Source organism: Bradyrhizobium sp. CCBAU 11386 (assembly GCF_028128955.1).
GTDB lineage: Bacteria > Pseudomonadota > Alphaproteobacteria > Rhizobiales > Xanthobacteraceae > Bradyrhizobium.
The window spans coordinates 55814-110101 of record NZ_LBKA01000255.1 but is presented as its reverse complement, the minus strand read 5'-3'; the positions used below and the strand labels follow the sequence as shown (position 1 = coordinate 110101).

The following is a 54288-nucleotide window of genomic DNA, read 5'->3' as shown; positions in this document are numbered from 1 at the left end:
GGTGACGAGGGCAACCTTGCCTGAGAGCTTCTTGGTCATTGGATTTCTCCATTCCCTGGGTTTGCGATTGACCCTTGGATAAGCCTTCGCCTGTGGTATAAAAATAGAAACTGTAGAAACGAATTGTTTCCCTAAATAGCCCAATTGGACCGGCCCCATGGCAAAACTCCCCGATTTCGAGGCGCTCGCGATTTTCGCAAAAGTCGTGGAATTACGGTCGTTTGCGGGCGCCGCGAGCGAGCTTGCGATGTCCAAGGCGACGGTGTCGAAGGCCGTCACCCGGCTGGAGGAGCGGCTCGGCGCGCGGCTGTTCAACCGCACCTCGCGCCGGCTCGCACTGACCGATGCCGGGCACAAGCTCGCCGAGCGCGCCACGCGCCTGCTGGCCGATGGCGAGGCGGCGGAGAACGAGGCGCTGGCGCAGTCGGTGGCGCCGCGCGGCCTGGTGCGGCTTGCCGTGCCCATGACGTTCGGGATCAAGGCGGTGGCGCCGCTGCTGCCGGAGTTCTTCGAGACCTATCCGGAAGTCTCGGTCGATCTGCATCTGAGCGATGCGACCATCGACCTGATCGGCGAGGGCTTCGACATGGCGGTGCGGATCGCGCGGCTGCCGGATTCCTCGCTGATCGCACGGCGGCTCTTCACCATGCCGCGCTTCACGGTGGCGGCGCCGTCCTACCTCAAGCGTCACGGACGGCCGACGCATCCGATGCATCTGGCCGAGCACAAATGCTTCAGCTATGCCTATCTCTCGACGCCCAATGTCTGGCACTACACCAATTCCGCCGGCGAGCAGGCGAGCGTGCGCCCGGGCGGCCAGCTTCGTGTCAACAACGGTGAAGCGGTGATGCCGGCGCTGATCGCCGGCCTCGGCATCGCCGAGCTTCCCGAATTCATCGTCGGCGAGGCCATCTCCTCCGGCGAGGTCGAGGTGATCCTGAAGGACTGGAAGCAGGCCGAAGGCGCCGTGCACCTGGTGACGCCGCCCGGCGGTCCACGCCCCGCGCGCGTCGAAGCGCTCGGCGATTTTCTCGCGGCAAAGCTGCCGGGCACCTGCAAGCGGCGGACGCGAGGAAAATCCAGGGTGGTGTGACTACGACACTTTCACGCCGTTGTTTGCGACAATTCGCAAGTTCGGCCTCAGCGTCTCTTCCAGCTCCGATTTCAATTCGTGGACGCGCGGATCCGTCGAGTGTGCCGCGCAGACTGCGTATTGGTGGACCGATTGCGCCAATGCGCGCCGTGCTTCCGGGGTTCGCGTCACGTCGGGCTTCGACAGCCGCAGCACGATCGCAGCGAGATTCACCAGCATCTCGTCCAACGCGACGTCAATGGTCCGAAGATTGCGCATCACTCACTCCCTGGGAGGGCAACAGCGAGCCCAGGCATGCGTTCCGGGCCGGACCGGACATGGTTAACCCTTCGTAAACGTCTTGTTCTTGCCGATCGCCACGCTAGGCTAACTGCGAAACAAAGAAAATCGAGGGGAGGGACCATCATGGATCGACGCGATCTCTTGCGCGCGGTTGCGGCATTGCCGTTGTTGCGGGCTGCGTCACCGGATCAGGCGTTCGCGCAGGGCTATCCGGCCCGCAACATCACCATGATCGTGCCGTTTCCGGCCGGCGGCCAGGCCGATCTCGCCGCGCGCCCCGTGGCCATGGCGCTGGAGCGGATCCTCGGCAAGCCCGTGATCGTCGACAACCGCGCCGGAGGCGGCGGTGGATCGGTCGGCAATGCCGCGGCGGCGCGCGCCGAGCCCGACGGTTACACGCTGCTGATGACCCTCTCGTCGCTCGCGGTACTGCCGGAGGCCGACCGGCTGTTCGACCGTCCCGTCGCCTATGAAGTCTCGCAGTTCATGCCGATCGCGCGCGTGCTCGCCGATCCCACGCTGCTCGCGGTGCCGGTCTCGGCGCCATGGAAGACCGCGCAGGATTTCATCGAGGACGCGAAGAAGCGGCCGGGCCAGATCACCTATGGCTCGTCCGGACCGTACGGCACGCTGCATGTGGCGATGGAGATGTTTGCGAACAGCGCCGGCATCAAGTTGCTGCATGTGCCGTTCCGCGGCGCGGGTCCCGCGCTCACCGCGTTGCTCAGCGGCACCGTGCAGGCAATCGCGGCCGCGCCCGGCACGCTGAAGCCGCAGGTCGATGACGGCAAGCTGCGCGTGCTCGGCAATTGCGGCGCGCGACGCATCGCGAGTTTCCCCGAGGTGCCGACCTTCCAGGAGCTCGGTTACAAGGATGTCGAGATGTACATCTGGGCCGGGCTCTTTGCACAGAGCTCTCTTCCTGCGCCGATCGCGACCCGGCTACGCGAGGCGATGGCGCAGGTGATGACAAGTCCGGACGTCCTCAAGACTTTCGAGGCCTCCGGCAGTCTCGTCGCCTATCAGGACGCGCCGGAGTTCTCGCGTTTCGTCGCCGACGATAGTGCGCGCCTGATCGCCGCGGTGAAGAAGATCGGCCGGGTGGAGTAGGGGCCCGCCTCAGAATTCGCTGCGGACCGTGCCCCGCAGGGTGTGCCGGTCGAGACCCGGTGCGAACGCGCCCTCATAGGAGGCCTTGAACGACGTCGCAGCAGTGAGATCCCACCGGATCTCGGCACCGGTGAGTGCCGCCGTGCGTGCCCGTTCGACACCCGTGATCACGATCGGAATGCCCGGCGCGCCGTCGAAGGCAGCGGTCATGGACGGCGCATTGCCGGAAAACTCATGGCGTATGGCAAGTGTCGCGCCGAACTGCGCCGCGCGACCGTTCGGCATCATGGTGTAGTAAAGCGCCCGCAGACCGGCCGTGCCATAAGCGGTGTCGAAGCCGCCGGCTCGCACCACCTGATTCACGCCGGATGCACCGGTCTCGGAAAAGCCGTTTTGGCGCGTCGAATACCAGTCGGCCTTGGCGAACGGCTCGGCTGTTACACCCCGTCCCACGTCGAACGGCCGCGCGATGCCGAGCGATGCGGCAAAGGTGTGGGCATGCGAGGAGCCGGTCGCGGTTTCTCCCAGGAACGAGATCGTGCGCGAGGATTCGAGCGCCGCGAAGGAATAGCTGATCGCGGAGGCGAGATTGAATCCGCCGCTCTCGCCACGCGCGTAGAAGCCGCCATGACCGGCATTGGCCTCGATGCTGTCGGCGCGGCCCGCCGTCCGCAGCTTGCCGGTCGAGGCGCCGACCGCGAGACCGGCGGTGAGGCCCGTCGTGCGCCACAGATCGACGCCGAGCGCGGCGCCGCCGACGCTTGCATTTGTTCCGAAGGCGATGTCGGTCGCCGCCACCTTGTCCCAATTGCCGTAACCGCCAAACCATACGCTCTGCGCGGGTGCGGCGCGGCGCGCGCCGAGCGCCTTGCCGATCGGGTCGGCCGACTCCGGGGCGTAGGAGGACACCGACATGCGCAAGGTCTCGCCGCGCGATTGCGTGCCGGCGTTCCACATGAAGCCCTGGAACGCATCGGCCTGGTCCACGGTGAAGCGGCGTCCATCGGCGTGAATTTGCCCGGCGAGATCGTCGAGACCGGCCTTGATGCCCGGCGTATTGAGCGCAGCGAGCGTGTTGATGGCGGTGGCGAGCGGCCCGGATGCCCCGCCAAGCTGCGCCTGGTCCAGCGCCGTGCTGACCGCAGACTGGTTCGGCGTCAGCCCGGTCAGGGTTCCGAAGGCTGCAACCTGCTGCAGCAGGAAATACACATTGTTGGAGTCGTAGCTGAGCTGCCCTGAAGCCAGCGGCGTACTCAGCGGCGCCAGCGACGCGAAAGTGCCGGTGACGCCGCCGGTCGCGGTGACAATCGTATATTGGGTATTGGCGAGGAAGCCCGTGCCGAGCGGCACGATCTGCACCGTGCCGCCGTTGAGGGTTGCGGTGCCGGTTGCAGCGATCTTGTCGGATTGGCCGGCGGCGTTGATTTCGACCTGGTAGGTCGAACCGGCATTGAAGGTGACGTTGCCGCTGACATTGAGAGTCCCGATCGAATTGCCGGGGGCAACCGTGCCGCCATTGTTGACGACGATGCCGCCGACTGTGCCGGTGCCGCCGAGATAGCCGCCACTGACGGTGACGACGGACGGCAACGTGCCGTTCACGATCAGGCCGCCGGCTTCCACCGTCGTCGCGCCGTTGAAGGCGGTGGCGCCGGTGAGTGTCCAGACCGAGGGGCCAGTCTTGGTCAATTGCTCGAACTCATCATATTGCAGGAAGGCACCGAGATTGCCGAGGTCGAACGTTGCGCTTCCGGTGCCGCCAAGTTTCAGCGTGTCGGTGCCGGTGCCACCAAGCACACGCCCGGTGATCGTCGAGCCGGGAGTGACGGTGAGCACGTCATCACCGCCGAACAGGTCGATCGCTCCGCTGCCGCCGCCCGAAATGGTTCCGGAATTGAGGATAGTGTCGGTGCCGGAAGAGCCCTGGATGGCGATGAAGAAGCCGCCGGAGATCGTGCCGGCATTGATGAGGGTGTTGCCGCCGGCAATGAATTGCACGCCGGTATGGCCGCCACCGATGGACCCGCCCTGATAAACAGTGACGACATTGGCGTTCGACGTACCGCTTATTCGGAGTCCCGTCGTGTTTCCTCCGGTGCCGACTGCCGTCCCGCGAATGTTGACGAGATTATCGTTCGAATTGTCGATGACGATCGCCGCTTCGGCGTTGCCTGTGCCCTCAGCAATCGCACCGACCGCGAGCGTGACGCTGTTGTTGTTCGAGCCGTTGGACAGGAGGACGGCTCCGCTATAGGTGGAGACCGTGGCCTGGTTATTTATGGTCACATTCGAATTAGATGTGCTGTCGTAAACGATCGCGGGAATTCCGGCGCCGGGCAGGAGCGATGTCAACGTACCATCGCCGATATTGACCGTGACGTTGCTGCCGCCTGTGGCGTTGATATGGTCAGTATTGCCGAGGCCGGTGCAGGTCGCAACGTCACCCGAATTGAGCGCGCCGATGACGCCGGTGCCGGCCACGGTGCAGGCTCCGAACGCCGGATCGGGTGCCAGCGAGAGCAGTCCCCCGAGCATGATCGGCGCCAGCGCCGTCGTGACGAGCAGCCTGTTGCGCAGGACGGTCGCCGTCACGGCGTCTTGCGCGGAGGTCTGTATTCCAATCGGCATCGACAATTCCCTTGTAGCAGTCTCCGAACTGCTAGCGGGAACGGCGCGGCGCTTCTTGGAGCCATGCGAAACGCATTATGGCTGAAGGCGCAAGGACGCCGGTTTGCGCCGGCCTGTTGCGGCGATGCCACGGACGGCCGGGCCGGCGACGTGACGCGTTGACGCACCAACTGGACAAAGGCGCAAATCTCTATGGCCTGGCGCGCAACCTTGCTTGCGGCGCGTTGCGCGCAGCCGCCAATGCGATATTGATGTTCCGCTACACCAGCCTGGAGACGCGCGCCTATGGCGGCCGATGACCAATTGATCCATGGCGCGCCGCGCCTCGGCTATGCCGGCGAGCCGCATGGGCCGGCCTATGAGATGTGGCGGGAGGAATTTTGCCGCCGTGTGATGGCAGCCGATCTTGCGCCTTTGTCCGACGGCTCTTTTCACTGCGACGTCAAGGCGCTGATGTTGCCGCAGGCAACGGTATCCTTCTGCAGCGGTACGCCGATCAGATTTATGACGCTTAGCGCCAGCGACAATCTGGCGTTGCTGATCGCGCCGGATTCGCCGTTGCACGCTGTCATGGGCCGTCGTGCGCTCGAAGTCGCGCCGCTGGGCATCAGCCTCATCGACGCCTCCATCAAGGGCGCATTCGTTTCGCAGCTCGAGGAGGGCGGGAACAAGGCCGCCTTGTTCGACCGCAAGACGCTGCTGTCTTATTGCCCCGATGCCGAAGATAGCGTTGCGCGACCGCTCGATCACAACCCCGCGCTCACTGCGCTGCTGCATCGATATTACGACTTCGCGGTTCAGCACGCCCCGGGACTCGATGCGCTGGCGCAGTACACCGTTTCGCAACACCTGATGGATTTGATGGTGCTGGTGCTCGGCGGCAGGCGCGACGCCACCGAACAGGCGAAAGAGCGCGGCCTCGCCGCGGCTCGGCTGGAAGCCATCAAGGCCGACATTGTGGCGCGGCTCGGCGATGGCAGCCTCACGCTCGCCGACCTCGCGCGGCGCCATCGCGCCAGCCCTCGCACCATTCAATTACTGTTCGAGCGCAGCGGCGTCACGTTCTCGGAGTTCGTGCTGGAGCAGCGGCTACTGCGGGCGGCACGACTGCTGCGCGATCCGAGGCACCGGACGGGCAAGATCAGCGACATCGCCCATCTCTCCGGCTTCAACGACGTCTCGTATTTTCACCGGACATTTCGGCGACGTTTCGGCATGACGCCGCTGGACGCGAAAGCGCGGCACGCGGAAACGGGCGAAAAGCCGTAGTCGGAAGGACGTCTTTGATTTGTCCTCGATCTCGTGGCGCAAGTGGCGGCGCGAGAGGTTTCGTCGCCGCCAATCGCGGCGGTGAAGATCGGCAAAATCGAATAGGTTCCAACGCCCCGCTTTCACATTTTTTTGTTAGTCCAGAACCAGCTCGCGTCTCATTGATTGAAGAGAATTCGAGAGAATCGAGAAGGATCGGGACATGCGAACAGAGCGGATTGTGCTGGGTGTGGCCCTTGCGATCGGCGGCATCGTCGCGCAGGGCGCAGCATTCGCCGAAGAATATCGCGGGACGATGGAACAGCAGATGGCCTGTACGCCCGATGTGTGGCGCCTGTGCAGCGACCAGATTCCCGACGTGAGCCGCATTACGGCTTGCTTGCAACAGAACACGCCACAGCTCTCCAGCGGCTGCCGTGCGGTGTTCCAGTCCAATAACCAGATGCAGCCGCAGCAGCCGGTCCCGCGAGGGCGGGCCGCGCCGCCACCGCGCTACAATGCTGTGCCGCCACCTCCGCCGGCGCAGCCGCGGCCTTACGATGACGACGACTAGCGCTCCCTGGCGCATGCAGCGGTAGGCGCGAAGATGCGGTCGTGCCGCCTCGTTCAGCGCTCTCCCTTGCGGTCCGATTCAGGTCGAGCTCGAAGCGCCGTCTGCAAGACGGCACCGAAGAGAATGGCTGCGACTGGCCAATGGAACCAGATCTTATGGCTAGTGAAAACATTGATCAGAATCAGAAAGGCCGAGATCGTGAGGGCTGCTGCAATCGGGCGGGGCAGCTTCGCTAGCCAATCCGACACGACTTGCGTCCACGAGGATGGCTCGTGCCTGTCGCCAGTCCGCGGAGCACGAGCTGTCTCTCGGGGAGTTGGGCTTTCCGCGATCGGGAAGCTCCCTTGCCCGGCGGTCCGGCCGCCCAAGGTCAACCGATAGCTGGTCAGGGGAGCAATGTTCTTCATGGGGCGCTGGCCGAGACAGTCGAAGCCAACGGATAATTTGTTGTGCACCTGATCGTAGACGGAGCTCGAGATCACGACGCCGCCGGGTTCTGCGAGTTCTTGCAGCCGCGACGCGATATTGACCCCGTCGCCATAGATGTCGGAGCCGTCCACCATCACATCGCCGAGGTTGATGCCGATGCGAAACCGCATCGGGTTCGCCTGAGGCGCGTCCGAATCCTGATGGGAGATTTCCTGCTGAATCTCGACCGCGCATTGCACGGCCTCGACGACGCTGGCGAACTCGGCGATCACGGCATCGCCCCAGGTATTCACGATGCGGCCGTCGTGACGCTCGACCAAGCGCGCAATGGCCGTGCGGTAGCGGCGGAGCGTCTCCAGCGTTCCGGTCTCGTCTGCTTCCATGAGACGAGAATAGCCGTACACGTCAGCGCACAGCACGGTGGTCAGTCGTCGTTTCACCTTGTCGTCGGTCATAGTTCTTACATTAGCCTCCCTGACCGGCAAATGCATCAGGCGTCCCGCAGCGGCCTTACGGCCTGACTTCACAGACATCGATCCATTCGGCAGCGGTGAGCTCGGCCATCCGCTCGGGCGTGATGCGCACTGCGCTGTGGGTCGAGCCTGCGGCCGGCACCACCACGTCGAATGCCTTCAGCGACACGTCGCAATAGACCGGCAACGGTGACTTCAGTCCGAACGGGCAGACGCCGCCGACCTCGTGGCCGGTGATCTCCGCGACCTCTTCCAGCCCCAGCATCTTCGGCTTGCCGCCGAACTGCGCCTTCACCTTCTTGTTGTCCATCCGCGAGGTGCCGCTGGCGACGATCAGGATCACGCGCTCGCCGATGCGCAGGGACAGCGTCTTGGCGATCCGGCCGGGCTCGACCCCGTAGGCTTCAGCGGCCAGCGCCACCGTGGCGGAGCTGATCGGGGATTCGAAGACGGAGATGTCGGGGGCATTCTCGGCGAAGAAGGCGCGAACGGATTCAAGGCTCATTGACGACGGCTCATTCCAGACTTGCGGGCGGGCGGCGATCCCTGGGTCATCCCTGGATGATTCCGGGCAGCTCCGACAGCGCGCGGACACGATGATCCGGTGCAAATCCGAGCTCATCCATCTGGGTGCGGATCGCCTTGAACAGGGTGAGCGGTGCCACGAGTTCGGTCTCGACGCAAGCCAGTGCCATCGCCTCGGGCGTCACCCGTTCGATCCAGGCGACGTTCAATCCATACGACTTCGCGCCCGCGACGTCCCAGGGATTCGAGGAGACGAACAGAACCTCGTCAGGTGCGGTAGCTAGCACCTCGCCGATCAGCTCATAGGCCTCCGGGCTCGGCTTGAAGATCTTCCTGGCATCGACGCTGATGGTGGCATCGAGCAGGCGGTCGAGACCGGAGTTGCGCACGAGCGCATCGAGCATCTCCGGGCTGCCGTTGGAGAGGATGGCGAGCTTGCGCGGCTTCAGCGCCGCGAGCGCGCTTGCGGCGTCCGGATAGAGATCGAGATGCAGATATTTCTCGATGACGCGCTCGAACGCCTCGCTCTCGTAAGCGAGCCCGAGCACGCGCAGCGTATAGGCCAGCGAGTCGCGCGTCACAGTGGTAAAATCCTGGTAGCGCCGCATCAGCGAGCGCAACCAGGTGTATTCGAGCTGCTTGATCCGCCAGACCTGCGTGATGATCTCGCCATAGCCCGGAAACGCATCCTCGGTGATGTCAGCGACCGACTGGATGTCGTAGAGCGTTCCGTAGGCGTCGAAGACGACGGCTTTGAGGCTCATTGGCTCGCTCCTTTGGGATCTTTGCGGGGGGCGCACGGACAATACCGAAACGGCCCGGTGCGCGACAAGGTCGGAACCTTCTTCAAGAAATCGTCACCCCGCCGATCTCGCGCAGCAGATTGACACTGCCGCCGGCAGGCGTTTAATTCGGGGCACGGGGATTTGCGATCTCCCCGCGAGGCGACATGCCCAAGTATCGCGTCCTGGTCACCAAGGACGCTGCATGTCTTCTTTCATCGCGATCTCATCACAGAAATTGTCCGGTCAATTGGTGCCGCCAGCGCGCCGGCCCTCGTCGATGTCCGTATCGACGAGGACCGCGCGGTCTATTTGCGCACGCGACAGGACGGCGAGCACCAAGAGCTAGCGAGCACACGGGGGACGTTGGGGACGATGATCAAGTGGAGGACTCCATGACCACGAATACCGACCGCCGAGACTTCATCAGGGGCGTGGGGGCCGCCGCGGCATCAACAGTAATACTCGCGGGGACGCAAGCACTAGCGCAAGCCAATCAGCCAACAGGAGCCAAGCCAATGACATACCAGCCCAAGCCGATGCCGTTCGATCCGAAATCCATTGCCGGCATCTCGGAGAAGGTGCTCGTCAGCCACTACGAGAACAACTATGTCGGCGCCGTAAAGCGACTCAACGCGATCGGAACGCAACTCGCCGAGCTCGACTTCGCGAAAGCTCCGAACTTCGTCATCAACGGCCTGAAGCGCGAGGAACTCGTCGCGTCAAACTCGATGATCCTCCATGAAATCTATTTCGACGGGCTCGGCGGTGCCGGCAAGCCGAGCACACCACTTGCCGACGCGATCGCGCGCGATTTCGGCAGCATGGAGCGGTGGCGCGCGGAGTTCTCCGCCATGGGCAAGGCCGAAGGCGGTGGCTCCGGCTGGGTGATTCTTTCCTACTCGCCGCGCGACAAGCGGCTGGTCAATCAGTGGGCCGCCGACCACACGACGACGCTGGCCGGCGGACGCCCCGTGCTGGTGCTCGACATGTATGAGCACGCCTATCACATGGATTATGGCGCGGCGGCCGCGAAATATGTCGACATCTACATGGAGGCGATCAAATGGGACAACGCTGCAGCACTGTACGATCAATACAGGCGGGAAGCTTAGACGTCGTGCAAAGAATGAGCGTAGCGTTGTTGGGGGCGGCGTTGTTCCTATTGTTGGTGGAAGGAAACGCGATGGCAGAAACTGTCAATTTTGACAACGCAGCAACCGGCGCAGCGCCCCAAGGCTGGACTCTGACGATGACGGGTCGTGGCCGGCCCAAATGGACGGTCGAGGTGGAGTCGACGGCGCCAAGCAAGCCGAACGTCCTGAAACAATCCGGTCAGGCGACGTTTCCAGTGGCGCTCAGGAACGGCACCAGCATCCTGGACGGGTTCGTCGAGGTCAAGTTCAAGGCGATCGCAGGCTCCGAGGATCGTGCGGCCGGTATTGTCTGGCGCGCAAAGGATGCCGACAATTACTATGTCGTGCGGGCCAACGCGCTTGAAGACAATGTTGTGCTCTACAAGACGATCAAGGGTGTTCGCAGCGCGCTCGATATCGTCGGCCGGAAAGGCGGCTATGGCGTCAAAGTATCGGTGCCATCAGGTCAATGGCATTCCCTACGTTGCGAATTCGCGGGAAAGCTATTCAAGGTGACTTATGACGGCAAGCCGATGTTCGAGGTCGAGGACGAATCGATCAGGAATGCCGGCATGATCGGCTTGTGGACCAAGGCCGACAGTGTCACCGTATTCGACGACCTGACATACGGTGCGCTGAACTAGGTTACAGTCGGCGTCGACCTGCTCGCGTCGGAGAAACCATGCTCGCTCGAACCCTGCTTGCGGCCACCGTCCTGTTGATGCTCGCGCACCCGGCAATGGCGCAGGAGCCGCTCGCGACCTACAAATCCCTGAGTCCCGAGCTGGCGCTTGATCTGGCCCGGGCAGCGCTTGGCGATTGCCGAACACGCGGGTACCAGGTCGCCGTCGCGGTCGTCGATCGCTTCGGGGGGACACAGGTGATCCTTCGTGACAGGTTCGCAGGCGCTCACACCGTTTCAACGGCCTCGGGCAAGGCGTGGACCGCAGCAACATTCCGTACCAGCACCACCGAACTGAATGCCGTCAGCCAACCTGGCATGATGCAGGCCGGTATCCGCAATCTCCCCGGCACGGTCATTATAGGTGGCGGATTGATTGTCGAAGCGGGCGGTTCGCTGGTCGGAGCCGTCGGTGTGTCTGGGGCGCCTGGCGGTGATGCCGACGAAGCTTGCGCCAGGGCCGGAATCGACGCCATACGCGACAAGCTGGAGTTTTAGGGCCGCCTTGCCTGGCACAGGTCTGAGGCCTTGAGCGCTTGAGCGTGAGGGCTTCGGTCGCGGGATCGAAGCCCTCGATGCGCTGCGGTGATGAGTGCCCGCCTAGATCCCCAGCAGCTTGCGCGCGTTGGCCTTCAGCACCTTCGGCCGGATCTCGTCGCGGATGTCGATCTTGGCGAAGTCCGACAGCCAGCGGTCCGGCGTGATCACCGGCCAGTCCGAGCCGAACAGCATCTTGTCCTGGAGGATCGAGTTGATGTAGCGCACCAGGATCGGCGGGAAATACTTTGGCGACCATCCGGAGAGGTCGATGTAGACGTTCGGCTTGTGGGTCGCGACCGACAGCGCCTCCTCCTGCCAGGGGAAGGAGGGGTGGGCGAGGATGATCTTGAGGTCGGGGAAATCGGCCGCGACGTCGTCCATGTACATCGGGTTGGAATATTTCAGCCGCATGCCCATGCCGCCGGGCATGCCCGAGCCGACGCCGGTCTGGCCGGTGTGGAACAGCGCGATCGCGCCGCCATTGTTGATCTCTTCGTAGAGCGGATAGGCCATGCGGTCGTTGGCATAGAAGCCCTGCATGGTTGGATGGAATTTGAAGCCGCGCACCCCGTATTCCTCGATCAGCTTGCGCGCCTCGCGGGCGCCCAGCTTGCCCTTGTGCGGGTCGATCGAGACGAAGGGAATGAGGACGTCGAGATGGTCGGAGGCGACCTCCAGCATCTCGTAATTGTTGTAGCGGCGGAAACCGGTCTCGCGCTCGGCGTCGACCGGGAAGATCACGGCGGCGATGTTCTTGGAGCGGTAGTAGGCCGCGGTCTCCGGCACGGTCGGCGGATGCTTGTTCGGCGACTTGAAGTACTCCGCCATCTGCGCCTGGAAGTCGTCATAGCCGTCGTCGGCGTGGCAGCCGCAGGGCTCCTCGGCATGGGTGTGGATGTCGATCGCGACGACATCGTCGATGTTGGGCAGCTTCAGCTTCGGCATTGGTTTCCTCCCGACGGGTTGCCAAATTGATTATATGATATAACGAATTTGGCAAGCGTTGCCCCGAAGCGAACCGCAGTCGGCGGATCGGGCCGATCCGGCCGCTTCTACTGTGCATGGGGTTGTTTTCACGAATTTGCTGGTTCGGAACCTGGCGGTTAACATTGACATCACCTCCCGCGATGCCGTAAGAACCGCCCCGTCCCGGGCGGTCGGTCCGCCAGCGGGAAAAATCTCATTTTGCCACATTCGCGCGTGCCGAAACGGTAGTGCCGAACACGGCCTTTCGAACGTTCAGGATTCTGCCATGAAGGTCCGTAACTCGCTGAAATCGCTGCGCGGTCGCCATCGCGCCAACCGCCTGGTCCGCCGCAAGGGCCGGGTCTACGTGATCAACAAGGTGCAGCGCCGCTTCAAGGCTCGCCAGGGCTGATTAGCCCTGCCGGACGCCCCGTGCGCCCCGCAAGACCACGGTCTCACACGAGTTTGACGCCGCCCCTGCTTTGCAAGGGCGGCTTTGCGCGTCTAGACTTCGGTCATGGCAGTGAGATTCCTGGCAGTGAGATTTCCTTTCGCACGCACCCTGTGTCTGGCCCTCGTTCTGGGAACCGCTGGCCTTGCTCCGGCCGCGGCGCAGCAGGTTGAGCCGCCGCCCCCTCCCGGCAAGCAGAAGAAGCTTCCGGAAGCGCCGACCAAGCTGCCCAAGGTCGATCGCAGCAAAAATCTCGATTTCCTGTTCGGCGCGCTGAAGGCGGCGCCCGACGATGTCAGCGCCAAGCATGTCGAGGCGCGGATCTGGGCGATCTGGCTCCAGACCCCGAGCGACACCGCCTCGCTGCTGATGGCGCGGGCCAAGACCGCGGTCGATGCGCAGAAGATCGACGTCGCGATCAAGCTGCTGGATTCGGTCATCAAGCTGCGGCCCGACTACATCGAGGCCTGGAACCGGCGCGCCACGCTCTACTACATGCAGAACGATTACGGCCGCTCGCTCGCCGACATCCAGCAAGTGCTGATCCGCGAACCCCGCCATTTCGGCGCGCTCGCAGGGCTCGGCATGATCATGCAGGAGGTCGGCGACGAGAAGCGCGCGCTCGAGGCCTATCGCAAGGCGCTCGCCGTCAATCCGCACCTCGAGAAGATCCCCGATCAGGTCAAGGCGCTGACCGAGAAGGTCGAAGGCCGCGACATCTAGAGCACGATCCGGACCCGAAGGGTCGCGCCAGCGCAAAGGGATAGTTTGACCATTTCCCGAGCGATTGCGGCGCACGCGGATTAACCACGATCACACGCGTCGCATGAGCTGGGGTATCGTCTAGCCGGCTACAGGCCTACCTGCATGGCAGGAGCAAAGCCATGAAGCGTTTGATCTTTGCGGGTAGCTTGCTGCTCGCGTCGGGAACGGTGAGTCTCGCCGACGGACTGTTCTGGGTGGTCGGCAACCGCGCCACCGGCAAATGCAACATCGTGACCAGCAATCCGGTCATCATCGGCGACATCTGGTTCGGCGATGGTCCCTACAAGTCCATGGCCGACGCCAAGCTTGCCCGCTCGACCATCCGCGCCTGTCCCGCGGTCAACCCCGACGACCAAAAGGACGAGGACAAGACGGACTAGGTCTGGCCCGCACTTAATGCAGGGCGCTGCCGCCGCGCTCAGCGAGGCCGCGATCGGCTGCTGCGGCGTAAGCCCTGGCGAGTTCCGCCTCGAGATGCTCGTTGATCAGGAGCAGCGCCCGCACGGCACCGCGCAGGTCACCGTTGCAGCTCGCGACGATCTCGTCGATTGCAGTGTCGTTCGATCTCAAGCTCATCGAAAAATCCTCCGGTTCAAACCAGGACAAATCCTGCCGGTCTTTCCCGCATCTCCTGAGGCTGCGAGGAGGATCGGCGCCCACCCGCCCCTAAATGGCGGAACCGACCGTGGCGATTATATGGAAGCCGCGATGACGACCGCATGAAGCTGGTTCGAAGCTTGCGTGCCATCAGGAACATCATTGATTCTGTTGAATTTTTCTGCCCCTCAATTATGCACATATCCACAGCCCCTCATTCCCGGTGGAAGTGCTGAGGCGCCTCGGGCGAAACTGCCGCGTGCCACGCCCGTAATCACCAAGTGCCCTGGATCGTCCGGATTCTCTCCATGATCGTGATGACAGTCGTGACGGCGCTGGTTCTGCTGGCGCTGGTCACGCAGGCCGGAATCGTCGCCGTGCAACGCGCCTTTCCACCTCAGGGCCGGATGGTCGAGGTCGATCGCGCGACGCTCCACGTCGTCGACATCGGCCCGCGCGATTCAGGCCCGCCGATCGTGATGCTGCACGGCGCGAGCTCCAATCTCGAAGCGATGCGACGCCCGCTCGGCGACCTCCTGGCAAGAGACCATCGCGTCATCCTGATCGATCGTCCCGGCCATGGCTGGAGCACGCGCGCACGGCGGCAGGATTCGACGCCGCAGATCCAGGCGCGGATGATCGACGAGGCGCTCGGCAAGCTCGGAGTCGATCGCGCGGTCTTCGTCGTGCATTCCTGGAGCGGGGCGCTCGGTGCGCGCCTCGCGCTCGATCATCCGGGCCGCGTCGCCGGCCTCGTGATGCTGGCGCCCGTCACCCATCCCTGGCGCGGCGGCGTCGGCCGCTACAACGAGCTCATCGCAATGCCCGTGATCGGCCCGCTGCTCGCCTACACCATCACGCTGCCGCTCGGGTATGTCGTCGCCGAGTCCGGCGCGCGCAACGTGTTTCTGCCGCAGACCATGCCCGATGGTTTTGTGCAGGACTCCGCGACGCCGCTGCTGCTGCGGCCGCGCGAGTTCATCGCCAATGCCTATGATCTGGTGACGTTGAAGGAAGCTGTTGCCGCGCAAGTCGCGCGCTATGGCGAGATCAAAGCGCCGGTCACCATCATCGCCGGCGAGCCCGACAAGACGGTGAAGACCAACATCCACGCGCGACCGTTCGCCGCCACCGTACAGAATGCAAAGCTGATCGTGCTGCCCGATCTCGGCCACATGGTGCAGAACGCGGTGCCGGATCTGGTGAAGACGGAGATCGAGACGATGATCGATACAATCGTCCCGGCGCAGGCGGCCGCCGATTAAAGCGTTTTCGAGCGAAGTGGATACCGGTTCGCGTGAAGAAAACGCGTCAAAACAAGAAGCCGGCGCTTCGGGTCTGATTCAATCAGAACCGAAGCTCTGGCGGCCGCCTCTCGCGCGCTTACTGCTTGATCTTCCCGTCCTTGTCGAACTGCGAGATGAAGGTCCAGAGATTGTTGATCTCGGTCTCGTTCTTGATGCCGGCGAATGCCATCTTGGTGCCGGGGATCTTGGCCTTCGGATCCTTGATGTACTCCTTGAACGTGGCTTCGTCCCAGGTGATGCCGGAATTCTTGTTCGCGTCCGAATAGCTGTAGTCCGGAGCGCTGCCCGACTTGCGGCCGTTGAGGCCGTTGAGCTCGGGGCCGACCTTGTTCTTGGCGCCTTCGCCGATCGCGTGGCAGGCCAGGCATTTGTTGAACGATGTCTTGCCGGCCGCGACATCCTGCGCCATCGCGGCGGGTGCGGTGGCAGTCACGGTGAGGGCAACCAGCGCGGCGAAAGTCAATTTTGTCATAGGATGCTCTTCGTCTCTTCCCGGGTCAGATTGAGGGTCGTGGTTTTGGCAGGTCCGGTGCTAGTGGACAAGCCGCGAAATCTTGACAGGTTTCGTGGTAGCAGACTTGCCCCAGAGAGAACTTGCGCTGCAACAAAGCAATGCGACCTTCGGAGGACCTACCCAAGAGCGGGCAGACATGATTGATTTGCCGGAACAAATTCCAATGCCGGACGAAGGTTTCGTAACATGGCCATCATGATGCCCGCGAGCGATCAGGCGGTGCTGGCGCGTCGCAGCGAGATCGTCGCCGCCTTGCGCGCAATCGTATCAGGCGAAGGGGTGATCGACAGCGCCGCCGAGATGCGAGCCTATGAATCCGACGGTTTGACCGCCTATCGGCAGCCGCCGATGGTCGTGGTGCTGCCCGATACGACCGAGCAGGTCTCGCTCGTCCTGAAATATTGTGCCGCCCAAGGCATCAAGGTGGTGCCGCGCGGCTCCGGCACCTCGCTGTCCGGCGGCGCGCTGCCGCTGGAGGACGGCGTGCTGCTCGGGCTCGGCAAGTTCAAGCGCATCCGCGAGATCGATTTCGACAACCGCGTCGTCGTCACCGAGCCCGGCGTCACCAATCTCGCCATCAGCCAGGCGGTCGCGCATGCCGGCTTCTACTACGCGCCCGATCCGTCGTCGCAGATCGCCTGCTCGATCGGCGGCAATGTCGCGGAAAATTCCGGCGGCGTGCACTGCCTGAAATACGGCATGACCACCAACAACGTGCTGGGCTGCGAGATCGTGCTGATGAGCGGCGAGATCCTGCGGATCGGCGGCAAGTCGGCCGAGAACGCCGGCTACGACCTGATGGGTGTCATCACCGGCTCCGAAGGCCTGCTCGGCGTCATCACCGAGATCACGGTGCGCATCCTGCAAAAGCCGGAGACGGCGCGCGCGCTGATGGTCGGCTTCGCAGAGGTCGAGGCGGCCGGCGAATGCGTGGCACGCATCATCGGCGCCGGCATCATTCCCGGCGGCATGGAGATGATGGACAAGCCGGCGATCCACGCCGCGGAAGCCTTCGTCCATGCCGGCTATCCGCTCGATGTCGAGGCGCTCCTGATCATCGAGCTCGACGGTCCCAAGATCGAGGTCGACGAGCTGATCACGCGCGTCGAGACGATCGCAAACGCCTGCGGCTCGACCACCTGCCAGATCTCGACCTCGGAGGCCGAGCGCAATCTGTTCTGGGCCGGCCGCAAAGCTGCGTTCCCTGCCGTCGGCCGCATCTCGCCCGACTATCTCTGCATGGACGGCACCATTCCCCGCGGCGCGCTGCCGAAGGCGCTGGCGCGCATCCGCGACCTCTCGGAAAAATACCAGCTCGGCTGCGCCAACGTGTTCCATGCCGGCGACGGCAATCTGCACCCGCTGATCCTCTACGATGCCAACAAGCCCGGCGAGATCGAGCGCGCCGAGGCCTTCGGCGCCGACATCCTGCGCGCCTGTGTCGAGTTCGGCGGCGTGCTCACCGGCGAGCACGGCGTCGGCATCGAGAAGCGCGACCTGATGCCGGAGATGTTCAGCGAGATCGACCTCAACCAGCAGCAGCGGCTGAAATGCGCCTTCGACGCGCAGGGCCTGCTCAACCCCGGCAAGGTGTTTCCGACCCTGCATCGCTGCGCCGAGCTCGGCCGCATGCATGTGCACGCGGGCAAGCTGGCGTTCCCGGATATTCCGCGGTTCTAGGCGCTCGCGCGGAGGGAAGGGGCCTGCGATGCAAGCCTCTTCCCTCCCAAACGCTCACAGCATGCCGTATTGCGCCCGCTCCCGCTTCGCCAGCAGCGGCAGCGCTTGGCCGGCGATGTAGGTCTTGAAATGTGCGCTCTCCTGGTGCGCCCTGAACGCGGCCTCGTCGCGGAACAGTTCGTAGAACAGGAACTGGGCCGGATTGTCCTTGGCGCGCGAGATCAGGAACAGCTTGATGCCGTCCTCGCGCTGCGCCTCGGGCAGGAAGCGGTCGAGGATCGCGGCGACCTTGTCGGCCTCGCCCGGTTTCGCCTCCCATTGCGCGACGACGAGCAGGCCGCCGCCGTCGACGGCGGCGCTGAGAGATTTCTGCGTGGCGTAGTGATTCATGGTCCTTCCTCCTTGCTGCTGGGCTTGAGATGACGCCGCCGTCCATGGCGAGAGATAGATGCCAGGACGGCTCCGAAGGCCCGGATCACCGACCTGCGGCTGAATGCTTCGTGGACGCGCGGCACCGGCCGCTTGTGTGTCGATCGCATGTCTGTCTCCATCGGTTGGTCTCGATCGCGATCGGCGCAGACTTGTAGCGATGGCCTGCCGGCTTTGGTTCGCCGGTGATCGAAGTGTCGATGTCGTGAACGCTTCGACTGTGATCGAAGCGTCGTGGTCGGATGTCGCACAGCCGGCCCGACGGATTTTCGTCGCGCGGTGGACCGCGATCGCGTCGGCGCTGGCCGCCTGCGTCACGCTGCATTTGATTTCGGCGGCGAATTTCGCTACCGCCTTTTCCCGTGGATACGCTCAAGGTCAGAGACGCCAAAGACGTCGAAGAGGTGGTGCGCGCGGCGATTGCCAATGAGCAGCCGCTCGAGATCATCGGTCATGGCAGCAAGCGCAGCATTGGCCACGCCATGGCGACCAACGCCGTGCTCGACGTCTCCGCGCTGAATGCCGTCACCTCCTACGAGCCCAACGAGCTGATCGTGACGCTTGAGGCCGGTGCGCCGCTGGCCGACGTGCTGTCACTGATCGATGCCAAGAACCAGCAATTCGCCTTCGAGCCGATGAACACCGCGCCGCTGCTCGGCACGCCTGCGCTCGGCACCATCGGCGGCATGATCGCGACGGGCCTCGCCGGCCCGCGGCGCATCAGGGCGGGCGGGGCGCGCGATCACCTGCTCGGGGCGCACGCCGTCTCCGGCTTCGGCGACAGCTTCAAGACCGGCGGCAAGGTGGTAAAGAACGTCACCGGCTACGACCTCTGCAAGCTGCTCGCCGGTTCCTGGGGCACGCTGTCGGTGATGACCGAGGTCACGCTGAAGGTGATGCCGAAGCCGGAGGCCGAGCGGACGCTGCTGCTCAGCGGGCTCGACGATGCCGCCGCCAACAAGGCGATGACCGCGGCGCTCGGCTCGCCCTTCGACGTCTCCGGCGCCGCACACCTGCCGAAATCCGCATTCCGGGCGAAGACCGACGGGCTCGGCGACATCGCAGGCCAGGGCGAGGCGCTGACCGTTCTCCGGCTCGAAGGCATTACCGCTTCAGCCGCCCACCGCGCCGGTTCGCTGCGCGAATTGCTGGCGCCGTTCGGAACCGCGGCCCTGGTCGAGGACGCATCGTCGGCGGCACTGTGGGCTACCATCCGCGACGTCCTGCCGTTCGCGGCCAGCGGCACGCTGGGCGCCTGGCCGGTGTGGCGGATCGTCTGTCCGCCGGCATCGGGTGCGGCGCTCGGGACGCAGCTGGCGCGCGAGACCGGCGGCGACGTGATCTACGATTGGGGCGGCGGATTGATCTGGGCCGCATTGCCGCCGAAGGGCGATGCGCATGAACCGGCCGTGCGGGCGTGTGCGAATGCGGTCGGAGGGCACGCCATGCTGATCCGGGCGGCCGAGGATGTCAGGCGCGACGTCGATGTGTTCCATCCGCAGGCGCCCGGCATCGCCGCCCTGAGCGAGCGGGTGCGCGCCAGTTTCGATCCGAAGTCCATTCTCAACCGGGGGCGGCTGACGCGGGGCGCTGCGGCATGAAGACCGAATTCTCACTGGCGCAGCTCGCCGACCCCGATATCGCGGAGGCCGACAAGATCCTGCGCGCCTGCGTCCATTGCGGCTTCTGCACTGCAACCTGTCCGACCTATGTGCTGCTCGGCGACGAGCTCGATAGCCCGCGCGGCCGCATCTATCTGATCAAGGAGATGCTGGAGAAGGACCAGGCGCCGACGGCGGAGGTGGTCAAGCATATCGACCGCTGCCTGTCGTGCCTGGCCTGCATGACGACCTGCCCCTCCGGGGTGAACTACATGCACCTCGTCGACCAGGCCCGGGTCAGGATCGAGCAGCGCTATCAGCGGCCGCTCACCGAGCGGCTGCTCCGCCAGGTATTGGCCTTCGTCCTGCCGGACCCGCGGCGCTTCCGCGCCAGCATGTGGCTGGCGCGGCTGGCCCGTCCGCTGGCCGTATTCCTGCCGACGCCGCGGCCCTCGGCCACGCCCGGACTGATCCAGCGCCTCAAGGCGATGCTGGCGCTTGCCCCGAACCGGCTGCCGTCGCCCGGCCCCCTCCCGGGCAGCGTGTTCGCGGCGCTCGGCAAGAAGCGCGGCCGGGTCGCGCTGCTCCAGGGGTGTGCCCAGCAGGTGCTGGCGCCGCGCATCAACCAGGCTGCCATCAGTCTTCTCACCCGCCACGGCATCGAGGTCGTCCTGGTCAGGGACGAGCAATGTTGCGGCGCGCTGACTCATCACCTTGGCAACGACTACGATGCGCTGGCGCGGGCTCGCGCCAATATCGCGGCATGGCGCGCGGAAGCGGCCGGCGAGGGGCTCGACGCCATCCTGGTGACGGCGTCCGGCTGCGGCACGGTGATCAAGGACTACGGCTATCTGCTGCGCGAGGACGCTGCTTTCGCGGCCGATGCGGCGAAGGTGTCCGCGCTTGCCAAGGACATCACCGAATACGTTGCCGGCCTCGATCTCGCGACCACTGCGATAGGCGACAACATTGTCGTCGCCTATCACTCCGCGTGTTCGTTGCAGCACGGACAGAAAATCACGGGCCTTCCGAAAGAATTGCTTTCCAAGAATGGATTCGTGGTGAAAGATGTGCCCGAGAGCCATTTGTGTTGCGGTTCGGCGGGGACCTACAACATTCTCCAGCCCGAGCTTGCGGGCAGGTTGCGCGACCGGAAGGTCGCCAACATCGCAAGCGTCAAGCCGGACATGATTGCCGCGGGCAATATCGGCTGCATGGTGCAGATTGCCAGTGGCACGTCAGTTCCGGTCGTACACACGATTGAGCTTCTCGATTGGGCTACGGGCGGGTCGCGGCCGGCATTGAATTCGTCGAGCTGAGCTTTCGTCCCGAGGTGACGGCTGAAGGCGCCCGATCGACCATTGTTCGGCGGCAACAGGAGGACCACGATGGCGAAAGCAAAGAAGAAAAAAAGCAAGAAGGCCAAAAAGGCCAAGAAGGCTGTAGCGGCGAAGAAGATCGCGAAGAAGGCAGCCAAGAAGTCCGCGAAGAAATCTGCCAAGAAGGCCGCTAAGAAGGCCGCGCCGAAGAAGTCGGCCAAGACGGCTGCAAAGAAAGCTGCCAAGAAGGCTGCACCGAAGAAGGCCGCCAAGAAGGCTGCGAAGAAAGCGGCGCCGAAGAAGGCGAAGGCAGCTCCCGCGCCGAAGCCGTCAGCGCCGGTGGCGGCTCCGGCTCCCGAGCCTGTCGCCGAGACAAGCTGGGCGATGCCTTCGTCTTCTGCGGAACCGACGCCGGCCGAGGGGCAAGGTTAGGCTCAGGGTCAGGCCAGGGGGTGGCCAAGGGCTGGCCAAAGGCAGGCTCCAGTCCAGCGACCACGATCGACAGCAGAAGGGCCGCGGCGGCGACGCTGCGGCCCTTTTGCATCGCGGCTCCGGCTCCCGGAGGCCGTCATCCACAACGTCAGCCTTGATTCGTGGCGAGCGGGGCACGGTATCGCAACTCTCCGTACTAACCCGGTTCTCCAGTGCCCGTTGGAATGCAAATAATGTGATCGAGAAGCCACACAGGCCGACAACCTTTCGTGGAATCACCATAACGCCTAAAAAGTCGGCAGATGCCCGCGTTTTTTGCTTCACGGTTTGCATCCCACAATCCAGATTGTCGCAGTAACGCAATTTTGCACGCAGGTCGTACGCCCCGGGGGGCTTCCGGGAAACCGACTGGGTAAGAACTGGTGATGGGGATCGAAATGAAAAAAGTGGCTTTGTTGGCAACGGCGCTGGCAATGGTGACGACGGGGTCGGCTTTCGCGGCGGACATGGCGGTGAAGGCTAAGAAGGCCCCGCCGGTCGTTGCCTTCGACCCCTGGGATATCGCCTTCGGCGGCGCGATCATGAGCGATTACATCTTCCGCGGTATCACCCAGTCGAACCACAAGCCGTCGGTCGCGGCCTATTTCGAGCCGCGCTACAACGTCACCAAGGACCTCCAGCTCTATGTCGGCGTGGCCGGCGAGAGCATCTCCTTCCCGAACCGTGCCGCAGCCGAAATCGACGTCTACGGCGGTATTCGCCCGACCTTCGGTGCGTTCGCCTTCGACATCGGCGTGTGGGGCTACCTGTATCCGGGCGGCAGCTGCTACTTCGGCGGCACCGGCATCGACAACGCGGGCGTCTTCCAGGGGGCCGATTGCGCCGAGAAGGCCTTGCTCAACACCAACGTGATCAAGAAGGACCTGAGCTTCTTCGAAGTCTACGGCAAGTTCACCTATACCGTGAACGACAACTGGTCGTTCGGCCTGAACGAATATTATACCCCGAGCTATCTCAACTCGGGCGCTTGGGGCAACTACACCTCGATCGTGGGCAAGTACATTGCCCCCAGCACGGTGTTCGGCTCGAGCGGCGTCGGCATGTATGTGTCGGGTGAGTTCGGCCGTCAGTGGCTCGGTACCTCCGACAGCTTCTACGGCGTGCCGGCTTTCCCGAATGGCATCAAGTATGCCGATTACAACACGTGGAATATCGGCATCGGCTTCACCTACAAGGTGATGACGCTGGATCTGCGCTACTCCGACACGGACCTGTCGAAGGGCGATTGTAACGCCTTCACCAGCGATTTCTCGGCCCGCGGCAACATCACCGCTTCGACCGGCACCTTCCTGACGCCCATCAACCCGTCGGGCGTCGGCTCGAACTGGTGCGGCGCGGCGGGTATCGCCAAGCTGTCCTTCGACCTGACGGCGATGACCAACCTGAAGTAAGTTTCTTCCCGAAACGGCATACGAGGGCGGCAGAGCAATCTGCCGCCCTTTTGCTTTGGGGTAGTCACTTGAGTGGACGGCCGCTCCACATGCTCGTCATGGCCGGGCATAGCCGTCCGAAGGACGGCGTCGCTTCCGCTCGCCTATGTCCCGGCCATCCACGTAGTCGCACAAAGAACGTGGATGCCCGGGACAAGCCCGGGCATGACGAGCATGTGGAAGCCTCAGCGCGCAGCGGTCGGCTCCACCTGGGCCGGCTCGCTGCTCTTGCTGAGGACGTGAATCTTGCCGTCCTTCACCATCGTCACCTTGCGGGTGTGGAAAGCGTCGAGGGTCGAGCGGTGGCCGATCGAGACGATGGTGGCTTGTGGCAGCCTCTCCATCAGCAGCCGGTACAGCCGGGCCTCGGACGGCTCGTCCAGCGAGGCGGTGGCCTCGTCCAGGAACAGATAGTCCGGCACATGCAGCAGCGCGCGGGCGAGCCCCAGGCGCTGCTGCTCGCCGAGCGAGAGCATCCGGTTCCAGTGGCCGTCCTCGTCGAGCCGCTCGGCGAGGTCGGGCAGTCCGACCGCGATCAGCGTGTCGCGGACCCGTGCGGTCTCGAACGCGCCTGGTGCAGCGGGATAGACCACGGCGTCGCGCAGCATGCCGACGGGGAAATAGGGGCGCTGCGGCAGCATCATCAGCTTCGCCTTCTCGGGGACGAAGATGGTGCCGGTGCCGAACGGCCAGATGCCGGCGATGGCCCGGAACAGCGTCGACTTGCCGGAGCCGGACGGCCCGGTCACCAGCACGCGCTCCGGCACCTGGACGGCAAATGCGTCGGCGGCGACCAGCGGCGTGCCGCTGGGCAGGTTCACGCAGAGCCGATCGAGGGCGATGTTGCCGCTGCCGCCGGCGGCCTTGAGGGCGATCGCCGGCTCATGGGCCGGCAGGTTCGCGGCTGAATCGACCGACATCTCGAAGCCGTCGAGACGCGCGACGATCGAGCGCCATTCCGCGAGAGATCGGTAAGCCGTGACGAAGAACGACAATGCGCCTTGTACGCTGGAAAAGGCCGATGCGGTCTGCATCATGTCGCCGAGCTGGATCTTCTTGGCGAAGAAGGCTGGCGCCACCAGCACATAAGGAAAGATCACGGCGGCCTGCTGGTAGCTCGCGGTGAACGCGGTGAGGCGCTTGGTCCGGCTCATGATGGCGTACCAGTTGCCGATCACGAAGCCGAAGCGGTCCAGCAGCCGGCCGCGTTCGGCGCCTTCGCCCTTGAGCAGCGCGATCTGCTCGGAATTCTCGCGGACGCGGACGAGGTTGAAGCGGAAGTCGGCTTCATAGCGCTGCTGCTCGAAATTGAGGTTGACCAGCGGAGCGCCGATCCAGTGCGTCAGCGCGGTGCCGAAGATCGCGTAAACCAGCGCGCCCCAGCAAAGATAGCCCGGGATCATGAGGTCGGTGCCGAACAGGTGCAGCGGCGCGGCGTTGGAGAGACCCCAGAGGATGATCACGAAGGAGAACAGCGTCACGATCGACGACAGCAGGCCGAGTCCGATGGTCAGGGTCTGCTCGACGAAGTTCTTGACGTCCTCGGTCATGCGCTGGTCCGGGTTGTCAGCGGCATCGCCCTTGAGCTGCATGCGGTAATGCGTGGCGCCTTGCAGCCATTCGCCCAGATAGTGCCGGGTCAGCCATTGCCGCCAGCGGATCTGGAGCCATTGGTTCAAGTACAGCTTGTAGACCGCCAGCGCGATATAGATCGAGGCGAGGGCGACGAAAATCCAGATCTGCGTGACGAACGCGTCCCAGTCGCTCGCCTGCAGTGCGCTGTAGAACCGGTTCTGCCACTGGTTCACGAGCACGTCGATCGCGACCAGGGCCAGCTCCATCGCGATCACGGCGCCGAGCAGGCCGCGGCCGGCCCATTTGTCCTCCGATCGAAAATAGGGGGCGGCGATTCGCCAGACGATCGCGAGTGTGGCGCTGATGTTCTTCACAGAGCTCTGTCTCCTGAGGGGATGTGCACAAATGCCTGGAGCCAAATGGCCGAGGCAATGGCCGAAATGGGCGCGCTTAGACTAAAGTCGCAAGTTCTGCAATTTGCGTTGGCTTGTCGCGGCTTGCAACCCTAGCATGGGCCGTAACGGCGCGGGGTGGGGGCCTTCGGGACTTCGCGAGCTTGTGAGCGGACGGGAACCGCCGCATTCGCGAGGAATTCGCGTCCAGCTCGGGGGTTATCGCTTCCAGCGTTAAGCAGGTTCGGCTGTCCACGCGGGCCGCCTGCCGCAAACATGCGTGGGGAGGAAGACCATGTGGAATCAAATCTATGACCCGCTGCACAGCCCTGTGCTGTCGACGATCGCGGCGGCGATCCCTGTCGTCACGCTGCTGGTCCTGATCGCGAGCGGTCGCGTCAAGGCGCATATTGCCGCCGTCATCGCCGTGATCGTGACCAACCTGATCACGATCTTCATTTTCACCATGCCGCCGAACATGTCGTTCCGTGCTTCGCTGCTCGGTATCGTGACCGGCTTCTTCCCGATCGGCTGGATCGTCCTCAACGTCATCTTCCTCTACCAGGTCACGGTATCAACCGGACGCTTCGAGCTGTTGAAGCGCGCGATCGGCAGCGTGACGGAGGATCGGCGCCTGCAGCTGTTGCTGGTCGCGTTCTCGTTCGGCGCCTTCTTCGAAGGCGCCTCGGGGTTCGGCACGCCGGTCGCGATCACCGGTTCGGTCCTGATCGGGCTCGGCTTCTCGCCGCTCGCGGCCTCCGGCCTGTCGCTGATCGCCAACACCGCGCCGGTCGCCTATGGCGCGCTCGGCACGCCGATCCAGGGCCTTGCCTCCGTCACCGGGCTCGATCCCTATATCCTCGGCGCGATGGTCGGACGGCAATTGCCGTTCTTCTCGCTGATCGTGCCGTTCTGGGTCGTCTGGGCCTTCGCGGGCTGGCGCGGCATGAAGGACGTCTGGCCGGCGATCCTCGTCACCGGCGTGTCCTTCGCCGTCCCGCAATTCGTGATCTCCAACTACATCAATCCCTGGATCGTCGACATCGGGGCATCGCTGATCTCGATGGGGGCTCTCATCCTGTTCCTGAAGGTCTGGCAGCCGAGACAGCTGTGGCTGTCGCCGGAGCTGCGCGGACATGATGAATCGCATGCGACCATGGCGCCGGCGAAGCCGCTCGACAAAACTCCGCTCACGCAAGCCCAGCTCTGGAGCGCGCTCCTGCCCTGGATCATCGTCTGCGTCGTGATGCTGCTGTGGGGAAGCGGCTGGTTCAAGACCTGGGCAAACTCGATTTTCACCTTCAACTATGCGGTTCCCGAGCTCGACAAGATGATCAACAAGATGCCGCCGGTGGCGGCGAAGCCGACGCCGGAAGGCGCGGTGTTCGCCTTCACCTATCTGTCCTTCACCGGCACGGGCATGCTGATCGCGGCGATCATCTCCGGCTTCCTGATGGGGGTCGGTCCCGGCAGGCTCCTGGTGGAATATGGCCGCACCATCCGGCTGTGCGCGATCTCGCTGATCACGATCTCGGCGATGCTCGCGATCGGTACGCTCACGCGCCTGTCCGGCGTCGACGCGACGCTCGGCCTCGCCTTCGCGGCAACCGGCGTGCTCTATCCTTTCTTCGGCACCCTGCTCGGTTGGTTGGGCGTGGCGCTAACCGGATCGGACACCGCGTCGAACATCCTGTTCGGCAATTTGCAGAAGATCACATCCGAGCAAATCGGGCTGCCGCCGGTTCTCATGGCCGCGGCGAACTCCTCCGGTGGCGTGATGGGCAAGATGATCGATGCGCAATCGATCGTGGTCGCCTCCACCGCGACCAACTGGTACGGCCATGAGGGCTCAATCCTGCGCTACGTGTTCTGGCACTCGATCGTGCTGGCCTGCCTGGTCGGCGTGCTCGTGACGTTGCAGGCCTATGTCTGGCCGTTCACGGCGATGGTGCTGAAGTAGCAGGCCAACAAGCCCGGCTCTTGCCGGAAATCCCCGCGGAGGCGACTCCGCGGGGATTTTGCATGGGGCGAACCTTCTCATGGCCGCCGCCGTCTTATAGAAGGTGCGGCAAATCGCGTTGGTCGAGAGGTCTCATGGTTTCGCTCAGGCAGATGGTGTGTGCGACGGTTGCAATGCTTGCGATGTCCATTGTCGCGCGTGCGGAGGACGGTTTTCCCTTCGGCACCGAGATGACGCTGGAGGCGCTGCCGCAACCGGGCTCGAAGCGGATTCCGAACATCGAGATCGGCGACAATGGCGAGGTCGTTCTGGAGCTGTGGTGCAAGGGCGGCAAGGGCCAGTTCTCGGTCGCCGGCAACACCGTGATCTTCGTCCCCGGCCAGATCCAGGACCGGTCCTGTCCGCCGGCCAGGGCCCAGGCCGACGACGATCTCGTCGCAGCGCTTGGCAGCGTCGAGACCTGGAAGCGGCAGGGCGACGTGCTGACGCTTCTCGGCCCGAAGCCGCTGCGCTTCCGCGTGAACGGGAATTAGCTTCAGCAAGCAGTACTCTCGTGTCCCGGACAAGGCGTAGCGCGCAGGCGCTGCGCCGCGGAGCCGGGACCCAGTCTCAATCCGCGACTTCGCTTGCGGTTCTGGGCCCCGGCTCTGCAGCGCCTTCGCGCTGCGTCCGGGGCACGATAGCTCGGCCTATTTCCACACCGACTTGTCGGCGTCCCAGCGCTGGCCCTTCAGCTCCTTGGCGAGCGCCTCGACCGAGCCGTTGTCGTCGGGCTGGTCGCCTTCCTCGTCGGCCGAAGCTTCGTCCGAGAGATTGAGCTTGGCGCCGCTGCTCTCGTCGGCGGTCGTGGTTGCGGGGCTGCCGATCCAGAGCATGAGCTTGTCGGTCGTGCCGGGCTTGTCGGGCGAGATAAGCCCTGCGACCTCGATCGTGTCGGTGAGATCGAGCGCCGGGTAATCCTGGTTCGGCCGCTTGAAGACCAGCTTGAGCTTGCCGGTGGCCGGGTTGAAGCTTTGCGAGACCGGCTTTGCCACGAGCGTCCGGCTCAGCACGCCCGCCACCGCGGACGCGAGCTTGTCGCGGTTGATCTTGTCGCCGTCGCGCCAGTCGGCCGCGGCGAAGCGGATGGCGCGGTCCATCTCGGTCATGCCCGCGGTCCAGCCCGCGGCGACGACGCCGGGCATCGCCTTGAATTTTGCCAGCAGCGCGCCGGCGCGCTCCGGGTCGACCGACATGTTGATGGTCTGCTCGCCGGCGCGCAACGCGTCGCAGCCGACGCTGAGGCTCGCCAGCGTCACTTCGACCTCCTGGCCCTTCAGGCTCTTCAGGAACTCGGTCGCGGCATCCAGCTTGACCTTGACCGCGATCGCCTCCGGCGAGACGTCGGTGAAATCCTTCGGCTGCGGCGTGATGCCGTCGTCGGAGGTCTGGTTGTCCAGAAACTCCTTCTCGCTGAGATCGGAATTGTCGGGCGAGGTGACCTCGGTCACGGCCTGGCCGATTCCGATCTGGCCGCGGAACTCGAAAGTGTCTCCGGCCTGTTTGCGCAGCAGCTTGACGGTGACGGGCGCCTTCGCGCCGAGGCTCTGCGTTGTGCCAGTCAGCATCTGGCCGGCGACCTGGAGATTGACGACGAAGCGGTCCTTGCGGTCGGAATTCTTCGCGACCGGATAACAGACGTCGAGCACGGCCGCCGTGACCGTCTTGCCCTGGCGCGTCTCCTTCAGGATCACGTCGGCATTGCCGTCCATCAGCCCGTCGATCGAGGTGAAATAGCGCGTCTCAGGTCCGCCCGGCGCCGTCGCCTTTGGCGACAGCTTCATCTGGGCGGATGCGACCTCCGGCGAAACAGCAAGCAGAGCCGCCACAAGGGCCGTGGAGCAAACCAGAAGCGCGCGCATCGATGAAATCCTCGAGCAAGGGAGCATGATCCGGAAAAGTGTGACGCGGTCTTCCGAAAAGATCATGCTCAAACAATAACCTAAAGCGCGATGACGACTCATTCCGATCTCATCGCGCTTTAGAATCGGCGCCACCGTAGTGGGTTTTGGCCGTCGGTTGAATCGGAAAGCGTGAGCCATGGTCGGCAAAAAAGAAGGCCGCCCGGAGGCGGCCTTCGCAACATTGCCACGGAACGGTGGGCTCAGAAGCCGCCCATGCCGCCGCCGGCCGGCATCGCGGGCGGAGCTTCCTTCGGCGTCTCGGCGACCATGGCTTCGGTGGTCACCAGCAGGCCGGCCACGGAGGAGGCGTCCTGGAGCGCGGTGCGCACCACCTTGGCGGGGTCGATGATGCCCTTCTCGACCATGTCGACATAGTCCTCGGTCTGGGCGTCGAAGCCGAAGGTCTCGGACTTGTTCTCGAGGATCTTGCCGACGACGATCGAGCCTTCCACGCCCGCGTTCTCGGAGATCTGGCGGATCGGGGCTTCCAGCGCCTTCAGCACGATGTTGATGCCGGCCTGGACGTCGTCATTGGCGTTGGTGAGACGGCCCACCGCCTTCTTGGCGCGGAGCAGCGCGACGCCGCCGCCGGGGACGATGCCTTCCTGCACCGCGGCACGGGTGGCGTTGAGGGCGTCCTCGACGCGGTCCTTCTTCTCCTTGACCTCGATCTCGGTCGCGCCGCCGACGCGGATCACCGCGACGCCGCCGGCCAGCTTGGCGAGGCGCTCCTGGAGCTTCTCGCGGTCGTAGTCCGAGGTGGTCTCCTCGATCTGCGCCTTGATCTGGCCGACGCGGGCCTCGATGTCGGGCTTCTTGCCGGCGCCGTTGACGATCGTGGTGTTCTCCTTGTCGATCACCACCTTCTTGGCGCGGCCGAGCATCTTCACCGTGACGTTCTCGAGCTTGATGCCGAGCTCCTCGGAGATGAGCTGGCCGCCGGTGAGGATCGCGATGTCCTCGAGCATGGCCTTGCGGCGGTCACCGAAGCCCGGCGCCTTGACGGCGGCGACCTTGAGGCCGCCGCGCAGGCGGTTGACGACCAGGGTCGCCAGTGCCTCGCCCTCGACGTCCTCGGCGATGATGACGAGCGGCTTGCCCGACTGCACCACGGCTTCGAGCACCGGCAGCATGGCCTGGAGGCCCGAGAGCTTCTTCTCGTGCAGGAGGATGTAGGCATCCTCAAGCTCGGCGGTCATCTTCTCGGCGTTGGTGACGAAGTAGGGGCTGAGATAGCCGCGGTCGAACTTCATGCCCTCGACGATGTCGACTTCGGTGTCGAGCGACTTGTTCTCCTCGACGGTGATGACGCCCTCGTTGCCGACCTTCTGCATCGCCTGCGCGATCATCTTGCCGATGGCGGCATCGCCGTTGGCCGAGATGGTGCCGACCTGGGCGACCTCGGAGGAGGCGGCAACCGGCTTGGCGCGCTTCTCGATGTCCTTGATGACGGCGGCAACCGCGATGTCGATGCCGCGCTTGAGGTCCATCGGGTTCATGCCGGCGGCAACCGCCTTGGCGCCTTCGCGCACGATGGCCTGGGCCAGCACGGTCGCGGTGGTGGTGCCGTCGCCGGCAAGGTCGTTGGTCTTGGAGGCGACCTCACGCACCATCTGGGCGCCCATGTTCTCGAACTTGTCCTCGAGCTCGATCTCCTTGGCGACGGTGACGCCGTCCTTGGTGATGCGGGGCGCGCCGAAGCTCTTCTCGATGACGACGTTGCGGCCCTTCGGGCCGAGCGTCACCTTGACGGCGTTGGCGAGAATGTCGACGCCGCGCAGCATGCGATCGCGCGCGTCTCCGGAAAACTTGACGTCTTTGGCAGCCATTTCTGCAATTCCTCGTGTTTCGTGATGTGTCTTGTTTCGTGCTGCGTCAGCCGCGTTCTCCTTTCGTCATTGCCGGGCTCGCCCCGGCAATCCATCCTCATACGAAGAACGATGGATGCCCGGGTCAGGCCCGGGCATGACGGTGGAGTATTCAGCGGCCGTTCAGGCGGATGGCCTTAGGCCAGAACGCCCATGATGTCCGACTCCTTCATGATCAGGAGCTCTTCGTTGTCGATCTTGACCTCGGTGCCCGACCACTTGCCGAACAGCACGCGGTCGCCCGCCTTGAGGTCGATCGGGATCAGCTTGCCGGTCTCGTCACGGCCGCCGGGTCCGACGGCGACGACCTCGCCCTGGGACGGCTTTTCCTTGGCGGTGTCCGGAATGATGATGCCGCCCTTGGTCTTTTCCTCGGCGTCGATACGTTTGACCACGACACGGTCATGCAGCGGACGAAATTTGGATTTAGCCATGACGTTTCCCTTTGGAGGCTCGCTTCGGAAGTAGTGGAAGTGGGTGGGGCGGCGCTTCCGTCCATCCTCGTCCCGAGGATCGAACGGCGCGCTTAGCAATCGGGCTTTCCGAGTGCTAATAGTGCGCCCGGAAATATGGCTTGGCCGCGATCCTGTCAAGCAAAGGTGGTTAAGCGATTGGTGAGGCGGATATAGGATGGTGGCATTGGAAACGTGTTCGGGGCGCCGGCGTATCAAAGGACGTCATTGCCCCGGCGTCGGTTTTGCGCTTGGCTGCGGGAGGGGTGCGGCCATGGTCTTGTTCGGGGGAATGCCATGATCAGTTCAGCTCGCGCGCGCACGGTAGCCAATCTGGCGGCCGCGTCTTTTCTGGCGCTGTTGCTGGGCGCCTGCGGCGGCGGCATGAGCCTGCCGTCCTTCTCGTCGTCGTCTCCGCCGCCCGAAGCCGAGCCCGGTACCGGCCCGGAAATGCCGGCGAGCATCCGCGCCGACGAGATCGTCGGCCGCTGGGGTCTTGCCTCGTTCCAGAACCCGGCCGACCGCGCCCGCACCGAGGCTGCGGCGCGGTCCCAGTGCAAGAATCCCTACGTGATCGGCGCCGGAACCTCCGGCGGCGTGGTCATGCATCTGGCCGACCAGGCGACGCCGCAGGAATTGCGCCTCAAGGGTTCGCCCAGCGGCAAGAACTATATCGGGCCGGCCGGTCCGACCCCCGGCGAGCAGGACCGCGAGATCGTGTCCTTCGACGGCCGCGTCCTGATCACCCGCTTCATCGACAAGGACGCCGCCACCCGCTACGGCAACATGGTCTACGTCCGCTGCGCCCCGAGGGCGTAGTTCCTCCCCACGTCATGCCCCGCGAAGGCGGGGCATCCAGTACGCCGCGGCCCCTCGATTCAATCACTGTCGTCTCTGGAATACTGGATCGTCCGCCCCAGTGCGCAATTGCGCACAAGGCGGACGATGACAACGGAGGGGATGGCCCCAAAAACAAAAACGCCGGCTCGCGCCGGCGTTTTGCTTTTCCGCGATCTCGCGTCCGTTCAGTCGAACAGCGCGTCGATGTCGTCCTGCGAGGCGTGGCCGACGTCGCCGGCGAGCTTCGGACCGTTGAGGAGTTTTTCGTCGTCGCTGCGCGCGTCGACCGGCGCCGGCACATGGGCCTTGATCGCGTCGACGCCGCCCCAGATCTCCATCATCGCGTTGATGTGCTGCTCGATGAACTTCATCGTGGTCATGACCTTGCTGATACGCTGGCCGGTCAGGTCCTGGAAGTTGCAGGCCTCGAAGATCGAGATGACGCGTTCCTGGATGTCGTCGGCGAGCCGCTTCTGCTGGTCGGCCGATTGCACCTTGGACATCGCGCTGGCCGCCTGGTCGATCGACTCGGCGGCTTCGAGAATCTGCTGGGTCGCCTGCTCGGTGCCGCCGACGACCGCGCCGAGTTCGCCATTGACCTTGGCCATCTCGCCGCCGTCGAAGCTCTTGCCGTGCAGCGTCGCGATTTCGCGCTTGGTGCGGTCGATGGCGTCGTGGATGAGGTCGAGCTCGACCTTCAGCTTCTCGCACTGCTCGATCTGCGCCCGGTACGTGTCGAGCATGGTGCGCGCTTCGGAGAGCTCATGCGCCGTCGAGGCGTCGATCGCCGCCATGGCCGCGCTGCTGGACAAGGGTGCGGGCGCAATGCCCTTGGCCATCTGTGCGCGGATGGCGCGCAGCTCCGCCATGATCTCGCTATGCATCGGCGCAGCCTCCTCAATCATTTCGGGGCTGGGCATCTCGCCGACAATAGCCTCTTCGACACGAAAACGTTTGCGGTGAACAGCCATCAGGAACTCCCCCCACCTCACTCACGCGTCTTTGTAGGCAGAAGCGATTTAACACGAAGTTCACAGCAGGAACTGTTGTGCGGCCGTGCGCGACGGCCCGCAAAGGAGCGATTAACCATGGGCGCGCCGCGTTCATCGAAAATAAACGCTGATCTCCAAATTGCAGCCCCGCTCGCGACGTGGTGAATCGAAACGTCGCTTCCGTTTACCAAACAAAACGCCTTTTGCTTTTTATTGACCACGTCGCGGACGCCGATCAGCCATCAGCTCTGCACGACGCATGTGATCTAGACGAAACAGTACAGAGTACGTCGATGTTCAAGAAAATGTCTGTCGCGCTGCTCGGCGGCGCTTGCACCCTCGTTGCCGGCGCAACCAGCGCCAGCGCCTTCGACAATACCGTGCCGAACGATCCGCCCGCGGTGCTTTACCAGCCGCAAGTGCCGCCGGCGCCGGTGCGTGTGGCCTCCAATGCGAACATGGGTGGCGGCTTCATCGAGTTCCTGTTCGGCGACGGGCCCGGCCGCGGTCCGGCCTACGCACCGCCGCCGGTGTATCAGCAGCAGCCGGGCTACAACGATCCGCGCCGCCTGCCGCCGATGGGCGAGCCGCAGATGCAGGGTGGATATCAGCAAGGCGCAGGTCTCCAGCAGGAGGCGGTCGATCCGCGGCAGCGTTCGTTCGATCCGAAATTCGAGAAACAACTCGTTGACTATAGCGGCAAGGAAAGTGCCGGCACGATCGTGGTCGATACGCCGAACAAGTTCCTCTATCTCGTCGAGGGCAACGGCCGGGCGATGCGCTACGGCATCGGCGTGGGGCGTCCCGGCTTCACCTGGTCCGGCGTGAAGTCGATCACGGCCAAGCGCGAATGGCCGGACTGGACCCCGCCGGCCGAAATGATCGCGCGCCGCCCCGACTTGCCGAGGCACATGGAAGGCGGTCCGGAAAACCCGCTCGGCGCGCGTGCGATGTATCTCGGCTCCACGCTCTACCGCATCCACGGCTCCAACGAGCCCTGGACCATCGGCACCAACGTCTCCTCCGGCTGCATCCGCATGCGCAACGAGGACGTCATCGACCTCTACGGCCGCGTCAATGTCGGCACCAAGGTCGTGGTGATGTGAGGTCCGAGCTTCGAAATGAAAACGGCCGCCCCATGGGCGGCCGTTTTTGTTTGCGCGTTATCGAGCAGCCTTACGCATAATCGCTGCCGCCATCGTCGCCGCCGCCGAAATCGCTGTCGTCGGCCATGTCGACGTTGTCGTCATTGTCGTTCTGATCGTTGTAATTCTGGTCGTCGTTCGAAGCCTGGTCGACCAAGCCTTGGCGGGAATCGCCGCCACGGTCGCGGCTCGAGCCGATGTCGTTGAGGCCGGCATCGCGCGCGAGCGAGCCGCCGGACTGGTCGCTGCCGCCCCAAGGACTTCCACCAGCGCTGCGGTCGCCCAGGGCGTTGGTGTCGCCGAAGGCCTGCTGGTGCGATCCGCCCATCATGCCGCGGATGCTGGAGAGCAGCAGCGAGCCGCCGACGACGCCGGCCGCGGCCGCCGCCGCCGTGCCGAGGAACGAGCCGCCGCCACCGCCGACCGGCGGGGCGCCATAGCCCTGACCTGGGCCTTGACCTGGACCTTGGCCGTAGGCCTGTCCGTAAGGCGGCTGGCCGTAACCCGGCTGCGACTGCTGCATCGCCTGGCCGCTGTTCCACACCGGCCGCGCGTCACGCGGTGGCACGTTCGGAACCGAGCCGCGCGAGGGGCCTCCGCCGAACAGCGTCTCGCGCATGGTATCCAGGAAGCCGCCGGATTGCGCCGGCTCGGGCGCATGGGCCGCCTCCAACTCTTGGATGCGGTTATGGGCGCGCTTCAGCGCTTCGTCCTGCAACAGCGTGGTCTGCACCAGCGCGTAAATCGCGCCGGGCGCCTTGCGCAGGCCGTCGGAGATCGCGGCGATCGCGTCGGGATCGCGCGGTGCATTTTCCAGTTTCGAAAGCCGGTCGAAAAGCTCGTCGACGAGCTGGCGTTCCTGCGGCGTCATGATCAATCTCCCTCGCGCAAACCAAGCGCGCAGGAGATGTAGGGTTCCATTGTGGCCTCAACAGTGCCGGCCGGATTAAATTTCGGTATGCGACAAGCCGCCTCGCCGGGCCTGCGCTTTCGCCGGATTTCACCCCAGTGTCGCGTTGGTCTGCGCCAGCAGCCGCACGAATTCATCGCTCCCGAGGTAGGCATACTCGCGTTCGCGCACGTCGGTCATCGGATCAAGCGCGGCAAGGACGTCGTCGACGAAGCCGGGATGGCACATCACGAGGCCGCCATCCGGCAGGCCGTCCAGGAATTGCCGCATCATTTCGCCGAAATCGGCGGCGCGGCTGAAGTCATATGCGCCAGCGAAGCCGGGATTGAAGCCGAGGCCGGCACCAGCGGCGCGGCGGCGGAATTGCGCGCTGAGGATGTCGAGCACCATGGCTTTTGGTGAGGCCAACCGCTGCTTCAGCGGCAGGTCGCGGCCGCCCTGGCGTACCCAGGCGTTTGGCGCGGTTTCGGCAACCGCGTCGACAAAGCCGTCGCGCACCTGCGGATAGAGCTGCACATGCTGATGTCCGTCGACGAAGTCTGGTGCGCGGCCGAAAGCGTCAGCGAAGGCCGCGAGCTGCGCCTTCACCTCATTGCGAAAGAATTCGCGGTCGAGCCGCCGCAAAACACCCGCGCACAAGAGCTTCGGAAACGACATGAACATGTCGCCGTCGAGCGGGCGAAAATGCATGGTAAGCGGCCGGAACGGCGCGGACAGCGTCACGTGCAACCCGATCGCGCAGCGCGGGCTCGTCTTCGCTGCGGCCTGGAGCGCCTCGATCTCGCCGCGAGCGATCGTTGGGCCCACCATCATCACCGAGGTGGCGTTGAGGCGGCCGCGTTCGATCAGGTCACGGATGGCGCGGTTGACGCCCGGGCTGATGCCGTAATCGTCGGCGCAGAGCCAGATCCGCCGCGGCGGCGCCGCCGCGATCATTCGGCCGCCGTCCTCTTCGAGGCGTCGTCGGCCTTGTCGGTCTCGAAGTGCTTTTCACTGTGTTCGGCGACGAAGTAGATCGGGCGGGCCTTCAGCTCGGAGAGGATCTTGCCGATATATTCGCCGACGATGCCGATCATGATGAGCTGCACGCCGCCGATCGTCATCAGGCCGACCACGAGCGAGGGATAGCCGGGGACCTGCTTGCCGGTGGTGAAGACCTCCCAGAGAATGGAGAGGCCGAACAGGAAGGCGATGCCGGCGAGCACGACGCCGAGCAGGCTGGCGAAGCGCAGTGGTGCCACCGAGAACGAGGTCAGGCCCTCGATCGACAGGCCGAGCAGGCGCGCGGCGTTGAAGGTGGTGACGCCATGGGCGCGCGGCGCCGGCTCGTAGTCGACACGGATCTGGCGGAAGCCGATCCAGCTTGCCAGGCCCTTGAAGAAGCGGTTGCGCTCCGGCAGTTGCCGAAGCGCTGTGACCGCGCGCGGCGAAAGCAGGCGGAAGTCGCCGGCATCTTCCGGAATCTTCTGGCGGGCACCCCAGTTGATCAGGGCGTAGAAGCCATGCACGGCGAGCCGCCGCAGGAAGGTTTCGTTGTCGCGATGCGCCTTGGCCGTATAGACGACGTCATAGCCGTCATCGATCCAGTGTCGCACGAGCTGCTCGACGAGAGTCGGCGGATGCTGGCCGTCGCCGTCCATGAACATCACGGCGCCAAGGCGGGCATGGTCGAGGCCGGCCATCAGCGCCGCCTCCTTGCCGAAATTGCGCGACAGCGAGACCACCTGGACGTCGATCGCGTCGGCCGGCAGGCTGCGTGCGATCGACAGCGTCGCGTCCGCGCTGCCGTCGTCGACGTAGACGACCTCGCAAGCGAGGCGATAGCGCTGCCGCAGGGTCTTAGCGAGATCGCAGATGCGCTGGTGCAGGGCGGCGAGGCCCGCCGCCTCGTTGTAGACGGGGACGACGATCGACAACCCCTTCGCGGCGGCGTTCGCCGCGGTGGTCGTCAGGCCGGAAACGTCAGAGCCCAGCGTCATCGATCAAGGTTCCAGAGGGCGTTCAAGGTCATCTCAACAGCATATGATAGCTGCCGTTTGCTGTCGCTACGCTGAACGGACCTGAGGCTCACCGCCGCAGGAACGCCTCGAGCTTGGCGAACAGCGGGTTCTCCCGGTCGAACACGTAGTCGAGCGAGACCACCGAGACGGTCTCGGCGCCGTGCTCGCGCAGGAAGCTCGCGAGCGCATAGAGCTGCCCCGGCGGGCAGTGCAGCGTCAGCATGCCCGACGAGGTCGGCCCGCCGAACGGGGCCTCGACGCCGAAACGGCTGTGGGCCTCGCCGAGCAGGGCGGCGTCGCACTGCCGGAATCGGGTCCGGACCTCGCGGTACTTGTTGGCACGCGCCCGCGCCGCGATGTGGTCGAGGATGATTCGCGCGGTCTCCCGCGCCTGCGGCGACCAGTCGGCATCCCTGGAGGCGACCAGATTGGCCTGGCTGCGCAGGATCATACCGTCGTCGAGCACCCGCAAGCCGTTGGCGGCGAGGGTCGCGCCGGTCGTCGTGATGTCGACGATCAGCTCGGCGCTGCCGGCCGCCGGCGCGCCTTCGGTCGCGCCTGCGCTTTCGACGATGCGGTAATCGGTGATGCCGTGGCTCTGGAAGAACGCGCGGGTGAGATTGACGAACTTGGTCGCAACCCGCATCCGCATGTGATGCTGCTCGCGGAAGCCGGTGGTGACGTCGTCGAGGTCGGCCATGGTGCGGACGTCGATCCAGGCCTGCGGCACCGCCACCACGACGTCGGCATAGCCGAAGCCGAGCCCTTCGATCAGGGACACGTGCTTGTCGGCGTCCGCGATGTTCTCGCGCACCAGGTCCTCGCCGGTGACGCCGAGATGGGCGAAGCCGCGCGACAGCTGCGCGGCGATCTCGCTCGCCGAGAGATAGGCGACCTCGACATTGTCGAGGCCCGCGATGGTGCCGCGATAGTCGCGTGCGCCGCCGGCCTTCGACAGCTTGAGGCCCGCGCGGGCGAAAAAGGCCTCGGTGTTTTCCTGGAGGCGGCCCTTGGAGGGAACGGCCAGAACGAATGGCGCGCTCATGACTTAAGCTCCCACCTTGCGGCCGATCCGGGTCAGCGCGTCCACCCAGACCGAGAAACCGACCGCGGCGATCGGCTCGGCCGAACCGAGCTGGGTCATCAGCCCGTCATAGCGTCCGCCGGCGACCAGCGGCTCGGCGCCGTTGCCGCGGTGATGCAGCTCGAATTCGAAGCCGGTGTAATAGTCGAGCCCGCGTCCGAACGCGGTGGAGAAGCGCGTCTGCTTCACGTCGATGCCGCGCGCAGCCATGAAGCCGACCCGGCTCTCGAACTGATCGATCGCAGCCGTGAGGTCGAGCCTGGCGTCGGTTGTGAGCGCGCGCAGCTCGGCGATGGCGTCGTCGGGATTGCCTGTGATCGACAGGAAGCGCTTGAGCACGGCGATCGCCTCGCGCGGCAGCGCGCCGCCCTTCAGCGTCGATTGTTCGAGGAAGCGGTCGGCGATCTCGGCGGTGGTGCGGCCGCCGACATTGGTGGTCCCGGCGATCGACATCAAGTCGGTGACGAAGGCGAGCGCCGCCTTGCGGTCGGAGCCGGCGAGGGCTGCCAGCACGCCCTCATATTCGCTGCGGGTGGCGGTCGCCGCGGCCGCCAGCCGCTCCAGATCCTGCTCCAGGCTGATCTTGCGGTTGAAGTCCTTGACCAGGCGGCGCCGCCAGACCGGATAGAGGTTGAGCGCGTCGAGCAGTGCGTTGAACAGCGCCACGTCGCCGGTGCGGATCTCGACGTCGCGGACGCCGAAGGCGCTGGTTGCCTCCAGTGCCAGCGCCAGCATCTCGGCATCGGCCGCGGCGCGGTCCTGGCGGCCGAACGATTCGATGCCGGCCTGCAGAAATTCGCTGGCCTGGCCGCTGCGGTAGCGGAATACCGGACCGAGATAGCTGAACCCGGCCGGCTGGCCGGAGCGGCTGGAGGCGAGGTAATCGCGCGCCACCGGTATGGTCAGGTCCGGGCGCAGGCAGAGCTCCTCGCCGGTGAGGTCCGTGGTCAGGTACAGGCTCTTGCGGATGTCCTCGCCGGAAAGGTCCAGGAACGGCTCGGCGGGTTGCAGGATCGCCGGCTCGGCCCTGACATAGCCGGCCTGCGCGAACGACAAGAGCAGCGTATCCGCCCAGGCGGCGGAACCGGCAGCATTTGAGGTGGCAGTCGCGGTCATCTCAGGGGTCCATCGTCCCGGCGGAACCGGGCAGGGCAAGGGGAGGCAAGGGGAGGCAAGGCAGTTGGCGCAGCCCTTAGCATGGCCGGAAAGCGGTTTCGACCTCCAAAGGATCAATCGCTTAACGGCCGGCCAACTCCATCGTCATGGCCGGGCATAGCCGTCCGAAGGACGGCGTCGCTTCCGCTCGCCCATGACCCGGCCATCCACACCTTGCCCTCCGACAAGCCCGGGCATGACGACTTCCGGCGTTCTCAAATGTGATCACGCTAGGTGGCCTTTGCCGCCCCAATCGCCCAGCACCGCCTGCACCAGCGCCAGCGCCGCCACCGCGGCGGTGTCGGCCCGCATGATCCGGGGCCCCAGGGCGAGCCGCAGGATCTTCGGCTGCCGCAGCAACAGCGCCCGCTCTTCCTCGGCAAAGCCGCCTTCGGGGCCGATCAGCACGTCGATACCTTGTCCCGCCTCGCGCGCGCCGTGCAGGCTCTGAACGGGGTTTTCGACCTCCGCGGCCTCATCGCAGAAGATGAGCAGGCGACCCGCGGCGCGCTGGCCGAGGAAGCGCTCCAGCGGCACCGGCTCGGCGACGGTCGCGATGCTCAGGATGCCGCATTGCTCGGCCGCCTCGACCACGTTGGCCCGCATCCGCTCGGTGTTGACCCGGGAGGCCTGGGTGAACCGGGTCAGGACCGGTTGCAGGCCGGCAGCGCCCATCTCGATGGCCTTCTGGACCATGTAATCGAGCCGGGCGTGCTTGAGCGGGGCGAAGACGTAAGTGAGGTCCGCCAGCCGGTCCTGCGGCCGGGTCAGCTGGAGGATCACCAGGCCGTCCGGCCGTTTGCGGCCTTCGATGGCGGCCTGCCATTCGCCGTCGCGGCCGTTGAAGGCCAGCACCTCGGCCCCCGCGGCCAGCCGCAGCACATTGCCGAGATAATTGCTCTGGTCGCGGTCGAGCGGAACCCTGGCGTCCTGGGCGAGGGGGGCATCGACGAACAGGCGGGGGGCGCGAAAATCGTGGGAGGGCATCGTTCAAAGGTCCGATTTGTCGCCGTTATTAACCGAAAGCCGCCGTTTCGGGGGTAAATATTGCCAAACCGGTGCGTCGGCGCGCCGCGCTCTTGCCCTATTCGACGGGTTGTTAAGCGCCGGCGGGAATCGTAAAAACGCGAACACGCTGGTTGCGCTTCAATTGGGAAGACGCCGAACCCCGTAAGCTCCTGCCGGAGAGACTGCCTTGATGATCCGTCATTTGATGGTTCCGATCGCCGCCGCCATGGTCGCCATGGGGGCCGCGGGCGCCTATGCGCAAAGCGCCTTCCCGGCGCCGCTGCCGAACCAGGCCGCGAGCAGCTCGGCATTTCCGCCCGTGAACGGCTCCGCGCCGACCGCGTCCGTCGGCACGGCGCCGCAATCCTCGTTTCCCGCCAACGGCGCTGCGCCGATCGGTGGCGCCGGCGCCTTCAGCGCAGCCCCGCCGACGCAAGCGCCGGGCGAGGACTGCATGAAGGGGTTCGTCCCGTTGCGCGAAGAGGCCGAGAAGCGCGGCAAGCTGATCAAGGCCGCGAGCGACCGTCATGCGACGCCGGACGAGGCCTGCAAGCTGATCGGCAATTTCAGCCAGGCCGAGCTCAAGATGATCAAGTATGTCGAGGCGAATGGCGCCAAATGCGGAATCCCGCCGCAGATCGGCGCGCAGATGAAAGATGGCCACAAGAACACCGAGGCCATGCAGAAGAAGGTCTGTACGGTCGCGCAGCAGATGCAGCAGCAGCCGCGCGGTCCGGCCGGTCCGTCGCTGAGCGAGGTGCTGGGGTCGGGCTCGGCGCCTGAGGCCAACGCCGGCAAGAAGGGCGGCAGCACCTTCGACACGCTCAACGGCAACGTCCTCACCCGATGAGCGACACGAGCACCCGCGTTGCCGACTCCACCGGCAACTGGGTCGATACGCTCGCGCCGCAATGGGCGCGGCCCTATTTGCGATTGTCCCGCTTCGATCGTCCGATCGGCTCCTGGCTTCTCCTGATGCCATGCTGGTGGTCGGCGGCGCTTGCCGCCGGCATTGCGCACGACGTAAGCCGCCTGCCGCTCACCATCGTCCTGTTCTTCATCGGCGCCTTCGTCATGCGCGGAGCAGGCTGCACCTGGAACGACATCACCGACCGCGACCTCGACGACAAGGTCGAGCGCACCCGCTCGCGGCCGCTGCCGTCGGGGCAGGTGACCACGAAGCAGGCGCTGGCCTTCATGGTCGCGCAGGCCCTGATCGGTCTCGTGGTGCTCCTGCAATTCAATCGCTTCGCGGTCCTGACCGGCATCGCCTCGCTTCTGATCGTCGCGATCTACCCCTTCATGAAGCGCATCACCTGGTGGCCGCAGATCGTGCTCGGGCTCGCCTTCTCCTGGGGCGCGCTGATGGGCTTTGCCGTCACTTTCGGCCGCATCGACGTCACCGCACTCGTGCTCTATGGCGGATCAATCGCCTGGGTGATCGGCTATGACACGATCTACGCGCATCAGGATGCCGAGGACGATGCGCTGATCGGCATCAAGTCGACCGCGCGCCTGTTTGGCGCGCACACGCACCAGGCGCTGATCCTGTTCTATGGGCTCGCGGTGATGCTGATCGGCGTCGCGCTGGCGTCAGGCGATGTGCGCTGGCCCGCCTGGCTCGGGCTTGCCGCTTTCGCCGCCCATCTGGCCTGGCAGGTCATGCGGCTCCGGATCGATGATCCCGCGCTTTGCCTGCGCCTGTTCAAGTCGAACCGCGATGCGGGGCTGTTGTTGTTTGCGGGATTGCTCGCCGACGCCGTGCTGCGGGCCGGTTAGTTTCGTAGGGTGGGTTAGCGAAGCGTAACCCACCACTTTCTTTCCGCGCGGATAGATCTTGGTGGGTTACGCCTTCGGCTAACCCACCCTACGGCACTGCGAGTGCCGCTCAATTCCTTGCGATGATCTCGCGCTCGCCGTGATGAACCGACAGCTCGCGCGCCATGGCGGTGCGCCGGCGCATCAGGAATTTCGGACGGCGGGCGCGGATCGCGTTGGCGCGGCGGCGGCGCGGTGCGGGCTTGCGGGCGCCTTCGTCGAGCTGCGGAAGCGCGAAGATCTCGCTCCAGACCGCCCAGGCTTCGGTGAGCTCGTCGCCATCGGCGCCGACCAGCAGCGGAACGGAGAGCGAGGGGTCGCGATGGACGAGGACGAGGGCCTGCGCCTCGTCGTTGCCGCGCAGCGCGACGCCGGTGAAGTCGCTGACGCGTACGTTGATCGCCATCTGCATGCCGCGGACGGCACGGCGCAGCACGACGCGTTCGCGATGAAGCTCGATCTGCCTTGTGTATCCGTCGGCGCGCGGGTCATGCGCATCGAAGCGGACCGGAAGGGAAAGGGGGTCGAGCCGCAAGCTGCGGCCCGACCCGGCGGGAGCGATCCCGCTTGTTGCTGTTTGACGCCTCACGGCTTTAGTTCTCCCCGCCAGGATTATGTTCCCGGTCGATGCGAGGACCTTAGCGCGGCGGCTTCCGAAACCGCTTAAAAAGGCTGGTTAACCCAGCGTCACCGCGGCTCATGATTGACAAGACCTTGGCGCGCATGATTGACGAGACGTTGCGCCGAAGTCGCGAATCTGAGCTTTTGGCGGGCTGAAAATGCTTGAAGTCCGCGCTATCAGGGCACATCTGTGGGTTCCGGTCCCGAACCCCCGCCCCCCAACAGGATTTCGTTTGTGAACCCTTCACCAAGCTCGACGCTTTCGCCCAAAGCCAATCGCGACCTGTTCGATCAGTCCGCGCTGTCCGATCTCGCGCAGCGGCTGGTCGAGGCGGCCAGGCGCGCCGGCGCGGATGCGGCCGATGCGGTCGCAGTGCGCGGCGTCTCGCAAGGCGTCGAGGTGCGCGACGGCCGTGTCGAGGAATCCGAGCGGTCCGAGGGCGACGATGTCGGCCTGCGCGTTCTGGTCGGCCAGCGCCAGGCGGTGGTCTCGACCAACGACGTCAGCGGCGATGCCGTGACCAAGCTCGCGGAACGCGCGGTCGCGATGGCGCGCGTCGCACCTAGCGACAAATATGTCGGCCTCGCCGATCCCGCGCTGCTTGCGCGCGACTTCCCCGATCTCGATCTGCTCGATCCCGATGTGCCGGCTACCGGGGAGCTCGAGCGCCGCGCGCTCGAAGCCGAGGCTGCGGCGCTCGCGGTGAAGGGCGTGACCAAGTCCGGCGGTGCCTCGGCCTCCGCCGGCATCGGCGGCATGGTGCTCGTCACCAGCACCGGCTTTCACGGCTCCTACTTGCGCTCCAGCCAGGGCATCTCGGCCACCGCGATATCAGGCGAGGGCACCGGCATGGAGCGCGATTACGATTTCACCTCGGCGCCGCATGGGGCCGATCTGCTGTCGCCGGGGCTCGTCGGCCGTTCCGCCGGCGAGCGTACCGTGGCGCGCTACAATCCGCGCAAGGTCGAGACCTGCAAGGTCCCGGTCGTGTTCGATCCGCGCGTTGCAGGCTCCCTGGTCGGCCACGTCGTCGGCGCCATCAACGGCGCCTCGATCGCGCGCAAGACCAGCTTCCTGAAGGACAAGCTCGGCCAGCAGCTGTTCGCCAAGAACATCCGCATCATCGACGATCCCCTGCGCAAGCGCGGCCTGCGCTCGCAGACCTTCGATGCCGAAGGCGTCGCGGTGAAGAAGACCGCGCTGATCGACGAGGGCGTGTTGACGACCTGGCTGCTTGATTGCGCCACCGCGCGGGAGCTGGGCCTTGCCACCACCGGCCACGCCCATCGCGGCGTCTCGTCCTCGCCCTCGCCCGGGCCGTACAATCTGCATCTCGAGGCCGGCACGCCGACGCCGGCCGAGCTGATCGCCGACATCAAGCAGGGCTTCTACGTCACCGACCTGATCGGCTCCGGCGTCAACGGCGTCACCGGCGATTACAGCCGCGGCGCCTCCGGCTTCTGGATCGAGAACGGCGAGATCACCTATCCCGTCAGCGAGGTGACGATCGCGGGCCACCTGTTCGAGATCTTCAAGTCGATGCAGCCCGCCAACAATCTCGAGTTCCGCTATGGCATCAATGCGCCGACGGTGCGCATCGAGGGTTTGACGCTTGGCGGACGCTGACGCGAACTCTCTCGACGCGACGATCCTGACCCGCGACGCAGCGCTGCTGAAGGACACGGTGCGGGAAGCGGGCGCGCTCGCGCAGTCGATGTTCCGCACCGAGCTCAGGAAATGGACCAAGGGCGCGTCCTCGCCGGTGTCGGAAGCCGACATCGCCGTCAACGACCTGCTCGAAGCGCGCCTGCGCAGTGCCACGCCCGACTATGGCTGGCTGTCGGAGGAGAGCGCCGACGACGCCACGCGGCTGTCGCGGCGGCTCGTCTGGGTGGTAGATCCCATCGACGGCACGCGCAACTATCTGGGCGGCCACGACGACTGGTGCGTCAGCGTGGCGCTGGTCGCGGATGCCGCGCCGGTGCTGGCCGCGGTGTTCGCGCCGACCAGCGGCGAGTTCTTCTTCGCGGCCCGCGGCCAGGGCACGCTGCTCAACGACAAGCCGGTGCGGGCGACGTCCGGGTCCACGCTCGATTTCTCCCGCATGGCCGGCCCCAAGCCGATGGTCGAGCGGCTCAACAGCTCCGGCGGCGACATCAAGCTGCACCCGCGAATCGGCTCGCTCGCGCTCCGGCTCTGCCGGGTCGCCCATGGCGCGCTGGATGCGGCTTTTGCGGGCGGCAACAGCCATGATTGGGACCTTGCGGCGGCCGATTTGATCGTGCAGGAAGCGGATGGTAGGATGAGTGACCTCTCCGGAGATCCCATCCTCTATAACCGCCGGGAAGTGGCGCACGGAGTGCTGGTGGCAGCGGGTCGCGATCGTCATGCGAGCATTGTCGCGCATTTTCGAAATCGTCCCTTGCCCTGAGCGCTTTCGCTGTGCTTGTCGAACACTGCTTTGCCGGGCAGCCCGTTAGGAAGAGAACCCATGCCAGATAGTGCCCCGCAACAACTGCTCCATCTCGTCATCGGAGGCGAACTGCTCGATCTCGAGCACAACACCTTCAAGAACCTCGACGACGTCGAGATCGTCGGCCTTTATCCGAACTATGCGTCCGCTCACGTCGCCTGGCGCGCCAAGGCGCAGAGCACGGTCGACAACGCGCAGATGCGCTACTTCATCGTCCATCTCCACCGGCTGCTCGACCCGAATCAAGAAACGAAGGCGCGTTGAAAAGGCTGCTTCGCAATACGCTGCGGAGCAGCTTCGTTCAGCGTGCCGTCGGGGTCCTGGCGGCCGAATATCTGCGTCTGGTCTGGCGGACCAACACATTCACGTTCGATCCGCCGGACGTCTATGAACGCGTCGAGCCGCAGATCCCCGCCATCTTCGCCTTCTGGCACGGCCAGCATTTCCTCACCCCCTTCATCAAGAACAAGGACTGGTACAAGGCCAGGGTCCTGATCTCGCGGCATCGCGACGGCGAGTTCAACGCGATCGCCGCCGAGCGGCTCGGCATCGGCACCATCCGCGGTTCCGGCGACCATGGCGGCGCCTTCCACCGCAAGGGCGGCGTCGGCGCCTTCAAGGAAATGGTGCGGACGCTTCAGGACGGTTGTAATGTCGCCCTGACCGCCGATGTCCCCAAGCGCTCGCGCGTGGCCGGGCTCGGCATCATCATGCTGGCACGGGAATCGGGGCGGCCGATCATGCCTTTTGCGATGGCGACCAGCCGCTTCATCCGGCTCAAGAACTGGGACCGCACCACCATCCATTTGCCATTCGGGCGGGGCGCATTGGTCGGCATCAAGGAAATCCACGTTCCGCCGGACGCCGACGCCGCCATGATGGAAGCGCTGCGGCTGGAGCTGGAGGAGACGTTGAACGAGGCGACCCGCCGCGCCTATGCGCAGCTCGGCCGCCCGGGGCCGGAAGATGCCTAACACGCTCCCGATGACGCTGCGGATGTATCAACGCCTAGCCTCCGGCCTGGTGCCGCTCGCGCCTGCGCTGATCAAGCGGCGGCTGAAGCAGGGCAAGGAAGACCCCGCGCGCGTCGGCGAGCGGCGTGGCCTGTCCCGGGACGTGCGGCCGCATGGTCCGCTGGTCTGGATCCACGGCGCCAGCGTCGGCGAGGTGCTGGCCGCGGCGGCGCTGATCGAGCGCCTGCGCGATCTCAATTTGCGCATCCTGCTCACGTCGGGCACCGTCACCTCGGCCGCGGTGGTGGCCAAGCGTTTTCCGCCCGACGTCATCCATCAATACGTGCCGTATGATTCCCCGCGCTATGTCGCGCGCTTCCTCGACCACTGGAAGCCGTCGCTGGCGCTGTTCATCGAATCCGACCTTTGGCCGAACCTGATCCTGGCGGGCGCAACGCGACGGGTGCCGATGGTGCTGATCAACGGGCGGATGTCGCCGCGCTCCTTCCCGCGCTGGCAGCGCATGTACGGCACCATCTCGGCGCTGCTGTCGCGCTTCGACATCTGCCTCGCGCAGTCCAAGACCGACGCCGAACGCTTCTCCGCGCTCGGCGGCCGCGACGTTCTCACCACGGGCAATCTCAAGCTCGACGTGCCGGCGCCGCCGGCCGATCCCGCCAAGCTCGAACGGCTGATGGCGATGACGCGCGGGCGGCCGATCATCGTCGCGGCCTCGACCCATCCGGGCGAGGACGAGATGCTGGTGGCGGCGCATCGCAGCCTCGTCGGTTTCTTCCCGCAGCTTCTGACGGTGATCGTGCCGCGCCACCCGGATCGCGGCTCCTCGATCTCGGGCCTGATCACCGCGTCGGGCCTGAAGCCGGCGCTGCGCTCGCGCGAGGAGCTGCCGACGGCGACCACCGATGTCTATGTCGCCGACACCATGGGTGAGCTCGGCCTGTTCTACCGCCTCTCGCCGATCGTGTTCATGGGCGGATCGCTGATCCGCCATGGCGGCCAGAATCCGATCGAGGCGATCAAGCTCGGTGCTGCCATCGTCCACGGTCCGCACGTCTTCAACTTCGCCGACGTCTACGAAGCGCTCGATGCGAGCGGCGGCGCGCGCCAGGCCGACACGCAGGAGCTTCTGGTCAAGCAGCTCGGCCAGTTGCTCGCCGATCCCACCGTGCGCGACAAGCTGCAGCACGCAGGCAGCAGCGTGGTCGAGCAGCTCGGCGGCGCGCTGGAGCGCACCATGACCGCGCTCGAGCCGTATCTGCTGCAATTGCGGATCGAGATGGGAGCCGCCAATGCGTGAGCCGGCCTTCTGGTACCGGCCGCGTTCCCCAGAGTCCCAAATCCTCCGTCCCCTGGGCGCGCTCTATGGCGCGATCACGGCGCGTCGCATGGCGCTCAAGGGTTTCGATGCCGGCATCCCCGTGATCTGCGTCGGCAACTATCATGTTGGCGGTGCCGGCAAGACGCCCACCGTGCTGGCGCTGACGAAGCTCCTGCGCGAGCTCGGCGAGACGCCTGTCGTGCTCAGCCGCGGCTATGGCGGGCGCCTGAACGGCCCTGTCATGGTCGATCGCGCGCGTCACATCGCAGCCGACATCGGCGACGAGCCGCTGATGATGGCGCGCGACGTTCCGGTCGTCGTCGCGCGCGACCGCCTCGACGGCGTCGCGCTCGCCAAATCACAAGGCGCCACCGTGATCCTGATGGACGACGGCTTCCAGAACCCGCACCTGCTGAAGGATACCTCGTTGATCGTGATCGATAGCGAGCGCGGCATCGGCAACGGCAAGGTGTTTCCCGCCGGTCCCCTGCGCGCGCCGCTGAAGGCGCAGCTCGCGCGCACCGACGCGCTGGTGCTGATCGGCGACGGCCGTGCCGCCAACGACGTCGCCGCCGAGCTCGCCAAGCGCAACAAGCCCGAGCTGCGCGCGCGCCTGAAGCCGGTCGCTGCCTCGGTCGCGCAGATCTTCGGCAAGCGGGTTTTCGCCTTCGCCGGCATCGGCGATCCCGAACGCTTCTTCCGCACCCTGCGCGCCAGCGGCATCGAGGTCGCGCGCACGCGTTCCTTCGCCGATCATCACGTGTTCTCGCCCGAGGAGATTGCCGCGCTCGCGGCGGACGCCCAGCGCGAGCAGCTCACGCTGGTGACGACGGAAAAGGACCTCGCGCGCCTGCGTGGCAGCGAGTGCGTGCCCGACGGCATCGTGCCGTTCGCGGTTCAGCTCGAATTCGACGAGCCCGCAAAGCTGCGGCAGTTGATCAGCGACCATCTCTACAAGGCGCGCGAGCGGCGGTTCGGCAGGCGATGATCGCGTAGGGATGGCAAAGCGGCTCCGCGTAGCCCAAAGAGCGGGGGACGGAAAAACAGTCCAGCGCCATGCGATATGTGACAATCGATCGGGGCGACATGTCGCGGCTGATGAAGTCTCTTCCGCACGTTCGGGAGTTGATGTAGCCTTTCATGAGAGCCGTCACCGGGACGTGCCGAACTCCTGGCAATCATCGGCGGCGTTTATGTCCACGGCGGGCAGTGTACCTTCATCATTTCAAATGCGGCGGCCGTAACGACCAGTTCGGAACGGCAGGCAGAATTATTGTCAAAAGCACAGAGGAGAACATGCCATGCATTTTTGCCTCACCGGACAATACACACCACGCGCGCTCAACGCCATTTTGGAAAACCCCACGACCAATCGCCAGGAGGCGGCGAGAAAACTCATCGAAGCGGCCGGCGGCAAGCTGATTTCGATGTACAGCGTTGCGGCCGACGGCCCAGGCGTTCTGGTGATTTTCGATGTGCCTGATCCGGGTGCGGCTCCGGCGATTTCCGGCCTGACCGTCGCGGCGGGCACTCTGCAGGACGTGAAACTGACTCGGTTGTTCACGCAGGACGAGATCAAGCAGGTCCGCCAGAACGCGGCGAAGCTGCGTCCTTCGTATACTCCGCCCGGAGGCTGACATCCGGATCTCGAGCGATGCCGCCGCAGGAGGGTCCAGCGGCGGCAACGCTCACGTCACAGCAAGAATCAGTTCTGCAAACCGAGGTGAGGCGAAGGCCTTCCGGCGTCCATTGACGGACGATGCGGGACGGCACGTGCTGCGTCCGGCGCCGTATGTCCGAGTGAACGTGCTTGCCTGCGACCCAGGTAGCGGATTGCGATCGCGGTTCAGCAATCAGTCATGCTCACCACGTTCCAACGGCCATCATTCCGATGATGGTCAGGCACGAGACGCAGGCCACCATGACAGTATAGCATTCGGGTGTATTCATCGCTGCCTCCCAAACTGCTGCCAATTGCTTGGTCACTGCTACGCGGGAGAGATCGCCGGTCTTGGGGCCGCTTCAATTCGGCACGCCGCGACCGGTCTTGTCTTGTGCGTCCGTCCTCTCATCGTCACCCTGATCTGCAGGATGATAATGCGCTTCGAGAGCTTCAGAGCGTTCAGCTGCGATCAGAAGCTGTTTCCGCATTTCAGCGAGGCGGGCGCGGCAATATTCACGATAGAGCAGGTCCAGTATGGTGGGCATGATCACCCCCATCGTTTGGCTTTCGATTTACAGACATTCCACCGCAAATTTTCGAGGTGATCGTAACCCGCCGGATGGCTCTTCGATATGAGCCCGTTCACAGACTGCGCCAATTCCAAAGCTCAATGGCCGTTTGGTTGACTTGATTGTCTGTGCGATAAAAAGAGCAGGGCCAGTTACCTAAGATGCAGCATAGCAGCCCTCTGTTTCACCAAGACTTCGTCAAACAACTTAAGGGCGCCGATCCGCAACAAAGAATCCAACCACAGCGCGAAATGACTAACTACGAAGTGCAAGCACTACGCGATGCAACGCGGATCGGCACGAGGGAGATCATTTCGGAGACCCGCAAGTTGAGACGCCGACACATCCATCCCCATGTCTCGCGATAGGCTGCATTGCTCGTGCTTCCCTGCGCGACGAAATCGCTCCACTCCTCTCGGATCACCGTGCGATAGAGTCCGGGAGGTGCTCTCCAGCGCGACGACATCATTCACGCGACATTCATCGCAAAACGCCTATCGGTCTGGGACCGATCAGGAGAATTCGATGAAACTGCCGTCCGCGACTGTCGCCGCCAGCCTTGTGTGTCTGATTGTTGCGCCCGTGTTTGCACAAACGACGCCGCCCGCCGCTTCGACCGGCACGGTGCCGGTTCCCGCGACCAAGCGCGTCACATGCTTAAGCTCGACGCAGAACCTGAAGGGGCAGGACAAGCGCGACCAGCTGCAGCTCTGCATGGCGCAGGCGCGAGTCGATTGCCTGAAGCAGGCGATCGATCAGAAGGTCGTCGGCGAGCCCAGGAAGACCTTCATCAAGACCTGCGTGGGCGAGAATGCCACGGAGCAGCAATAGAGGCGCGGGCGCGGCCTCACGGCTGCGGCTTCGGTGCGCCGGGGAAATGCCGCTGCAGCACGGCGGCCGGCGTGGCGTAGGCCTCTTGCAGGTCCACGCTCCAGTATTTCAATTCGTCGAGCGGGATCCGCGTGTCGGTGATCGCGCAGCGCACATAGGTTCCCGGCGAGATCACGCGGAAATCGCCGTCGAGATATTGCACCTGCGCTTCGCCATGGCCGGAAGAGCCGAACTTGTTCAGCACGGTCGAAAGTCTCCGTGGAAGGCCTCTCCGTAGAAAACCTGGAGGGCACGATGTGTTGAACGGGATGTAGCATAGATAGGGTGGCCTGTCCGCCCGGTAAACCCACCGGTTTGTGATGTTTTGCCGCTGTTTCCGCGTGATAGTGCTTCGGGCGAAGGATCGTCCCGGCGCCCGCGGCCGGCACCTGATACGGCAGAGTCCGATGCGCCTGCGACTGACCGCCCTGTTCCTGATGCTGTTGATGTCGGCCGCGCGCGCCGCGCCTGCGCCGCAGCAGGTCGAGATTCCGCTGTCGTCCGGCGTCCTGCATGCGCAGCTCTACAAGCCCGAGGGCGCGGGGCCGTTTCCGACCGTGATCGCGCTGCATGGCTGCGGCGGCCTTGGCGGCCATGGCGATCCCGTATTGCCGCGCTATCGCGACTGGGCGGAGCGGTTGCTCAAGGCTGGTAACGCGGTGTTGCTGCCCGACAGCTACGGCTCGCGTGAGCTCGGGCCGCAATGCCGCGTCAAGGAGACGCACGTCAAGGCGCGGCGCGAGCGTGTCGCCGATGTTGCGGCCGCGCGCGCCTGGCTGATGAAGCAGGCCTGGGTCGCACGCGACCGCGTCAGCCTGATCGGCTGGGCCAACGGCGCGAGCACGCTGCTGTGGGCGGTGCGTCCGCAGAATGCGGCGCGCGACGCAGGGCCGGATTTCCGAGCGGCGATTGCGTTCTATCCGGATTGCCGGATTTCCGCCGGCCTCGGCTGGAGCACGCGGGTGCCGACGCTGGTTTTGATCGGCGCCGATGACGACGTGTCGTCGCCGTCGGCCTGCCGCCAGATGGTCGAGGGTGCGCATGGCCGCAGCGCGCTCGCGCGCATCGTGGTCTATCCCGGCGCCTATCACGATTTCGACCGCGCCAACACGCCTCTGCACGCCGCTGCCGGCAGCAGCGACGCCGCCGCGCCCGAGCACGGCCATCTCGGCACCGATGCGGTCGCGCGCGCGGAGTCGCAGAAGCAAGTCGCGGAGTGGCTGGCGCGGTGATGAATATCCAGTAGCCCGGATGAGCGAAGCGATATCCGGGAAGACAGTTCCCGCATATCGCTTCGCTCATGCGGGCTACGGGGCGACGGATTCCCAAGCGGGGCCGCCCGAGGAACAATTTGAGGCGGACAGCCCCGCATCGACCACCGCCCTGCACGGATAATGGCCGACTGTGAATCTACGGATCGCGCGCGGCTGCGGTTTCAGCATGTGGCGGTGCCATAGTTCGACCACGATGTCGGTTAAACGCATCTCACATGCGCAACCGCATCACTCTCTTCGCCTCCGCACTGATCGTCTTCACCGTCGCGGTCTTCCTGTTCGAAGCCCATGCCGGCGCGCCAATGCTCGCGCCGGAACATTGCGGCTTCTGGACCACGATCGACGCGGGATTGTCCTGCCGGTAAGGCGGGCTGCATCCACAGCGTCATTGCGAGCGCAGCGAAGCAATCCAGAATCTTTGCGCGGAGGGAGTCTGGATTGCTTCGCTGCGCTCGCAATGACGAGGTTGGAGCTGCACGTGCACGCCACACACGCGCTGTCATCGCCCGGCTTGACCGGGCGATCCAGTACTCCGAGACGTCCGTGGTTTTACTGAGAAGCCGCGGCCTACTGGGTTCCCCGCTTTCGCGGGGAATGACACTGAGGGCGGAGCAGCGCCGTCACCGCCCTCAGAACAAACTGCCCTGATCCACCGGCTTGCCGACGCGCTTCGGGGCGGGCTTGGTCTCTTGTGCGGCCGGCTTCGGTTGCTGTGCGCGCTTTGCGGGAGGCGCCGGGCGATCCGTGTCCGTTGTCGCGCCGACACGTCCGTCCGCGAACTCGATCTCGACGCGCGCGCCGGGACCGACGCTGTCTGCCGAATGCAGGGGATGGCCAGCTTCATCGCGTACCAGCGCAAAGCCGCGCGCGAGCACGCCACGGTACGACAACGCGGAGAGCAGCTTGCCGCTGTTCTCGACGCGGGCATCGAGCCGCTGCAGCAACGTGACGAGAGCGCGGTTAGCCCGCTCGGAAAGACGCTGCGTGCGCTCGCGCTGGCGGAGAATCGCGTTGCGCTGCGCCTGCGCGTTGGCGAGTTTTGAGGCCCGCAGTCGCACTTCCAGCCCGGCAAAACGGTCGCGCCGCTGCCGCAGCAGCGAGCGTGCGGAGAGGCCCAGCCGCTCGCCGCACACGGTGAGGCGGTGATCGGCCTGCGATATCTGCCCGTGCAGCACGCGCAGCGTCAGCTTGGCGCTGGCGGCTGTGAACCTGCGGAAATGCGCATGCGTGTTGGCCTTGAGGCCGCGGGGCAGGGCGGAGCCTGCCGAATCCAGCCGTTGCCGCGGGATCGCCAGGAGATCGCCGGCCGCGGGCAGTGCGCGCGCAGCAGCACGCAGCTCGTTGCGGCGGCTTTCGTGGGCACGCTGCCAATAGGCGCGGGTGCGGCGGGCGAGATCGGCGACCTCGACGAACAGATCGCTGCGCACCGGCACCGCCATCTCGGCGGCGGCCGTCGGCGTCGGCGCGCGCTTGTCGGCGACGAAATCGATCAGCGTGATGTCGGTCTCGTGCCCCACCGCGGAGATCAGCGGGATCATGCTCTCCGCGGCTGCACGCACCACGATCTCCTCGTTGAAGGACCAGAGATCCTCCAGCGAGCCGCCGCCGCGCGCGACGATCAGCACGTCGGGGCGCGGAATCTTGCCGCCCTCCGGCAGCGCGTTGAAGCCGCGGATCGCGGCCGCGACCTGCTCGGCCGAGCCTTCGCCCTGCACCTTGACCGGCCACACCAGCACATGGCGGGGGAAGCGGTCCTCCAGCCGATGCAGGATGTCGCGGATCACAGCTCCGGTCGGCGAGGTCACGACGCCGATCACCTCCGGCAGCCACGGCAGCAGCTGCTTGCGCGCCTCGTCGAACAGGCCCTCGGCGGCGAGCTTCTTCTTGCGCTCTTCCATCAGCGCCATCAGCGCGCCGATGCCGGCCGGCTCCAGCGCCTCGATCACGATCTGGTACTTCGAGGAGCCCGGATAGGTGGTGAGCTTGCCGGTGGCGATGACCTCGAGCCCCTCCTGGGGCTTGAAGCGCATGCGGCCGTGCACGCCCTTCCAGATCACCGCCTCGATCTTGGCGCTCTCGTCCTTGAGCGCGAAATAGCAGTGGCCGGAAGAGTGGGCGCCGCGAAAGCCCGAGATCTCGCCGCGGACCCGGACATGGCCAAAGGCATCCTCCACCGTCCGCTTCAGGGACTGCGAGAGCTCGGAGACGGTGAATTCGGGGGCGTTGAGCAGGGGTTCCGCGGGCGGCATCGGCAAACGATTCGGCATTTTGGGGTCAGGCCCGACGTTAAGGATTTTCGCCGCGCGGCGCCAATCCTGGGATTGATCGGA

The 54288-nt window shown here is 65.0% G+C and carries 58 protein-coding genes (1 of these 58 running past the window's edge); 33 read left to right on the top strand and 25 right to left on the bottom strand.

Going from position 1 to position 54288, the window contains the following annotated elements; all coding sequences use genetic code 11:
- Positions 1-39 carry the 5' end (the start) of an SDR family NAD(P)-dependent oxidoreductase gene (locus XI09_RS36680; protein ID WP_271571231.1) on the bottom strand. Its footprint begins 714 nt before the window's first position, so 39 of the gene's 753 nt are visible here — the first part of the coding sequence; it begins with the start codon at positions 37-39; its stop codon lies off the left edge, out of view.
- A gap of 118 nt (positions 40-157) precedes the next feature.
- On the opposite strand from XI09_RS36680, the gene XI09_RS36675 reads away from it, so the two are divergent.
- Entirely contained in the window at positions 158-1093 is a 936-nt protein-coding gene (locus XI09_RS36675; protein ID WP_271571230.1) for a LysR family transcriptional regulator, read from the top strand.
- Here the strand turns inward: XI09_RS36675 and XI09_RS36670 are convergent, their stop codons facing one another.
- Positions 1094-1351 carry a hypothetical protein gene (locus XI09_RS36670; RefSeq protein WP_271571229.1) on the bottom strand — a complete coding sequence of 86 codons (258 nt, stop codon included), beginning with the start codon at positions 1349-1351 and terminating at the stop codon, positions 1094-1096.
- Positions 1352-1498: 147 nt separating this feature from the next.
- Here XI09_RS36670 and XI09_RS36665 point away from each other — a divergent pair, with 147 nt between their 5' ends.
- Entirely contained in the window at positions 1499-2485 is a 987-nt protein-coding gene (locus XI09_RS36665) for a Bug family tripartite tricarboxylate transporter substrate binding protein (RefSeq protein WP_271571228.1), read from the top strand.
- A 9-nt stretch (positions 2486-2494) separates the two neighbouring features.
- Here the strand turns inward: XI09_RS36665 and XI09_RS36660 are convergent, their stop codons facing one another.
- Positions 2495-5113 (bottom strand): autotransporter outer membrane beta-barrel domain-containing protein, encoded by a 2619-nt coding sequence (locus tag XI09_RS36660; RefSeq protein ID WP_271571227.1) that lies wholly within the window; start codon positions 5111-5113, stop codon positions 2495-2497.
- 158 nt (positions 5114-5271) lie between these two features.
- Between XI09_RS36660 and XI09_RS36655 the strand changes: the two genes are divergently transcribed.
- The 3 genes from XI09_RS36655 to XI09_RS36645 all read left to right on the top strand — a co-directional run bounded on the left by XI09_RS36655 (position 5272) and on the right by XI09_RS36645 (position 6935).
- Positions 5272-5412: a hypothetical protein gene (locus XI09_RS36655; protein ID WP_271571226.1), complete on the top strand. Its 141-nt coding sequence runs from the start codon at positions 5272-5274 to the stop codon at positions 5410-5412.
- Positions 5399-6382, top strand: a complete 984-nt coding sequence (locus XI09_RS36650) for a helix-turn-helix transcriptional regulator (RefSeq protein ID WP_271571225.1) — start codon at positions 5399-5401, stop codon at positions 6380-6382. The genes XI09_RS36655 and XI09_RS36650 overlap by 14 nt, the downstream gene beginning before the upstream one ends.
- Positions 6383-6584: 202 nt before the next feature.
- Complete coding sequence (locus XI09_RS36645) at positions 6585-6935, top strand: hypothetical protein (protein ID WP_271571224.1); 351 nt, start codon at positions 6585-6587, stop codon at positions 6933-6935.
- A gap of 53 nt (positions 6936-6988) precedes the next feature.
- Here the strand turns inward: XI09_RS36645 and XI09_RS36640 are convergent, their stop codons facing one another.
- From XI09_RS36640 to XI09_RS36630, 3 genes are read right to left on the bottom strand one after another with little or no spacing between them, the layout of a single operon-like run.
- Positions 6989-7819 carry an adenylate/guanylate cyclase domain-containing protein gene (locus XI09_RS36640; protein WP_271571223.1) on the bottom strand — a complete coding sequence of 277 codons (831 nt, stop codon included), beginning with the start codon at positions 7817-7819 and terminating at the stop codon, positions 6989-6991.
- A gap of 55 nt (positions 7820-7874) precedes the next feature.
- Positions 7875-8342: a YbaK/EbsC family protein gene (locus tag XI09_RS36635; protein ID WP_271571222.1), complete on the bottom strand. Its 468-nt coding sequence runs from the start codon at positions 8340-8342 to the stop codon at positions 7875-7877.
- 46 nt (positions 8343-8388) lie between these two features.
- Entirely contained in the window at positions 8389-9126 is a 738-nt protein-coding gene (locus XI09_RS36630; protein ID WP_271571221.1) for a haloacid dehalogenase type II, read from the bottom strand.
- Positions 9127-9662: 536 nt separating this feature from the next.
- On the opposite strand from XI09_RS36630, the gene XI09_RS36625 reads away from it, so the two are divergent.
- The 3 genes from XI09_RS36625 to XI09_RS36615 are packed head-to-tail and all read left to right on the top strand — an operon-like array spanning position 9663 to position 11460.
- The gene (locus XI09_RS36625) at positions 9663-10259 is read left to right on the top strand and encodes a superoxide dismutase (RefSeq protein WP_092187514.1); all 597 of its coding nucleotides are present in this window, start codon (positions 9663-9665) and stop codon (positions 10257-10259) included.
- Positions 10260-10273: 14 nt separating this feature from the next.
- The gene (locus XI09_RS36620) at positions 10274-10924 is read left to right on the top strand and encodes a hypothetical protein (protein WP_271571220.1); all 651 of its coding nucleotides are present in this window, start codon (positions 10274-10276) and stop codon (positions 10922-10924) included.
- A gap of 38 nt (positions 10925-10962) precedes the next feature.
- The gene (locus tag XI09_RS36615) at positions 10963-11460 is read left to right on the top strand and encodes a GlcG/HbpS family heme-binding protein (protein WP_271571219.1); all 498 of its coding nucleotides are present in this window, start codon (positions 10963-10965) and stop codon (positions 11458-11460) included.
- 102 nt (positions 11461-11562) lie between these two features.
- Here XI09_RS36615 and XI09_RS36610 read toward each other — a convergent pair whose 3' ends face one another.
- Positions 11563-12447 (bottom strand): 4-hydroxyphenyl-beta-ketoacyl-CoA hydrolase, encoded by an 885-nt coding sequence (locus XI09_RS36610; RefSeq protein ID WP_011090280.1) that lies wholly within the window; start codon positions 12445-12447, stop codon positions 11563-11565.
- 307 nt (positions 12448-12754) lie between these two features.
- Between XI09_RS36610 and ykgO the strand changes: the two genes are divergently transcribed.
- From ykgO to XI09_RS36595, 3 genes are all read left to right on the top strand, one after another.
- Positions 12755-12880, top strand: coding sequence for a type B 50S ribosomal protein L36 (gene ykgO / locus XI09_RS36605; protein WP_006611362.1), 126 nt, complete (start codon positions 12755-12757; stop codon positions 12878-12880).
- Positions 12881-12985: 105 nt separating this feature from the next.
- Positions 12986-13642, top strand: a complete 657-nt coding sequence (locus tag XI09_RS36600; RefSeq protein ID WP_271571218.1) for a tetratricopeptide repeat protein — start codon at positions 12986-12988, stop codon at positions 13640-13642.
- A gap of 161 nt (positions 13643-13803) precedes the next feature.
- A complete protein-coding gene (locus tag XI09_RS36595) occupies positions 13804-14064 on the top strand; it encodes a hypothetical protein (RefSeq protein ID WP_271571217.1) in 261 nt (86 codons plus the stop codon).
- A 13-nt stretch (positions 14065-14077) separates the two neighbouring features.
- Here XI09_RS36595 and XI09_RS36590 read toward each other — a convergent pair whose 3' ends face one another.
- On the bottom strand, positions 14078-14260 hold the full coding sequence (locus tag XI09_RS36590) for a hypothetical protein (protein ID WP_092187599.1): 183 nt from the start codon (positions 14258-14260) through the stop codon (positions 14078-14080).
- Between the two features lie 329 nt (positions 14261-14589).
- Here XI09_RS36590 and XI09_RS36585 point away from each other — a divergent pair, with 329 nt between their 5' ends.
- Positions 14590-15546 carry an alpha/beta fold hydrolase gene (locus tag XI09_RS36585; RefSeq protein WP_271571216.1) on the top strand — a complete coding sequence of 319 codons (957 nt, stop codon included), beginning with the start codon at positions 14590-14592 and terminating at the stop codon, positions 15544-15546.
- A gap of 118 nt (positions 15547-15664) precedes the next feature.
- Here XI09_RS36585 and cycA read toward each other — a convergent pair whose 3' ends face one another.
- The gene (gene cycA, locus XI09_RS36580; protein ID WP_271571215.1) at positions 15665-16060 is read right to left on the bottom strand and encodes a cytochrome c-550 CycA; all 396 of its coding nucleotides are present in this window, start codon (positions 16058-16060) and stop codon (positions 15665-15667) included.
- 228 nt (positions 16061-16288) lie between these two features.
- Here cycA and XI09_RS36575 point away from each other — a divergent pair, with 228 nt between their 5' ends.
- Positions 16289-17782, top strand: a complete 1494-nt coding sequence (locus tag XI09_RS36575; RefSeq protein ID WP_271571214.1) for an FAD-linked oxidase C-terminal domain-containing protein — start codon at positions 16289-16291, stop codon at positions 17780-17782.
- Positions 17783-17836: 54 nt separating this feature from the next.
- Here the strand turns inward: XI09_RS36575 and XI09_RS36570 are convergent, their stop codons facing one another.
- Positions 17837-18172 (bottom strand): putative quinol monooxygenase, encoded by a 336-nt coding sequence (locus XI09_RS36570; protein ID WP_271571213.1) that lies wholly within the window; start codon positions 18170-18172, stop codon positions 17837-17839.
- Positions 18173-18573: 401 nt separating this feature from the next.
- Between XI09_RS36570 and XI09_RS36565 the strand changes: the two genes are divergently transcribed.
- The 4 genes from XI09_RS36565 (at position 18574) to XI09_RS36550 (ending at position 23014) form a co-directional block, all read left to right on the top strand.
- A complete protein-coding gene (locus XI09_RS36565; RefSeq protein ID WP_271571212.1) occupies positions 18574-19812 on the top strand; it encodes an FAD-binding protein in 1239 nt (412 codons plus the stop codon).
- Positions 19809-21131: a glycolate oxidase subunit GlcF gene (glcF, locus tag XI09_RS36560; protein WP_271571211.1), complete on the top strand. Its 1323-nt coding sequence runs from the start codon at positions 19809-19811 to the stop codon at positions 21129-21131. The genes XI09_RS36565 and glcF overlap by 4 nt, the downstream gene beginning before the upstream one ends.
- A 69-nt stretch (positions 21132-21200) precedes the next feature.
- Positions 21201-21563, top strand: a complete 363-nt coding sequence (locus tag XI09_RS36555) for a histone (RefSeq protein ID WP_271571210.1) — start codon at positions 21201-21203, stop codon at positions 21561-21563.
- A gap of 437 nt (positions 21564-22000) precedes the next feature.
- On the top strand, positions 22001-23014 hold the full coding sequence (locus tag XI09_RS36550; protein ID WP_271571209.1) for a TorF family putative porin: 1014 nt from the start codon (positions 22001-22003) through the stop codon (positions 23012-23014).
- Positions 23015-23238: 224 nt separating this feature from the next.
- Here XI09_RS36550 and XI09_RS36545 read toward each other — a convergent pair whose 3' ends face one another.
- On the bottom strand, positions 23239-25002 hold the full coding sequence (locus tag XI09_RS36545; RefSeq protein WP_271571208.1) for an ABC transporter ATP-binding protein/permease: 1764 nt from the start codon (positions 25000-25002) through the stop codon (positions 23239-23241).
- 313 nt (positions 25003-25315) lie between these two features.
- Between XI09_RS36545 and XI09_RS36540 the strand changes: the two genes are divergently transcribed.
- Both XI09_RS36540 and XI09_RS36535 read left to right on the top strand, forming a co-directional pair.
- Positions 25316-26980 (top strand): L-lactate permease, encoded by a 1665-nt coding sequence (locus XI09_RS36540; RefSeq protein ID WP_271571207.1) that lies wholly within the window; start codon positions 25316-25318, stop codon positions 26978-26980.
- A gap of 134 nt (positions 26981-27114) precedes the next feature.
- Positions 27115-27513, top strand: a complete 399-nt coding sequence (locus XI09_RS36535; protein WP_271571206.1) for an META domain-containing protein — start codon at positions 27115-27117, stop codon at positions 27511-27513.
- 156 nt (positions 27514-27669) lie between these two features.
- Here XI09_RS36535 and XI09_RS36530 read toward each other — a convergent pair whose 3' ends face one another.
- The 3 genes from XI09_RS36530 to XI09_RS36520 all read right to left on the bottom strand — a co-directional run bounded on the left by XI09_RS36530 (position 27670) and on the right by XI09_RS36520 (position 31225).
- A complete protein-coding gene (locus XI09_RS36530) occupies positions 27670-28881 on the bottom strand; it encodes a hypothetical protein (RefSeq protein WP_271571205.1) in 1212 nt (403 codons plus the stop codon).
- A 242-nt stretch (positions 28882-29123) separates the two neighbouring features.
- Positions 29124-30752, bottom strand: a complete 1629-nt coding sequence (gene groL, locus XI09_RS36525; RefSeq protein WP_271571204.1) for a chaperonin GroEL — start codon at positions 30750-30752, stop codon at positions 29124-29126.
- A 176-nt stretch (positions 30753-30928) separates the two neighbouring features.
- Entirely contained in the window at positions 30929-31225 is a 297-nt protein-coding gene (locus XI09_RS36520) for a co-chaperone GroES (RefSeq protein ID WP_027546050.1), read from the bottom strand.
- Between the two features lie 315 nt (positions 31226-31540).
- Here XI09_RS36520 and XI09_RS36515 point away from each other — a divergent pair, with 315 nt between their 5' ends.
- Positions 31541-32062 carry a hypothetical protein gene (locus XI09_RS36515; protein ID WP_271571203.1) on the top strand — a complete coding sequence of 174 codons (522 nt, stop codon included), beginning with the start codon at positions 31541-31543 and terminating at the stop codon, positions 32060-32062.
- Positions 32063-32268: 206 nt separating this feature from the next.
- On the opposite strand, the gene XI09_RS36510 is transcribed toward XI09_RS36515, so the two are convergent.
- Positions 32269-33054 carry a protein phosphatase CheZ gene (locus XI09_RS36510; RefSeq protein ID WP_271571202.1) on the bottom strand — a complete coding sequence of 262 codons (786 nt, stop codon included), beginning with the start codon at positions 33052-33054 and terminating at the stop codon, positions 32269-32271.
- Positions 33055-33368: 314 nt separating this feature from the next.
- Here XI09_RS36510 and XI09_RS36505 point away from each other — a divergent pair, with 314 nt between their 5' ends.
- Complete coding sequence (locus tag XI09_RS36505; protein ID WP_271571201.1) at positions 33369-34181, top strand: L,D-transpeptidase family protein; 813 nt, start codon at positions 33369-33371, stop codon at positions 34179-34181.
- Between the two features lie 70 nt (positions 34182-34251).
- On the opposite strand, the gene XI09_RS36500 is transcribed toward XI09_RS36505, so the two are convergent.
- From XI09_RS36500 to XI09_RS36475, 6 genes are all read right to left on the bottom strand, one after another.
- A complete protein-coding gene (locus XI09_RS36500; protein WP_271571200.1) occupies positions 34252-35091 on the bottom strand; it encodes a DUF2076 domain-containing protein in 840 nt (279 codons plus the stop codon).
- Between the two features lie 129 nt (positions 35092-35220).
- On the bottom strand, positions 35221-36066 hold the full coding sequence (locus XI09_RS36495) for a ChbG/HpnK family deacetylase (RefSeq protein WP_271571199.1): 846 nt from the start codon (positions 36064-36066) through the stop codon (positions 35221-35223).
- Positions 36063-37109: a glycosyltransferase family 2 protein gene (locus tag XI09_RS36490; RefSeq protein WP_271571198.1), complete on the bottom strand. Its 1047-nt coding sequence runs from the start codon at positions 37107-37109 to the stop codon at positions 36063-36065. Before XI09_RS36490 ends, XI09_RS36495 begins: the two co-directional genes overlap by 4 nt.
- Positions 37110-37197: 88 nt before the next feature.
- Positions 37198-38175, bottom strand: a complete 978-nt coding sequence (hisG, locus tag XI09_RS36485) for an ATP phosphoribosyltransferase (RefSeq protein ID WP_271571197.1) — start codon at positions 38173-38175, stop codon at positions 37198-37200.
- A gap of 3 nt (positions 38176-38178) precedes the next feature.
- Positions 38179-39330: an ATP phosphoribosyltransferase regulatory subunit gene (locus tag XI09_RS36480; RefSeq protein ID WP_271571196.1), complete on the bottom strand. Its 1152-nt coding sequence runs from the start codon at positions 39328-39330 to the stop codon at positions 38179-38181.
- A 264-nt stretch (positions 39331-39594) separates the two neighbouring features.
- A complete protein-coding gene (locus XI09_RS36475; protein ID WP_271571195.1) occupies positions 39595-40356 on the bottom strand; it encodes a 16S rRNA (uracil(1498)-N(3))-methyltransferase in 762 nt (253 codons plus the stop codon).
- A gap of 211 nt (positions 40357-40567) precedes the next feature.
- Here XI09_RS36475 and XI09_RS36470 point away from each other — a divergent pair, with 211 nt between their 5' ends.
- Together XI09_RS36470 and ubiA are read left to right on the top strand one after the other, a co-directional pair.
- Entirely contained in the window at positions 40568-41227 is a 660-nt protein-coding gene (locus XI09_RS36470; protein WP_271571194.1) for a hypothetical protein, read from the top strand.
- Positions 41224-42156: a 4-hydroxybenzoate octaprenyltransferase gene (gene ubiA, locus XI09_RS36465; RefSeq protein WP_271571193.1), complete on the top strand. Its 933-nt coding sequence runs from the start codon at positions 41224-41226 to the stop codon at positions 42154-42156. Before XI09_RS36470 ends, ubiA begins: the two co-directional genes overlap by 4 nt.
- A gap of 109 nt (positions 42157-42265) precedes the next feature.
- Here the strand turns inward: ubiA and XI09_RS36460 are convergent, their stop codons facing one another.
- Positions 42266-42784, bottom strand: a complete 519-nt coding sequence (locus tag XI09_RS36460; protein WP_271571192.1) for a DUF6101 family protein — start codon at positions 42782-42784, stop codon at positions 42266-42268.
- Between the two features lie 267 nt (positions 42785-43051).
- On the opposite strand from XI09_RS36460, the gene XI09_RS36455 reads away from it, so the two are divergent.
- From XI09_RS36455 to XI09_RS36425, 7 genes are all read left to right on the top strand, one after another.
- Positions 43052-44443, top strand: coding sequence for a TldD/PmbA family protein (locus tag XI09_RS36455; RefSeq protein ID WP_271571191.1), 1392 nt, complete (start codon positions 43052-43054; stop codon positions 44441-44443).
- Positions 44430-45248, top strand: a complete 819-nt coding sequence (locus XI09_RS36450) for a 3'(2'),5'-bisphosphate nucleotidase CysQ (protein ID WP_271571190.1) — start codon at positions 44430-44432, stop codon at positions 45246-45248. Before XI09_RS36455 ends, XI09_RS36450 begins: the two co-directional genes overlap by 14 nt.
- Positions 45249-45308: 60 nt before the next feature.
- A complete protein-coding gene (locus XI09_RS36445; protein WP_011090249.1) occupies positions 45309-45554 on the top strand; it encodes a DUF4170 domain-containing protein in 246 nt (81 codons plus the stop codon).
- Positions 45551-46264 (top strand): lysophospholipid acyltransferase family protein, encoded by a 714-nt coding sequence (locus XI09_RS36440; protein WP_271571189.1) that lies wholly within the window; start codon positions 45551-45553, stop codon positions 46262-46264. Before XI09_RS36445 ends, XI09_RS36440 begins: the two co-directional genes overlap by 4 nt.
- Positions 46227-47561, top strand: a complete 1335-nt coding sequence (locus XI09_RS36435) for a 3-deoxy-D-manno-octulosonic acid transferase (protein ID WP_271571188.1) — start codon at positions 46227-46229, stop codon at positions 47559-47561. Before XI09_RS36440 ends, XI09_RS36435 begins: the two co-directional genes overlap by 38 nt.
- Complete coding sequence (lpxK, locus tag XI09_RS36430; RefSeq protein ID WP_271571187.1) at positions 47554-48570, top strand: tetraacyldisaccharide 4'-kinase; 1017 nt, start codon at positions 47554-47556, stop codon at positions 48568-48570. The genes XI09_RS36435 and lpxK overlap by 8 nt, the downstream gene beginning before the upstream one ends.
- A gap of 313 nt (positions 48571-48883) precedes the next feature.
- Positions 48884-49219: a GYD domain-containing protein gene (locus tag XI09_RS36425; protein WP_271571186.1), complete on the top strand. Its 336-nt coding sequence runs from the start codon at positions 48884-48886 to the stop codon at positions 49217-49219.
- Between the two features lie 385 nt (positions 49220-49604).
- On the opposite strand, the gene XI09_RS36420 is transcribed toward XI09_RS36425, so the two are convergent.
- A complete protein-coding gene (locus XI09_RS36420) occupies positions 49605-49790 on the bottom strand; it encodes a hypothetical protein (RefSeq protein WP_271571185.1) in 186 nt (61 codons plus the stop codon).
- Positions 49791-50339: 549 nt separating this feature from the next.
- Between XI09_RS36420 and XI09_RS36415 the strand changes: the two genes are divergently transcribed.
- Entirely contained in the window at positions 50340-50645 is a 306-nt protein-coding gene (locus XI09_RS36415) for a hypothetical protein (protein ID WP_092187548.1), read from the top strand.
- A gap of 16 nt (positions 50646-50661) precedes the next feature.
- On the opposite strand, the gene XI09_RS36410 is transcribed toward XI09_RS36415, so the two are convergent.
- Positions 50662-50889: a DUF2093 domain-containing protein gene (locus XI09_RS36410; protein ID WP_271571184.1), complete on the bottom strand. Its 228-nt coding sequence runs from the start codon at positions 50887-50889 to the stop codon at positions 50662-50664.
- 202 nt (positions 50890-51091) lie between these two features.
- Here XI09_RS36410 and XI09_RS36405 point away from each other — a divergent pair, with 202 nt between their 5' ends.
- On the top strand, positions 51092-51916 hold the full coding sequence (locus tag XI09_RS36405) for a dienelactone hydrolase family protein (RefSeq protein WP_271571183.1): 825 nt from the start codon (positions 51092-51094) through the stop codon (positions 51914-51916).
- 257 nt (positions 51917-52173) lie between these two features.
- Positions 52174-52323 (top strand): hypothetical protein, encoded by a 150-nt coding sequence (locus tag XI09_RS36400; RefSeq protein ID WP_271571182.1) that lies wholly within the window; start codon positions 52174-52176, stop codon positions 52321-52323.
- A 264-nt stretch (positions 52324-52587) separates the two neighbouring features.
- On the opposite strand, the gene xseA is transcribed toward XI09_RS36400, so the two are convergent.
- Positions 52588-54225: an exodeoxyribonuclease VII large subunit gene (gene xseA / locus XI09_RS36395; RefSeq protein ID WP_271571181.1), complete on the bottom strand. Its 1638-nt coding sequence runs from the start codon at positions 54223-54225 to the stop codon at positions 52588-52590.
- Between the last annotated feature and the right edge of the window lie 63 nt (positions 54226-54288).

What these genes read in the sequence shown, in the direction of transcription:
- XI09_RS36675 (WP_271571230.1), top strand. Translation starts at nt 158, where the DNA reads ATGGCAAAACTCCCCGATTTCGAGGCGCTCGCGATTTTCGCAAAAGTC.
- XI09_RS36670 (WP_271571229.1), bottom strand. Translation starts at nt 1,351, where the DNA reads ATGCGCAATCTTCGGACCATTGACGTCGCGTTGGACGAGATGCTGGTG.
- XI09_RS36665 (WP_271571228.1), top strand. Translation starts at nt 1,499, where the DNA reads ATGGATCGACGCGATCTCTTGCGCGCGGTTGCGGCATTGCCGTTGTTG.
- XI09_RS36660 (WP_271571227.1), bottom strand. Translation starts at nt 5,113, where the DNA reads ATGCCGATTGGAATACAGACCTCCGCGCAAGACGCCGTGACGGCGACC.
- XI09_RS36650 (WP_271571225.1), top strand. Translation starts at nt 5,399, where the DNA reads ATGGCGGCCGATGACCAATTGATCCATGGCGCGCCGCGCCTCGGCTAT.
- XI09_RS36645 (WP_271571224.1), top strand. Translation starts at nt 6,585, where the DNA reads ATGCGAACAGAGCGGATTGTGCTGGGTGTGGCCCTTGCGATCGGCGGC.
- XI09_RS36640 (WP_271571223.1), bottom strand. Translation starts at nt 7,819, where the DNA reads ATGACCGACGACAAGGTGAAACGACGACTGACCACCGTGCTGTGCGCT.
- XI09_RS36635 (WP_271571222.1), bottom strand. Translation starts at nt 8,342, where the DNA reads ATGAGCCTTGAATCCGTTCGCGCCTTCTTCGCCGAGAATGCCCCCGAC.
- XI09_RS36630 (WP_271571221.1), bottom strand. Translation starts at nt 9,126, where the DNA reads ATGAGCCTCAAAGCCGTCGTCTTCGACGCCTACGGAACGCTCTACGAC.
- XI09_RS36625 (WP_092187514.1), top strand. Translation starts at nt 9,663, where the DNA reads ATGACATACCAGCCCAAGCCGATGCCGTTCGATCCGAAATCCATTGCC.
- XI09_RS36620 (WP_271571220.1), top strand. Translation starts at nt 10,274, where the DNA reads ATGAGCGTAGCGTTGTTGGGGGCGGCGTTGTTCCTATTGTTGGTGGAA.
- XI09_RS36615 (WP_271571219.1), top strand. Translation starts at nt 10,963, where the DNA reads ATGCTCGCTCGAACCCTGCTTGCGGCCACCGTCCTGTTGATGCTCGCG.
- XI09_RS36610 (WP_011090280.1), bottom strand. Translation starts at nt 12,447, where the DNA reads ATGCCGAAGCTGAAGCTGCCCAACATCGACGATGTCGTCGCGATCGAC.
- ykgO (WP_006611362.1), top strand. Translation starts at nt 12,755, where the DNA reads ATGAAGGTCCGTAACTCGCTGAAATCGCTGCGCGGTCGCCATCGCGCC.
- XI09_RS36600 (WP_271571218.1), top strand. Translation starts at nt 12,986, where the DNA reads ATGGCAGTGAGATTCCTGGCAGTGAGATTTCCTTTCGCACGCACCCTG.
- XI09_RS36595 (WP_271571217.1), top strand. Translation starts at nt 13,804, where the DNA reads ATGAAGCGTTTGATCTTTGCGGGTAGCTTGCTGCTCGCGTCGGGAACG.
- XI09_RS36590 (WP_092187599.1), bottom strand. Translation starts at nt 14,260, where the DNA reads ATGAGCTTGAGATCGAACGACACTGCAATCGACGAGATCGTCGCGAGC.
- XI09_RS36585 (WP_271571216.1), top strand. Translation starts at nt 14,590, where the DNA reads ATGATCGTGATGACAGTCGTGACGGCGCTGGTTCTGCTGGCGCTGGTC.
- cycA (WP_271571215.1), bottom strand. Translation starts at nt 16,060, where the DNA reads ATGACAAAATTGACTTTCGCCGCGCTGGTTGCCCTCACCGTGACTGCC.
- XI09_RS36575 (WP_271571214.1), top strand. Translation starts at nt 16,289, where the DNA reads ATGGCCATCATGATGCCCGCGAGCGATCAGGCGGTGCTGGCGCGTCGC.
- XI09_RS36570 (WP_271571213.1), bottom strand. Translation starts at nt 18,172, where the DNA reads ATGAATCACTACGCCACGCAGAAATCTCTCAGCGCCGCCGTCGACGGC.
- glcF (WP_271571211.1), top strand. Translation starts at nt 19,809, where the DNA reads ATGAAGACCGAATTCTCACTGGCGCAGCTCGCCGACCCCGATATCGCG.
- XI09_RS36555 (WP_271571210.1), top strand. Translation starts at nt 21,201, where the DNA reads ATGGCGAAAGCAAAGAAGAAAAAAAGCAAGAAGGCCAAAAAGGCCAAG.
- XI09_RS36550 (WP_271571209.1), top strand. Translation starts at nt 22,001, where the DNA reads ATGAAAAAAGTGGCTTTGTTGGCAACGGCGCTGGCAATGGTGACGACG.
- XI09_RS36540 (WP_271571207.1), top strand. Translation starts at nt 25,316, where the DNA reads ATGTGGAATCAAATCTATGACCCGCTGCACAGCCCTGTGCTGTCGACG.
- XI09_RS36535 (WP_271571206.1), top strand. Translation starts at nt 27,115, where the DNA reads ATGGTTTCGCTCAGGCAGATGGTGTGTGCGACGGTTGCAATGCTTGCG.
- XI09_RS36530 (WP_271571205.1), bottom strand. Translation starts at nt 28,881, where the DNA reads ATGCGCGCGCTTCTGGTTTGCTCCACGGCCCTTGTGGCGGCTCTGCTT.
- groL (WP_271571204.1), bottom strand. Translation starts at nt 30,752, where the DNA reads ATGGCTGCCAAAGACGTCAAGTTTTCCGGAGACGCGCGCGATCGCATG.
- XI09_RS36520 (WP_027546050.1), bottom strand. Translation starts at nt 31,225, where the DNA reads ATGGCTAAATCCAAATTTCGTCCGCTGCATGACCGTGTCGTGGTCAAA.
- XI09_RS36515 (WP_271571203.1), top strand. Translation starts at nt 31,541, where the DNA reads ATGATCAGTTCAGCTCGCGCGCGCACGGTAGCCAATCTGGCGGCCGCG.
- XI09_RS36510 (WP_271571202.1), bottom strand. Translation starts at nt 33,054, where the DNA reads ATGGCTGTTCACCGCAAACGTTTTCGTGTCGAAGAGGCTATTGTCGGC.
- XI09_RS36505 (WP_271571201.1), top strand. Translation starts at nt 33,369, where the DNA reads ATGTTCAAGAAAATGTCTGTCGCGCTGCTCGGCGGCGCTTGCACCCTC.
- XI09_RS36500 (WP_271571200.1), bottom strand. Translation starts at nt 35,091, where the DNA reads ATGACGCCGCAGGAACGCCAGCTCGTCGACGAGCTTTTCGACCGGCTT.
- XI09_RS36495 (WP_271571199.1), bottom strand. Translation starts at nt 36,066, where the DNA reads ATGATCGCGGCGGCGCCGCCGCGGCGGATCTGGCTCTGCGCCGACGAT.
- XI09_RS36490 (WP_271571198.1), bottom strand. Translation starts at nt 37,109, where the DNA reads ATGACGCTGGGCTCTGACGTTTCCGGCCTGACGACCACCGCGGCGAAC.
- hisG (WP_271571197.1), bottom strand. Translation starts at nt 38,175, where the DNA reads ATGAGCGCGCCATTCGTTCTGGCCGTTCCCTCCAAGGGCCGCCTCCAG.
- XI09_RS36480 (WP_271571196.1), bottom strand. Translation starts at nt 39,330, where the DNA reads ATGACCGCGACTGCCACCTCAAATGCTGCCGGTTCCGCCGCCTGGGCG.
- XI09_RS36475 (WP_271571195.1), bottom strand. Translation starts at nt 40,356, where the DNA reads ATGCCCTCCCACGATTTTCGCGCCCCCCGCCTGTTCGTCGATGCCCCC.
- XI09_RS36470 (WP_271571194.1), top strand. Translation starts at nt 40,568, where the DNA reads ATGATCCGTCATTTGATGGTTCCGATCGCCGCCGCCATGGTCGCCATG.
- ubiA (WP_271571193.1), top strand. Translation starts at nt 41,224, where the DNA reads ATGAGCGACACGAGCACCCGCGTTGCCGACTCCACCGGCAACTGGGTC.
- XI09_RS36445 (WP_011090249.1), top strand. Translation starts at nt 45,309, where the DNA reads ATGCCAGATAGTGCCCCGCAACAACTGCTCCATCTCGTCATCGGAGGC.
- XI09_RS36435 (WP_271571188.1), top strand. Translation starts at nt 46,227, where the DNA reads ATGCGCAGCTCGGCCGCCCGGGGCCGGAAGATGCCTAACACGCTCCCG.
- lpxK (WP_271571187.1), top strand. Translation starts at nt 47,554, where the DNA reads ATGCGTGAGCCGGCCTTCTGGTACCGGCCGCGTTCCCCAGAGTCCCAA.
- XI09_RS36425 (WP_271571186.1), top strand. Translation starts at nt 48,884, where the DNA reads ATGCATTTTTGCCTCACCGGACAATACACACCACGCGCGCTCAACGCC.
- XI09_RS36420 (WP_271571185.1), bottom strand. Translation starts at nt 49,790, where the DNA reads ATGCCCACCATACTGGACCTGCTCTATCGTGAATATTGCCGCGCCCGC.
- XI09_RS36415 (WP_092187548.1), top strand. Translation starts at nt 50,340, where the DNA reads ATGAAACTGCCGTCCGCGACTGTCGCCGCCAGCCTTGTGTGTCTGATT.
- XI09_RS36405 (WP_271571183.1), top strand. Translation starts at nt 51,092, where the DNA reads ATGCGCCTGCGACTGACCGCCCTGTTCCTGATGCTGTTGATGTCGGCC.
- XI09_RS36400 (WP_271571182.1), top strand. Translation starts at nt 52,174, where the DNA reads ATGCGCAACCGCATCACTCTCTTCGCCTCCGCACTGATCGTCTTCACC.
- xseA (WP_271571181.1), bottom strand. Translation starts at nt 54,225, where the DNA reads ATGCCGAATCGTTTGCCGATGCCGCCCGCGGAACCCCTGCTCAACGCC.